Origin of the sequence: Photorhabdus luminescens subsp. luminescens, from assembly GCF_001083805.1 — a bacterium.
GTDB lineage: Bacteria > Pseudomonadota > Gammaproteobacteria > Enterobacterales > Enterobacteriaceae > Photorhabdus > Photorhabdus luminescens.
In genome coordinates, this window is sequence record NZ_JXSK01000011.1 from 173,015 (window position 1) to 220,732 (window position 47,718).

At 41.4% G+C, this 47,718-nt stretch carries 30 protein-coding genes, 1 tRNA gene, 7 pseudogenes and 1 CRISPR repeat array (1 of these 39 running past the window's edge); of the genes and pseudogenes, 21 read left to right on the top strand and 17 right to left on the bottom strand.

The features are described from left to right. The 3 genes and pseudogenes from ldtD to TI10_RS21295 all read left to right on the top strand — a co-directional run. Positions 1-983, top strand: partial view of a L,D-transpeptidase gene (ldtD, locus tag TI10_RS21285; protein WP_049585325.1) — the 3' portion only. 748 nt of this gene lie to the left of the window's left edge; 983 of the gene's 1,731 nt are visible here — the last part of the coding sequence; its start codon lies beyond the left edge, outside the window; it ends in the stop codon at positions 981-983. Between the two features lie 141 nt (positions 984-1,124). Next, complete coding sequence (locus tag TI10_RS21290; RefSeq protein WP_049585326.1) at positions 1,125-1,673, top strand: YcbK family protein; 549 nt, start codon at positions 1,125-1,127, stop codon at positions 1,671-1,673. Between the two features lie 45 nt (positions 1,674-1,718). Next, positions 1,719-2,365, top strand: a pseudogene (locus tag TI10_RS21295) (MBL fold metallo-hydrolase). 66 nt (positions 2,366-2,431) lie between these two features. Here the strand turns inward: TI10_RS21295 and TI10_RS21300 are convergent. From TI10_RS21300 to pncB, 6 genes are all read right to left on the bottom strand, one after another. Beyond that, complete coding sequence (locus tag TI10_RS21300; protein WP_049585327.1) at positions 2,432-2,812, bottom strand: VOC family protein; 381 nt, start codon at positions 2,810-2,812, stop codon at positions 2,432-2,434. 106 nt (positions 2,813-2,918) lie between these two features. After that, positions 2,919-4,109, bottom strand: a complete 1,191-nt coding sequence (locus TI10_RS21305; protein WP_049585328.1) for an amino acid aminotransferase — start codon at positions 4,107-4,109, stop codon at positions 2,919-2,921. Positions 4,110-4,341: 232 nt separating this feature from the next. Then, positions 4,342-5,514, bottom strand: coding sequence for a porin OmpC (gene ompC, locus TI10_RS21310; RefSeq protein WP_049585329.1), 1,173 nt, complete (start codon positions 5,512-5,514; stop codon positions 4,342-4,344). A 494-nt stretch (positions 5,515-6,008) separates the two neighbouring features. After that, positions 6,009-7,154, bottom strand: coding sequence for a porin (locus tag TI10_RS21315; protein WP_049585330.1), 1,146 nt, complete (start codon positions 7,152-7,154; stop codon positions 6,009-6,011). A gap of 337 nt (positions 7,155-7,491) precedes the next feature. Then, entirely contained in the window at positions 7,492-8,892 is a 1,401-nt protein-coding gene (gene asnS / locus TI10_RS21320) for an asparagine--tRNA ligase (RefSeq protein ID WP_049585331.1), read from the bottom strand. Between the two features lie 204 nt (positions 8,893-9,096). Continuing rightward, positions 9,097-10,311: a nicotinate phosphoribosyltransferase gene (gene pncB, locus TI10_RS21325; RefSeq protein WP_049585332.1), complete on the bottom strand. Its 1,215-nt coding sequence runs from the start codon at positions 10,309-10,311 to the stop codon at positions 9,097-9,099. Positions 10,312-10,657: 346 nt separating this feature from the next. On the opposite strand from pncB, the gene pepN reads away from it, so the two are divergent. The 4 genes from pepN (at position 10,658) to TI10_RS21345 (ending at position 15,796) form a co-directional block, all read left to right on the top strand. After that, a complete protein-coding gene (gene pepN, locus TI10_RS21330) occupies positions 10,658-13,270 on the top strand; it encodes an aminopeptidase N (protein ID WP_049585333.1) in 2,613 nt (870 codons plus the stop codon). 85 nt (positions 13,271-13,355) lie between these two features. Further along, positions 13,356-13,610, top strand: a complete 255-nt coding sequence (locus TI10_RS21335) for a CCDC90 family protein (protein ID WP_244161682.1) — start codon at positions 13,356-13,358, stop codon at positions 13,608-13,610. Between the two features lie 313 nt (positions 13,611-13,923). Then, positions 13,924-14,934 (top strand): quinone-dependent dihydroorotate dehydrogenase, encoded by a 1,011-nt coding sequence (gene pyrD / locus TI10_RS21340; protein ID WP_049585335.1) that lies wholly within the window; start codon positions 13,924-13,926, stop codon positions 14,932-14,934. A 316-nt stretch (positions 14,935-15,250) separates the two neighbouring features. Then, positions 15,251-15,796 carry a cell division protein ZapC gene (locus tag TI10_RS21345; protein WP_049585336.1) on the top strand — a complete coding sequence of 182 codons (546 nt, stop codon included), beginning with the start codon at positions 15,251-15,253 and terminating at the stop codon, positions 15,794-15,796. A 329-nt stretch (positions 15,797-16,125) separates the two neighbouring features. On the opposite strand, the gene TI10_RS21350 is transcribed toward TI10_RS21345, so the two are convergent. From TI10_RS21350 to TI10_RS21360, 3 genes and pseudogenes are all read right to left on the bottom strand, one after another. Then, positions 16,126-17,421 carry a glycosyltransferase gene (locus tag TI10_RS21350; RefSeq protein ID WP_080985115.1) on the bottom strand — a complete coding sequence of 432 codons (1,296 nt, stop codon included), beginning with the start codon at positions 17,419-17,421 and terminating at the stop codon, positions 16,126-16,128. 227 nt (positions 17,422-17,648) lie between these two features. Further along, positions 17,649-18,946, bottom strand: a pseudogene (locus TI10_RS21355) (glycosyltransferase). A 403-nt stretch (positions 18,947-19,349) separates the two neighbouring features. After that, positions 19,350-20,465: pseudogene (locus TI10_RS21360) on the bottom strand (YcbX family protein). 99 nt (positions 20,466-20,564) lie between these two features. Between TI10_RS21360 and rlmKL the strand changes: the two are divergent. The 6 genes from rlmKL (at position 20,565) to rmf (ending at position 28,579) form a co-directional block, all read left to right on the top strand. Further along, the gene (gene rlmKL / locus TI10_RS21365) at positions 20,565-22,682 is read left to right on the top strand and encodes a bifunctional 23S rRNA (guanine(2069)-N(7))-methyltransferase RlmK/23S rRNA (guanine(2445)-N(2))-methyltransferase RlmL (RefSeq protein ID WP_049585338.1); all 2,118 of its coding nucleotides are present in this window, start codon (positions 20,565-20,567) and stop codon (positions 22,680-22,682) included. Between the two features lie 5 nt (positions 22,683-22,687). Next, on the top strand, positions 22,688-24,601 hold the full coding sequence (locus TI10_RS21370; protein ID WP_049585339.1) for an ABC transporter ATP-binding protein: 1,914 nt from the start codon (positions 22,688-22,690) through the stop codon (positions 24,599-24,601). 85 nt (positions 24,602-24,686) lie between these two features. Next, positions 24,687-25,934 carry a membrane integrity-associated transporter subunit PqiA gene (pqiA, locus tag TI10_RS21375; RefSeq protein WP_049585340.1) on the top strand — a complete coding sequence of 416 codons (1,248 nt, stop codon included), beginning with the start codon at positions 24,687-24,689 and terminating at the stop codon, positions 25,932-25,934. A gap of 20 nt (positions 25,935-25,954) precedes the next feature. Next, entirely contained in the window at positions 25,955-27,604 is a 1,650-nt protein-coding gene (gene pqiB / locus TI10_RS21380; RefSeq protein WP_049585341.1) for an intermembrane transport protein PqiB, read from the top strand. Further along, the gene (pqiC, locus tag TI10_RS21385) at positions 27,601-28,164 is read left to right on the top strand and encodes a membrane integrity-associated transporter subunit PqiC (RefSeq protein ID WP_080985116.1); all 564 of its coding nucleotides are present in this window, start codon (positions 27,601-27,603) and stop codon (positions 28,162-28,164) included. Before pqiB ends, pqiC begins: the two co-directional genes overlap by 4 nt. A gap of 247 nt (positions 28,165-28,411) precedes the next feature. Continuing rightward, positions 28,412-28,579, top strand: a complete 168-nt coding sequence (gene rmf, locus TI10_RS24300; protein WP_074524881.1) for a ribosome modulation factor — start codon at positions 28,412-28,414, stop codon at positions 28,577-28,579. A gap of 1,087 nt (positions 28,580-29,666) precedes the next feature. Here rmf and fabA read toward each other — a convergent pair. Together fabA and TI10_RS21400 are read right to left on the bottom strand one after the other, a co-directional pair. Next, entirely contained in the window at positions 29,667-30,185 is a 519-nt protein-coding gene (gene fabA / locus TI10_RS21395) for a bifunctional 3-hydroxydecanoyl-ACP dehydratase/trans-2-decenoyl-ACP isomerase (protein ID WP_049585344.1), read from the bottom strand. A gap of 84 nt (positions 30,186-30,269) precedes the next feature. Beyond that, entirely contained in the window at positions 30,270-32,000 is a 1,731-nt protein-coding gene (locus TI10_RS21400) for an AAA family ATPase (RefSeq protein ID WP_049585364.1), read from the bottom strand. Between the two features lie 206 nt (positions 32,001-32,206). Between TI10_RS21400 and matP the strand changes: the two genes are divergently transcribed. Then, positions 32,207-32,662 (top strand): macrodomain Ter protein MatP, encoded by a 456-nt coding sequence (gene matP / locus TI10_RS21405; protein WP_049585345.1) that lies wholly within the window; start codon positions 32,207-32,209, stop codon positions 32,660-32,662. A gap of 137 nt (positions 32,663-32,799) precedes the next feature. Here the strand turns inward: matP and ompA are convergent, their stop codons facing one another. Together ompA and sulA are read right to left on the bottom strand one after the other, a co-directional pair. Then, a complete protein-coding gene (gene ompA, locus TI10_RS21410) occupies positions 32,800-33,900 on the bottom strand; it encodes a porin OmpA (protein ID WP_049585346.1) in 1,101 nt (366 codons plus the stop codon). A gap of 559 nt (positions 33,901-34,459) precedes the next feature. Next, positions 34,460-35,020: an SOS-induced cell division inhibitor SulA gene (gene sulA, locus TI10_RS21415; RefSeq protein WP_049585347.1), complete on the bottom strand. Its 561-nt coding sequence runs from the start codon at positions 35,018-35,020 to the stop codon at positions 34,460-34,462. Between the two features lie 247 nt (positions 35,021-35,267). Between sulA and TI10_RS21420 the strand changes: the two genes are divergently transcribed. Then, positions 35,268-35,870 (top strand): TfoX/Sxy family DNA transformation protein, encoded by a 603-nt coding sequence (locus TI10_RS21420; protein WP_049585348.1) that lies wholly within the window; start codon positions 35,268-35,270, stop codon positions 35,868-35,870. A gap of 59 nt (positions 35,871-35,929) precedes the next feature. On the opposite strand, the pseudogene yccS reads toward TI10_RS21420, so the two are convergent. Further along, positions 35,930-37,129, bottom strand: a pseudogene (yccS, locus tag TI10_RS21425) (YccS family putative transporter); the annotation flags it as partial. A 180-nt stretch (positions 37,130-37,309) separates the two neighbouring features. Between yccS and helD the strand changes: the two are divergent. Beyond that, positions 37,310-39,364: a DNA helicase IV gene (gene helD, locus TI10_RS21430; RefSeq protein WP_049585349.1), complete on the top strand. Its 2,055-nt coding sequence runs from the start codon at positions 37,310-37,312 to the stop codon at positions 39,362-39,364. 125 nt (positions 39,365-39,489) lie between these two features. Here helD and mgsA read toward each other — a convergent pair. Next, positions 39,490-39,947 (bottom strand): annotated as a pseudogene (gene mgsA / locus TI10_RS21435) (methylglyoxal synthase). Between the two features lie 123 nt (positions 39,948-40,070). Between mgsA and TI10_RS21440 the strand changes: the two are divergent. Beyond that, positions 40,071-40,484: a CoA-binding protein gene (locus TI10_RS21440; protein WP_049585350.1), complete on the top strand. Its 414-nt coding sequence runs from the start codon at positions 40,071-40,073 to the stop codon at positions 40,482-40,484. 376 nt (positions 40,485-40,860) lie between these two features. After that, positions 40,861-41,308: a CRISPR direct-repeat array (repeat unit 28 nt; unit sequence GTGCACTGCCGTACAGGCAGCTTAGAAA). 52 nt (positions 41,309-41,360) lie between these two features. On the opposite strand, the pseudogene hspQ reads toward TI10_RS21440, so the two are convergent. Continuing rightward, a pseudogene (gene hspQ / locus TI10_RS21445) lies at positions 41,361-41,677 on the bottom strand (heat shock protein HspQ). 223 nt (positions 41,678-41,900) lie between these two features. Here hspQ and yccX point away from each other — a divergent pair. Then, entirely contained in the window at positions 41,901-42,179 is a 279-nt protein-coding gene (gene yccX, locus TI10_RS21450) for an acylphosphatase (RefSeq protein WP_049585351.1), read from the top strand. 13 nt (positions 42,180-42,192) lie between these two features. Here the strand turns inward: yccX and tusE are convergent, their stop codons facing one another. Then, positions 42,193-42,522, bottom strand: a complete 330-nt coding sequence (tusE, locus tag TI10_RS21455; protein ID WP_049585365.1) for a sulfurtransferase TusE — start codon at positions 42,520-42,522, stop codon at positions 42,193-42,195. Positions 42,523-42,706: 184 nt separating this feature from the next. On the opposite strand from tusE, the gene TI10_RS21460 reads away from it, so the two are divergent. From TI10_RS21460 to cas3f, 3 genes and pseudogenes are all read left to right on the top strand, one after another. Further along, positions 42,707-42,794: transfer RNA gene (locus TI10_RS21460), tRNA-Ser, on the top strand. A 1,139-nt stretch (positions 42,795-43,933) separates the two neighbouring features. Beyond that, positions 43,934-44,365 carry a hypothetical protein gene (locus TI10_RS21465; protein ID WP_049585352.1) on the top strand — a complete coding sequence of 144 codons (432 nt, stop codon included), beginning with the start codon at positions 43,934-43,936 and terminating at the stop codon, positions 44,363-44,365. A gap of 952 nt (positions 44,366-45,317) precedes the next feature. Next, positions 45,318-47,718, top strand: a pseudogene (cas3f, locus tag TI10_RS21470) (type I-F CRISPR-associated helicase Cas3f); the annotation flags it as partial.

Here is a 47,718-nt window from a genome sequence, read left to right on the forward strand (position 1 = left end):
GCTCTGATGTTGCTGTGTTGAGAGAAATACTTATTCGTATTGGGATGTTGAGTGAACTGACAACCCAATCAGATTATGTCTACGATCCTGAATTGGTGACTGCGGTAAAAAATTTCCAGCATTGGCAAGGGTTGGCGCCGGATGGCGTAATTGGTAAACGCACAAGAGATTGGCTAAATACTTCACCTCAAACTAGAGCTGGCTTGATAGCGCTTAATATCCAGCGCTTGCGTATTACCCCAGGACATGCGTCTACAGGAATTATGGTCAATATTCCAGATTATTCATTGCATTATTATCTTAATGATCAGGAAGTGTTGAACTCGAAAGTGATTGTTGGTCGTCCAAGCCGTAAGACTCCCATTATGAGTAGCGTGCTGAATAATGTGGTGATTAACCCTCCCTGGAGTGTGCCAACTAGCCTGGCAAGAAAAGATATCGCACCACGGGGAGTTGATGATCCCGGATATTTTCAACGGGGAGGATACGTTATCTTTTCAAATTGGCGTGCTGATGCCAGTGTAATCGACCCTTATACTATTGATTGGAACGTGATTACGCCTGCTAACTTTCCTTATCGAATATGGCAAGCTCCGGGACCGACTAACTCATTGGGCCGTTATAAATTTAATATGCCAAATTCGGATGCTATCTATTTGCATGATACGCCGAACCATAGCCTGTTTAACAAAGATATCCGAGCGATCAGCTCTGGTTGTGTACGGATTAACAAGGCTTCAGAATTAGCGAATATGTTATTGGAAGATGTGGGTTGGACTCAAAACAAAGTGACTAATACAGTGAAACAGGGCAATACCGTTTATGTTAACATCCCACAGCGTATTCCTGTTTATTTGTATTATTTAACTGCCTGGGTAGATGAACAGGGGATTCCTCAGTACCGTACCGATATTTATGACTATGATAATAGTGTGAAACAAGGTTCCCAGTTTTTGTCAAAGTTGTTACCTTTACAAAACTAAATGCAACTAATTTTTGTTATTAGTTGTCATACTGACCAGTGACCAGTGACCAGTGACCAGTGACCAGTGACCAGTGACCAGTGACCAGTGACCAGTTGCCTGGTGATTTATTTTTTCCATAATCTGAGTAGACGTTTCTTCATGGATATAATTGATCATAATCGTCGTAAGTGGCTTTGTGTGGGGGCTGCTACTTTAGGCTTGAGTTTTTTGCCGGGGCATGCTTTTGCGACTCTAGCCACTCCACGCCCACGGATTTTACGTTTTGACAACTTACATACGGGTGAAACGATTAAAGCCGAATTTTTTGACGGCTATCGTTACAACAAAGAAGAGCTGGCCCGTCTGGATCATCTGTTTCGAGATTATCGTCAAAATAGAGTTAAGACTATCGATCCTAAATTATTTGATCAGATTTATTTGTTGCAGATGATGATGGGAATTAATAAGCCTGTACAACTCATTTCTGGTTACCGTTCACTGGTAACCAACAATCAGTTGCGCAAGCAAAGTAAAGGCGTGGCTAGACAGAGTTACCATACTCGCGGGCGGGCGATGGATTTTCATATTGAAGGTATTGAGCTTAGCCGTATCTGCAAGGCTGCTCTAAAAATGAAAGCGGGAGGGGTAGGATACTATCCACACAGTAATTTCGTTCATATTGATACAGGTCCCGTCAGGACGTGGTAATCTGGTAAGTAACTATTTTGTTTTGACTATGGAGTAAATGAAATAATGAAATACCAAATTATTCCTGTTACTGCTTTTATGCAGAATTGTACTCTTATTTGGAATGAAGAGAGTAAGGAAGCGGCAATTGTTGATCCGGGGGGGAAGCAGAGAAGCTGATCGCTGAGATAGAACGCCGTGGTCTGAAATTGACTCAGGTTTTATTGACTCATGGTCATTTTGACCATGTGGGTGCAACCGTGGAAGTCGCTAAACATTTTAGTGTGCCGATCTATGGACCACAACAGGAAGATGCTTTCTGGATTGAAGGTTTGCAAGCTCAAAGTCGAATGTTTGGCATTGAAGAATGCCCATCATTTGAACCTGATCGCTGGTTAAATGAAGGTGATGAGCTACGGGTAGGGGGCGTTGATTTATCTGTATTGCACTGTCCAGGGCATACGCCAGGGCATGTTGTGTTTGTAAATCATGAAGATAAGCTGATTTATATGGGAGATGTTCTGTTTAAAGGGGGAGTTGGGCGTAGTGACTTCCCACGCGGTAATCACCAGCAGTTAATTAACTCAATTAAAGATAAACTTCTGCCGCTTGGTGATGATTATGAATTTATTCCAGGGCACGGGCCAATGTCGACGCTAGGTTATGAACGGCAGACTAATCCATTTTTACAGGATGAAGTACCAGGTTGGTGATGTGGTGTAGCGTTTATATTCAATAAGTGTCAATTTGAGGGCTGGCTGATAGTTGTTTGATGGCAACTATAACTGATTGGAGACTTCGATCAGATTTTGATCCGGATCACGAAAATAAATGGACATAATGGCTCCGTTTGCTCCGGTACGTTTAACCGGCCCTTCGAGGATTCCAACTTCATGTTGCTGTAGATGTTGAATAATCTCATCCATAGGCAATAGGCTGATAAAACATAAATCAGCAGAACCGGGCAGTGGCGTTTGAGCTTTAGGTTCAAATTCCCGCCCATATTCATGTAGATTAATTTTTTGGTTACCAAATGACAGCGCGATACGGCCTTCACTGAAAGTCACAATCGACATACCAAGAACGCGTTGATAAAAATGGCTACTGGTTTCAAGGTCTTTAACTGTCAACACCAGATGATCAAGCCGTTCTATTTTCATTTTGATGCACTCAATAAGATTAATATCGCAATTGTGTCGGATGACGAATCTTCTGAATGATAAAAGCCGCTGAAATTCAGCGACTTTTTCATAAGGTAAATGTTAACTAGAGTACCGCAACAATGGCTTCACACAGTGGAGCCATGTTTTCCAATGTCAAGCCAGCGACGTTAATACGACCGGAACTGACAGCGTATATCCCAAATTCCTCACGCAGACGTTCTACTTGCTCTTTTGTCAGGCCACTGAATGAGAACATACCATTTTGACTACTAATAAAGTTGAAATCCTGTTTTGCCCCTTTTTCCTGCAAGGTATTGACAAACAGTTGACGCATACGCTGGATACGTTCGCGCATGGTGGTCAATTCCTGTTCCCAGGCTGCTTTCAGATCTTCATTTGACAAAATAGTGGTGACAACAGATGCGCCATGAGCGGGTGGGTTGGAGTAGTTCGCACGGATAATCGCTTTAGCCTGACTGAACGCTTTTTCTGCTGTATCACTGTCGCTAGCAACAATAGTGCAGGCGCCGACACGTTCATTGTACAGGCCAAAGTTTTTAGAGTAAGAGCTGGCAACAATCAGTTCATTATGATTTTTCGCAAAAATACGTAGACCTTCTGCATCTTCATTCAGGCCCTTGGCAAATCCTTGATAAGCGAAATCAAAAATAGGCAACCAGCCTTTCTCCGCGGACATTTCTGCCAGCTTAGCCCATTGCGCCGGGGTTGGATCGATGCCTGTCGGATTATGGCAGCAGCCGTGGAACAGAACAACATCTCCTGCCTGAGCGTCAGACAGGCTTGCTAGCATGCCTTCGAAATTCAGCGCGTGTTTTTCAGCGTCATAGTATTGATATTCGCAGACTTCCAGTCCTGCGGCGGAAAAAACGTTCTTATGGTTTGGCCAGGTTGGATTGCTAATCCAAACGCGTTTAGCATTAGTCTGTTTGGCAATGAAATCCGCAGCAATACGTAAAGCGCCTGTACCGCCTGGACTTTGTGCTGTACGGGCGCGTTTATCTGTGACGACTGGGTTATCTTTGCCAAACAGTAATTCTTGAGTTACGCGGCCAAATTCGGCTAAACCGCTAATCGGTAAATAATTCTTTGTTGTTTCGTTTTCCAGTAAATATTGTTCAGCTTTTTTAACACTGGTCAGAACAGGGGTTTTTCCTGTTTCATCTTTATAGACACCGATACCAAGGTTGATTTTATTTGTACGAGGATCAGAACGGAAACTATCGGCTAAGCCAAGAATAGGGTCGGCAGGCGCTGCTGTGATTTTCTCAAACATGTTTGTAATTCCAAAGCTCAGGTTAAGCCCAAAAGGGTAGTCAGGTTAACGTTGCTAAAACAGTTTGCCAACTATTTGTCGTAAAAAGAAGATAATCTTGTGAGGCAGTTTGCGGAGTGAGAAAAAGTTGGAATAGTAGAGAGAAAGCATAAGACTAAAAAAGCAGCACATAAGCGCTGCTTTCTCTTAATGGTGTTTAACTTGTTCAGCTAAATCTATTTACCAACGGTAATTAGAATTGGTAAATCATACCTACGCCAACAACGTTGTCAGTGCTGATACCTGTTTCTTTGGTGAATTCATTCTTATCCAGCAGGTTGATTTTGTAATCAACATAGGTAGTCAAGTTTTTGTTGAAGTAGTAGTAACTACCAACAGAGACATATTTTACCAGATCGCGACTGTCGGATTCTTTTCCATCATGATCAATGTCGCCGAACAGATTTTTACCTTTGGACTGAACGTATGCCAGAGATGGGCGTAAGCCGAAGTCGAACTGATATTGGGCGGTTAATTCGATGTTCTGGGTTTTGTTAGCAATGCTTTCCCAGTTTACACCATCAACTTTTCCACCAAAACGAGTCATGTTACGGGTTTCACCGTACATGGCAGCCAAGTAGATGTTGTTAGCATCGTATTTAACACCAATGTTCCATGCTTCAGCGCGATCACCTAAGGCAGTAGAGCCCGTAGGTCTGTCTTTTTTGCCTTTTTCTTCAATAACGTTAAAAGTAGTCTTTTGCGCAGAAGTACGGGCAGAGTTAGAGTATGCGCCACCGACGCTGATACCGTAACCTACGTCATAGGTTGCAGCGAAACCGTAGCCATCACCGTTGTCTTTACGGACTTCACGGTTGTTAGCTGTGTTGTTGCTGTTCTCACCCTGATATTGCAGAGCAAAATTCAGGCCATCGACTAGACCGAAGAAATCGGTATTACGGTAAGTTAACAGACCAGTAGAACGAGCAGTCATGAAGTTATCAGTCTGCGCCATTGAGTCACCACCGAATACTGGCAACACGTCGGTCCAAGCGTTGACTTCATAAACTGCGCCGTAGTTACGGCCATAGTTCAGAGAACCGTAGTCGGAAAGCTTCAGGCCAGCGAAAGCCAGACGAGTCTTAGTTTCGTCATCACCTTCTGCACGGTTACCTTTGATATTGTATTCCCAACGGCCAAAACCGGTCAGTTGGTCATTAACTTGAGTTTCGCCTTTGATACCCAGACGGGCGAAGGAGTTATCGCCATCTTCGCCGCTTTTGTTGTTAGCGAATTTGTGCTGGACTTCAACTTTACCGTACAGATCCAGTTTGTTGCCGTCTTTGTTATAAATTTCAGCTGCATTTGCTGCGCCAGCAGCTAACAGAGCTGGGATTACTACTGCAAGAACATTGCGTTTCGTCATTATTATTACCCTCATTGGTGTTATTCGGACACCTGCCACTGCCAAAAATAATTCTTTAAAAATCTACGGAACTATTTGTGAGAGTTTAGTGTCGTCTGTTTCTCTGTCAAGTGTTTCATTGGTTGTTATTTTTATCCACTCACAAAATGCTATAAAAAAGAAAATTTAGTAAAAATGTGAAACAAAGTGTTTCAAAATGTAAATGTGAGATTATTTTTTAATCTCTGGTTGGTCCAGTTGATCAAAAAAGTGAAAAATGAGCGGCAGTCAGTGACGGAAGAAAATTATCTGTTGATCTTAATAAAAAGAGTAAAATATGGTGTTTATTTCATCAATTATATTTCTTATATGTAACTTACTGATATGCTTGTCGATGTGTTATATACCATTTTTTAACAGATACCTAATAATGATTATTCTTGAAAAAAAATAGTGCTCACTTTAAGTGAGCACCATACATGTTAATCGGAGCTCCTACTTAACCTACTTGATTGTTAGAATTGATATACCAAACCTACACCCACCGCGTTATTCGTGTTGACATCCAAGTGTTTGGTGTAGAAGTTGTCATGGACTAAGTTGATTTTATAATCAACATAGGTGGATAAATTTTTGTTAAAGTTATAATAAGAACCAATAGAGATATATTTTACCCAGTCCTGATGAGTGAAAAAAGTTGTTCCTCTGGATTGAACATATGCCAGAGATGGACGCAGGCCAGAGTCAAACTGATATTGGGCAGTTAATTCGATATTACGGGTTTTTGCGGAGACGAAATCTTGATAGCCGAAAGAGGTCATATTGTGAGTTTCGCCATACATGGCAGCCAGATATAGGTTGTTTGCATCATATTTGGCGCCAATGTTCCATGCCTCAGCTCTTTCACCGCGAGCGACGGATGTAACGAGCCTTTCATGTGTAATAGGACGGTCGGCATTGGAATAGGCTCCCCCTACGCTGATACCATTGCCGATATCGTAAGTAACAGAGAGACCGAAGCCGTCACCATTACTACCACCATTGGGCTTAATGAGATCACCGCGTTTACGAATTGAATTGCGGCCGTTTTTGCTGTCTTCGTCGTTCTTACCTTGGTATTGCAGGGCGAAGTTCAGGCCATCAACCAGGCCGAAGAAACCCGTATTGCGATAAGTCAAGACACCGGTAGCACGGTTAGTCATGTAGGTATCAGCTTGCGACATGGAGTCAGCACCGAATACTGGCAATACGTCGGTCCAGGCATTGACGTCATAAAGAACACCGTAATTACGACCGTAATCCAGAGAACCATATTTAGTCCATTTTAGACCAGCGAAGCCCAGACGGGTTTGATTGCCTGCGGAATCGTTTGCCTCAGCTTTGTTAGCCTGAATATTGTATTCCCAACGACCATAACCCGTTAATTGGTCATTGACTTGGGTTTCACCTCTGAAACCCAAACGAATGTAGCTTGCATCGCCATCTTCACTATAGATAGGGGATTTATCTGAGCTTTGGATAATTTTAGAGAATTGATGACGCGCATCAACTTTGCCATAGAGATCCAGTTTATTACCGTTTTTGTTATAAATTTCAGTGGCATTTGCTACACCAGCAGTCAACAGCGCTGGGATGACCACGAAAAGGATACTACCCTTCATTATTGTTACCTTCATTTAATTAAAATCGTTAATTACCATCATTGGCGTTATTCGGACATTTGTTACTGACAGAAATAATTCCTCTAAGAAACTCGTTGAAATTATTTATGAAAATATCGTTCCGTCCGAGTCGGGGCACAGTTTTTCACTAGTCGTGGATTTTATCCATCATTAAATTGATACAAAGTGAAGGTTTTTGTAATAAAGTGAAAATAATATATTGCAAAATGTAAATGAAATAGAATTTTTGATCGTGTGTTGAATTGAAAGAATAAAAAAAGCCAGCTTTTGCTGGCCTTATACATAATAATTTTTTAATGTTTGTTTTACGCAATCATTAGAAGTTTGCGCTTCTTGGTGTGCGAGGGAATGGGATGACATCACGTACATTTGGCACACCAGTCACGTAAGCAACCAGGCGTTCAAAGCCCAGCCCGAACCCAGAGTGAGGTACGGTGCCATAACGACGCAGATCACGGTACCACCAGTAATCTTCTTTATTAAGTCCCATTTCTTCCATACGTTTATCCAGCATATCCAGACGCTCTTCACGCTGTGAGCCGCCGATAATTTCGCCAATGCCCGGCGCGAGTACATCCATTGCCGCGACAGTCTTACCATCGTCGTTCATTCGCATATAGAAGGCTTTAATATCTTTTGGATAGTTTTTCACGACAACCGGAGCTTGGAAATGTTTCTCTGCTAGATAACGTTCATGTTCCGAGGAAAGGTCAACTCCCCAGAAGACGGGGTTTTCAAATTTTTGGCCGCAATTTTGCAGAATTTCAACAGCATCGGTGTAATCAATCTGAGCAAAGTCAGAATTGATAAATTTTTCCAGGCGGGTGATAACATCTTTATCTACGCGTTCAGCGAAGAATTGCAGGTCATCAGCGCGTTCTGCCAATGCGGCTTTGAAAACATATTTCAGCATATTTTCAGCCAGTGAAGCGGCATCGTTGAGGTCGGCAAAGGCAATCTCTGGTTCAAGCATCCAGAATTCTGCCAGATGGCGGCTAGTATTAGAGTTTTCAGCACGGAAAGTCGGACCGAATGTGTAAACTTTGCTTAATGCACAAGCGTATGCTTCACCGTTCAACTGGCCGGATACGGTCAGAAAAGCTTCTCGACCAAAAAAATCTTGGTTGAAATCCACTTCACCTTTGTCAGTTAACGGCAGATTTTGCAGATCCAGCGTAGAGACGCGGAACATTTCGCCAGCACCTTCTGTATCAGCCGCCGTGATCAACGGGGTGGAAACCCAGAAGTACCCATTTTCATGGAAGAAACGGTGTAGTGCTTGAGCAAGGGTATGGCGCATACGAGCAACAGCGCCAATCAGGTTGGTACGTGGGCGCAGGTGGGCTACTTCACGCAGGTATTCAATGCTGTGGCGTTTAGCGGCCATTGGATAGGTGTCAGGATCTTCGACCATGCCGATCACCACGACTTGAGTCGCTTGTAGTTCAAAACTCTGCCCTTGACCTAGGGAAGCAACGACTGTCCCTGTCACTTCGACAGAACAACCGGTAGTTAAATGTAGAATTTCATCCTGATAATTAGGCAAATTATTATTAACGACGGCCTGTAATGGATTAAAGCAGGAACCGTCATAGACGGCGAGGAAGGAGATGCCAGCTTTAGAATCTCTCCTTGTACGTATCCAGCCGCGAACGGTGACTTCGCTATCAACCGCAACCCGGCCTTGCAGTACGTCGACTACAGGCGCTACGCTCATAGATTTCTCTCTTCTTTATCAGTTCAAGTTTATGAAAATGAATATCCCCACAAGGGGAAACTTATTCTATGTTACTTGCCTTGTTTTAAGAAACAAGGGGAAATCATCAATTTAAATGGTGAGATAGTAGGGAAATAGCGCTTTTTAGATGTGCTGCTGTCTTATCTGCCAGCAGCACAATGGTATTTTTTAATGAAATTTGAGTTAACAAGCTTGTTTAGCTTGGGGGATATCAAAAGCGGCGCGTAGCCTGTTAACAAACTCGTTATCTTCACAAATGGTTTTGCCGGGGCTGTCTGAAAGCTTTGCGACGGGTTTGCCATTACACTCAACAAGTTTGATGACGATATTCAGTGGATTAACCCCTGGAATATTACAGGTGAGCTGTGTACCGATACCGAAAATCAGGTTTATTCTGTTGTGGAAATGACGATAGAGCGTTAGCGCTTTTTGGAAATCCAAGCTGTCAGAGAACACCAGCGTTTTCGTCATTGGGTCGATACCCAGTTTTTGATAGTGGGCGATCGCTTTCTCGCCCCATTGAACGGGATCGCCTGAATCATGGCGTAAGCCTTGATAACTTTTGGCAAACTGAGCATCAAAGTCCCGCAGGAAAGCGTCCATTGTAATGCAGTCAGTCAAGGCAATACCTAGCTGGTTAGGATATTCTTTCAGCCAACTTTGTAATGCTTCTCGTTGACTGCTAGCCAGATCTGGGCTGATTTGCTGATGAGCTTGAAACCACTCATGCGCCTGCGTACCAACCGGAGGGAGCCCAAGTTGTTGTGCAAGTTGATAATTGCTAGTGCCAATCAGATAAGGGAAATGCTGTTGCAGTTCACTGACGATAGCGTGTTGCACACAGTGTGAGAAACGCCGACGTGTACCGAAATCCATTAGTTTGAAACTGGAGAGATCGATTCCTTCACTTTCAGCCTTTTGATAAAACAGTTTGATCAACTTGCGTAGCTGATTAACTGCATTTTCCACTGCATTATCTGGTGAGCGATAGCGATGAACTAATTCGCTAATTAGCGCCAATAATGGAACTTCCCACATAATGACTTCATGCCATAATCCTGAAATACGGATAGCTAATTGGCCGCCATCTGTAACAGAAATATTGACTTGCTGTGGGTTAAAACGAAAAGTTTTTAACCAATCCAGATAATCAGCCTTAAAAAAAGGCAGGCTGGAAAGGTAATTAAATTCAGCATCGGTTAATGCCAGATTAGCCATCATATTAACTTGATAACGTAATTCTGCGGCATATTCGCCTAGCAATTCATCGCCGCGGCAGCGAAACTCTGCAACAACAGGCATGTGGCTGTAGCGGTGATACACTGCTTGTTGCATATGAAGCTTATAAGCGTCAGTATCAAGCAGTGATTTTATAATTGGGGTAGCGTCTAGTGTCATAGCGCGTTATGCATCCTCACGGAGCGTATTCGTATTAGCTAAATCGATAAAGTTGGAAGAGTATACCGGGATTATTTTGTTATTGAAGTCACATAACATCATATAGTTCACCAAAATATCGAAGCTAAATAGGGCCTTTGGTCAAATGTTATCATGTTATTTGATTATTAAGTGATGACAAGCACCAAAGAATAAACATATTCCTTACACAACATCATACTCGTTCTTAATGAATGTTTAACGTCAGAAGGTGCGTTATTCACTCTTGAAATTCAACCTCTTTCTATGGCAGCGTAAGGCCTGGTATTGGATTAATTCCATCAGGCATGAAACAAAAAGGTTTCTTATGACACAACAGCGACAAGCTAAGTACCGCCGGGATTATCGCGCTCCCGACTATACGATTTCTGATATTGAACTCGATTTTAATCTTGATGCCGATAACACGGAAATCACCGCAATCAGCCAGATAAAACGTCTGAGTCACGAAATAACGCCATTAGTGTTGGATGGTGAAGACTTGACACTGAAAAGTCTTCATGTAAACGGTCAACCGTGGGCGCATTACCGTGAACAGGAGGGAACGCTGGTCATTGAGCAGTTGCCGGCTCAGTTCACTTTGAAGATTGTTAATGAGATCCATCCATCGAAAAATACGGCGCTGGAAGGTTTGTATGTTTCTGGTGATGCGCTTTGTACCCAGTGTGAATCAGCAGGGTTCCGCCACATTACTTACTATCTCGATCGCCCTGATGTATTGGCTCGTTTTACAACGCGTATCACAGCCGATAAAGCCAGGTATCCGTATTTGCTTTCAAACGGTAACCGGGTTGAGCAGGGAGAAACTGATGATGGGCGTCATTGGGTGAAATGGCAAGATCCATTCCCAAAACCCTGTTATCTGTTTGCTCTGGTGGCGGGTGATTTTGATGTGTTGCGCGACACATTTACCACGCGCAGTGGCCGTGAAGTCGCATTGGAACTGTTTGTTGATCGTGGCAATCTTGATCGGGCTGATTGGGCAATGACTTCCCTGAAAAATTCTATGAAGTGGGATGAAACCCGTTTCGGCCTTGAATATGACCTCGATATTTATATGATTGTCGCGGTAGATTTCTTTAATATGGGCGCTATGGAGAATAAAGGGCTGAATGTCTTTAACTCCAAATATGTGTTGGCAAAATCTGAAACGGCGACTGATAAAGATTACCTTGGCATAGAAGCTGTGATCGGTCACGAATATTTCCATAACTGGACCGGGAATCGCATTACTTGTCGCGATTGGTTTCAACTAAGCTTAAAAGAGGGATTGACGGTATTCCGTGATCAGGAATTTAGCTCCGATCTTGGTTCTCGTTCTGTTAATCGCATTAATAATGTGCGTGTTATGCGTTCGGCACAGTTTGCGGAAGATGCCAGCCCAATGGCTCATCCAATTCGCCCGGATAAAGTGATTGAGATGAATAATTTCTATACCTTGACTGTGTATGAGAAAGGCTCGGAAGTTATTCGTATGATTCATACCTTGCTAGGTGAAGAGCAATTCCAGGCAGGGATGCAGCTTTATATTCATCGCCATGATGGTAGCGCTGCAACATGTGATGATTTTGTTCAGGCAATGGAAGATGCGTCAAATGTGGATTTGTCACTTTTCCGTCGTTGGTATAGCCAGTCTGGTACACCGGTACTGACAGTTCGTGACGAATATGATGCAGAAAAGCAGCAATATAAGTTGCATGTCAGCCAGATGACGCCGCCTACTGCTGATCAAAAAGAGAAACAGCCTCTGCATATTCCTCTGGATATTGAGCTCTATGACAGTAAAGGTCATGTGATTCCGCTACGTTATGATGGTCAACCGGTTCATCATGTACTGAATGTGACCAATGCAGAGCAGACATTTGTATTTGATGATGTGCCATCACTGCCGATTCCCTCTTTATTACGGGAATTCTCAGCACCCGTGAAATTGGATTACAAATTCAGTGATCAGCAATTGGCATTCCTGATGAAACACGCCCGCAATGCGTTTTCACGTTGGGATGCGGCTCAGTCGCTGATGGCAAACTATATCAAACTGAATGTTATCCGTTATCAGCAGAAGCAACCGATAGAATTGCCAATGCATGTCGTGGATGCTTTCCGCGCGGTGCTATTGGATAAAGATATTGATCCGGCTTTGGCTGCTCACATTCTGACTTTACCATCAGAAAGTGAGATGGCGGAGCTGTTTGCGATTATCGATCCTAAAGCGATTCATGAAGTTCTGGATGCCATCACCCGTATTTTGGCCCAAGAAATGGCTGATGAGTTTGCGGTGGTTTATAACGCTATTGATATCGGTGCATACCGTGTCGCTCATCAGGATATTGCTAAGCGTTCTCTGCGTAATATCTGCCTCTATTATCTGGCTTTTGGTCATCAAGAGCAGGCTGATAAAGTGGTATCAAATCAATATCATCAAGCTGACAATATGACCGATGCACTGGCGGCATTATCTGGCGCAGTGCTGGCGGGGTTGCCTTGCTGTGATCAACTCATGATGGAATTTGATGATCGATGGCATCAGGATGGTCTGGTGATGGATAAATGGTTTAGCTTACAAGCAAGTAGTCCGGCGGCAGATGTTCTGGCTAATGTGCGTAATCTTCTGAATCATCGTTCATTCAGTATCAGTAACCCAAACCGGGTGCGTGCTCTGATTGGAACATTTGTTAATAATCCAGTTGCATTCCACGCTGGAGATGGCAGCGGTTATCAATTTCTGGTAGAAATTTTGACTGATCTTAATAGCCGTAACCCACAGGTTGCTTCCCGTTTGATTGAGCCGCTGATTCGCCTGAAACGTTACGATGAAAAACGTCAAAACATGATGTGTAGTGCGTTGGAACAGTTGAAAGAATTGGAAAATCTGTCTGGTGATCTGTTTGAAAAAATTACCAAGGCATTAGAAAGCTGATAACTATTTATTTATCGGGCTAATGGTTATTGGCCCGATATTTTTTCTGACTTATTTTTCCGGATAATAAATTTCTTCACTTATTATGGATACACATACAGCAGTTAAGGCACTCAAAGCGTCTGGTTTTAATGATGAGCAGTCTGAAAAAATCGTTGAAGTTATTACAGAATTGCAAAATATAAGCATTGTTACCAAAGCAGATCTGGCAGTTGCTACTGAGAGCATTAAAACCGATATTGGTACTATAAAAACAAATTTAGGTTGGATTAAGAAATTGGCATTAGCTGTTGGTATTGCTGTTGTTATTGCGGCATTGAAATACATTTTTACTGGTTGATGCTTGATACTCGATTGATATGCTCCTCTTTGAATTGTTCCGAGAGAAGAAGAGTATTTTGGTCTAGAAGCGCCGACGATTGTATTTACCAGCGTATTCTATCGACTTTTACTCGCAACATATGGCAGAGATTTGTTCCTAATTAGCATATTTCTGTAGATTCAGCCCATGTTATTCGGTTACCCTACTTGCCGAAATATTTTGGAGATTAAAAGTGCGCGTTTTTTAGCTCAAAAACCTCCAAGTGGTACATGAATGTGTATAGAAACGTGTGTAGTTTAATGTTTATAAATTAATTAATGGGTTTAGAATTATGTACTACCCACTAGTCAGGAAAGCGTTGTTCCAGCTTGATCCGGAACGGGCGCACGAATTAACCTTCCGCCAGCTTAAACGTATTATCGGTAGTCCTTTCGAGTTTCTGATCCACCAGTCAGTTGCGACAAAACCTGTTACTTGTATGGGCCTGTCATTTAAAAATCCCCTCGGTTTGGCTGCCGGCCTTGATAAAGATGGCGATTGCATTGATGCATTTGGCGCAATGGGATTTGGTTTTATTGAAATTGGCACTGTAACCCCACGTGCTCAGGCAGGAAATGATAAACCGAGATTATTCCGTATCGTTGAAGCAGAAGGGTTAATTAACCGTATGGGCTTCAATAATCTTGGTGTTGATAACCTGGTAGAGAATGTCAAAAAGGCAAAATATGGCGGAATTATTGGGATCAATATTGGCAAGAATAAAGATACACCAGTAGAGCATGGAAAAGATGATTATTTAATCTGCATGGATAAAATCTATCCTCACGCGGGTTATATCACGATTAATATCTCTTCACCTAACACGCCTGGCTTAAGAACACTGCAATACGGCGAAGCGTTGGATGATCTATTATCTGCGATTAAAAATAAACAGAGTGAACTTCAGCAAAAATACCAAAAATATGTTCCTGTTGCGGTAAAGATTGCACCGGATCTTTCTGAGGAAGAGTTGATTCAAATTGCAGATAGTTTAATTCGTCATAATATCGATGGTGCTATTGCTACTAATACAACGTTAGACAAGAGATTAGTTGAAGGACTTAACTATTGCCAACAAGCTGGTGGGTTAAGTGGTCGACCGGTTCAATTACGTAGTACAGAAATTATTCGTCAGCTCTCTCAAGAATTAAGCGGTAAAATTCCTATTATCGGTGTTGGTGGAATAGATTCACTTGTCTCCGCCAGAGAAAAAATAGCGGCAGGGGCTTCTTTAATACAGATTTTCTCTGGATTTATCTATCATGGTCCAAAATTAATCAAAGATATCGTCAATCACATCTAAATCTTGCTGTTAATTTATCATTGGGGGTTTATTTTTGCCCCCAACTCGTCTATATTCGCTCTGATCATCTAAATTTTATCTGTATTTTCGTATGTCTTTTAATTATGGCAGGGCTTATTTCACTGAATAGCGGACAAGTTATTTACAATCTGTTTGGCGATGTAAGTTTTTCTGGCGTATACCCTATGGATTTCAAGATGCATCGCGACGGCAAGGGAACGAATCCCCAGGAGCATAGATAACTATGTGACTGGGGTGAGTGAGTGCAGCCAACAAAGAGGCAACTTGAAAGATGACGGGTATAAAAGGATAACTCATGAACATTAAACCCGATGACCAATGGCACTGGTATTTTGATACTGACCATGACCGTGTGATGCTTGATCTGTCTAATGGTATGGTTTTTCGTTCCTGTTTTCCTGCGAAGATGCTGATACCCTATGCAATGGGGGAAACTTCGTTTTCTGTAGAAGATGCGACGCTTTATTATTGTTTTGAAGAACAGACACGCCGAATTAATATTTCAGATGAATCCAGGGCTGAATTAATTCTTAATGCGTTAGTCGCTTTTCGTTTTATTAAGCCACAGATGCCAAGAAGCTGGTATTTTTCCCGTTTTGCTATGATAGAAAAACCAGTACAAGGAGAGCTGATTCAGGTACGGCTCCAGGATTGCGGGACAGATGCTGTATTCTTGGTAGTAGAGGCAGGGGATAGTGCAAGCCTTTGTCTGCTGGCTCAACCGCAATTAACGTTATCCGATCGGGTAATGAATTTTTGCGATCCAATTAAGATTATGAATGATCGATTGATGCCATTTGTGGAACCAGTTTGTATGCCAATTTATGGCGCTGCGGTTTAATTTGAGTCTAAGATACCCTTGTTCCGTGATTTTCAAGAGTTAAGTTACTTTTTGAAAATAGAACGACAAGTCAGAAGATAATCACTGTTTTTAATTGAGAAAATTGTTCTTTATCATCTGAGGAAATTTTATCATATTTACATCTTCCCATCTGATTATGAGTAAGTCGCTCTTTTCCTGTTGGCTATTATCACCGAAACTTACCTATTATAGTAATAGCTATAGCTTACTCATTTGAAGTTGGTGTGAAAAATATATGAGAAGTATTTTAATCATTCCCTCCCCCTCTGGTAGCATTAGCCTCAAGATGGGGAGGAGAGATAATGAAGTTAATTAGCACGATTTTCGAGAATTAATTGTTCTGCGTGATGGGATATTGCTGCCAATGCGTCGTGACTGGCGTAATCATCTTGGACGATTTGCGCCCGTTGTTTAAATAAATTTGTACGCAGCATATTTTCCACGGTTTGCTTAAGCTGAGATTCTGTCGGTTGTGCTGTATCCAGATTAATACCACATCCAGCCCATACGACACGAAACGCTGTTTCCTGTTTACCTTCTCCTGTATCGGCAATGAGCACTGGTGTTCCGTGGTTGAGGGCATAATTAATGGTCCCGTAGCCCCCGTTGGATATTAGCAATGAAGCTTTTGGCAGCCAGTGCTCAAATGAGATAAATTCTTCGATACATGCGTTGTCAGGTATGTTCTCTGGTTGTATTTCTACTGAACTACCACCGGTGGTTGCTAATACACGCACAGGTAATGCAGCCAGTGCGCGCAATGTGGGGAGAATTAACTGGTTTAGATCAGTATTAGACATGGTGCCTTGAGTGACGATAACCAATGGGCGTGGATCATTTTCTTCCCATAATTGAGGTGATTCTGTTATCGGAGCGGGGTTGGGGAGGGGGCCAATAAAATGGACTGTATCAGGCAATTCTTCTCGTGGGTACTCAAATGCCAAGGTTGAAAGTTGCAAAAAGCGATCAGAACCCAAAATGACTTCATCATTGAAAAATCTAGTTAACGTAGCGCATCCTGACTGAGCTAATGCGTCATTGAAGCTGTCCTGAACTTCGGTTATTAATTGTCGTGTTTCCTCATCTACGAGTTGTTCATGTGTCAACTCTGATGGTAGTAATGCGGGGGGAATACGTGGCCCCCAGAAAATTGAATCTTTCGAAGAGTAAGCCAGAGGCGTTATACCAATGATGATCACTGGAAGACGATGAGCTTTTTCTTTTTGCAGCAGTGGCAATATGCCATAGAAACAGTTCTCGGCTATAAGTAGTTCTGTTTGCTGTTCATGGATGATTTGTTGTAGTTGGCGATCGAGGAAGGGGATTGGGGTACAGAAGAAATCTTTAAACGCTAGCGCCATTTGCAGATTTCCCGGAGGAAGATGCGCTCGGTCAGGAAAATGCTGTTTTAAGTGGCGGTAATCAAAGTCTATCTGCTCATCAAAAGGGATAAATTGTGCATTTAAAGCCTCTACTTGTTGGCGAAACAACGCGCCAGTGAAGACAGTTACCTGATGTCCTTGTGCTATCAGTGATTGAGTTACCTTTAACATCGGATAGACATGCCCGGGGGTTGCAACTGCGGCAATGACAATTCGTGCCATAACTTGCTCCTTTATACTGTTTTGATTTAATTACGCTAACTAGCTCCTAATTCAGAGTGTGATCATTTCATGACTACTGTTACAAATTCATTGTAGTAATAATAATTTGTTATGACAATAATCACGGTGGTTTATTTTTTTGTAAAGTGATGAAATATGCCGATTTCCTCTCCCTTTTAGTCTGTGTTAGCGCTAAAGCGGAGAGGAAAAACGAAGGTATTTAGAGCTTAGTTATTGCGGCTTTGTGCAAGAATTAATTGTTCTACGTGATGGGATATTGCGGCTAATGCATCATGTCTTGCGTAATCTTTTTGGACAATTTGCGCACGTTGTTTAAACAAATCGGTACTCAGCATATTTTCCACGGTTTGCTTAAGTTGAGATTCAGTAGGATGTGCTGTATCCAGATTAGTGCCGCATCCAGCCCATACAACACGAAAAGCTGCTTCCTGCTTGCCTTCACCTGCATCTGCAATGAGTAACGGTGTCCCGTGACTGAGAGCATAATTGATGGTTCCATAACCCCCGTTGGATATTAGCAATGAAGCTTTTGGTAGCCAGTGCTCAAATGAAATAAATTCTTCAATGCGCACGTTTTCGGGTAGATCTTTACTCAGTATTTCTACCGCTCTGCCACCGGTGGTTGCCAATATACGTATTGGTAATGTCGCCAGTGCACGCAATGTGGGGAGAATCAACTGATTTAAATCGGTATTTGAGATAGTACCTTGAGTAACTATAACCAATGGACGTGGATCGTCTTCTTCCCATAACTGAGGTGATTCTGTTGTCGGTGCAGGGTTGGGGAGGGGTCCAATAAAATGGACTGTATCAGGCAATCCTTCTCGTGGGTATTCAAATGCCAGAGTTGAGAGTTGCAAAAAGCGATCAGGGCTGAGAATCACTTCATCGTTGAAAGGTCTGGTTAACGCAGAGCTTCCTGACTGAATTAATGCGTCATTGAAGCTATCCTGAACTTCGGCTATGAGTTGCTGGTTGGTTTCATCTACGAGTTGTTCATGTGTCAATTCTGGTGGTAATACCGCAGGTGGGATACGTGGTCCCCAGAAAATTGAATCTTTTGAAGAATAAGCCAGAGGTGTTATGCCAATAACTATTATTGGAAGGCGATGGGTTTTTTCTTCTTGTAGCAGAGGTAATATGCCGTAAAAACAGTTTTCGGCTATCAGTAATTCCGCTTGTTGTTCACGAATGATTTGTCGCAGTTGATGGTCGAGCAATGGGATTGGGGCGGAGAAGAAGTTCTTGAATGCCAGTGCCATTTGTACATTCCCCGGAGGAAGTTGAGCGCGGTCGGGGAAATGCTGTTCTAAATGGCGGTAGTCAAAGTCTACCTGTTCATCAAAAGAGACAAATTGCGCGTTTAGAGCCTCTACCTGTTGGCGAAATAACGCACCTGTGAATACGGTTACTTGGTGTCCCTGTGCTATCAGTGATTGAGCAACCTTCAACATCGGATAGACATGTCCGGGGTTGCGACTGCTGCAATGACAATACGTGCCATGACTTACTCCTTTTGTATTTTGGTTGAGCTGCTTTAGCTCCTGATGATTAGAGTGTAATCATTTTATGACAGTAGTCGTAAATTCATTATGGTAATAATTAATTCATTATTGAAATAATCAATACAATTGATTTTTTGATGAAATTATGAAACATGGTTAATTGATTTCCTCTCTTCCTTCTCCTGAATCTGCGATGAGTCCGTGGTTCAGGGCATAATTAACTGCTCCGTAGCCGTCATTGGTTATTAATAATAAAGATCCCGGCAACCGGTGTTCGAATGAGATAAATTCTTCAATGCAGTCATATCTTTAACGTAGGATTACTAAGAGTTACAGCAGAATTGATGCGATTCCCGAGAAACTACCGTGCCAATTTATGGCACGGTAGTTTGATTTAAAGATCTATTCTTCGCTATTCTTATTAAGAATAAGATTACTTTTTGGAATACAACAGCAAGCTAGAATATGGCCATCGTTTTTAATCGCTGTGGCTTTTAAAGGAGAAACCTCTCCTTTAATTAAAGAAATTTTACAGCATCCACATATTCCTGCCCGACATGAATAAGGTACTTTAATTCCTTGTTGTTCCAATTGTTCTAAAATGATTTGTTGATTATTACCTGTAAAGGTTTTCCCGTTATATTCAATAGTGACAGATTGCTCATTTATTTCTGGTAAATCAATATCTTCAGATTTTTCGCCACTGCCATATTTACGTGGATCTTTTTTAGCTAATATAGTGACATTATCTCCGATTCTAATAATACCACTTGAGCGGGCAATGAGATTCTGACCAAAATCGACATCGCCATTTTCTGCTGTACGGAATGATTGCAATGTCGCTAATGGTTCTCCGTTGGGATTTTTAATGCCTTTATCAATGCTGACGGTGGTTAGAATACAACGGCTACAGGGTTTGGGTAAATCAAAAACAACATCCCCAATTTGAATTGATTGCCAACTGTCTTCTGCAAATGCTTCCGCACCGGTAATAACAATATTTGGACGAAATTGCTCTAACTTAATACTGGCCGGGCAACGTTGTTGTAATAAATGAAATGAGGCTTCATTAATGAGTAGAAATGGATAACCATCAGCAAATGATAATGGAATTTCAGGGTGTTTTTTTACCCTGCGGCTTAATTCATGGCTTAACCAGCGTAATTGCACTGGAATATCAAAGAAATTGCTTAGCCATTGATTAATTATTTCTGGTGCAATTAGGGCCGTAAAATGGTTGCCCCATACTTCCGTGGGCTGCTGTTCAGGTAGGAAATCGCTGTAAAGTACCGTGGCATTTTCTCCGTTGGGCGCACGTAGATAAATACCGTTATTTAACATAGCCGGAGTAAATAACAACATCTGAGGATATTTACGGGCGGTAATAAAAGTCCCGTCTGTCGTTGTGACCATAAAATTGCGATCAAATAAGGCCGTTTTCACTAACTAATGCATGGGAAAGTTGCAAACCACGCATAGACTTTACCGGGTGATATACAGGCGAGACAGAGTGATCATCCGTTAATCTCCATGAAACATTTTTACATGCGCAACTTTATGACATGTCACCTAGATTAGCTATAATGCGTGACAATTTTCTTTTTGGTGATATGTAACATGAACTCTCTGTTTGCCAGCACGGCGCGTGGATTAGAAGAACTATTGAAGAACGAACTGGAAACGCTGGGGGCGCAATCATGTAAAATTGTGCAAGGCGGAGTTCATTTTCAAGGTGATGGCAGAGTGATGTATAAAAGTCTGATGTGGAGCAGGCTGGCATCACGTATTTTGCTACCGCTAAACGAATTTAATGTTTATAGCGATTTAGATCTCTATCTTGGGGTTCAATCTATTGATTGGAGCCAGATTTTCTCTATAGACAGTACTTTCTCTGTGCATTTCAGCGGCACAAATGAAGAGATACGAAATACTCAATATGGTGCGCTCAAGGTTAAAGACGCCATTGTCGATAGCTTTATTCGTAAGTTGGATCAGCGTCCCAATGTGGCAAAGCAACAACCGGATATACGCATTAATGTTTTTTTGAATAAAGAGAAAGCCAGTGTCGCATTGGATTTGAGTGGTGATGGTTTGCATATTCGAGGTTATCGCGATCTTGCTGGTCAGGCTCCGCTGAAAGAAAATCTGGCTGCTGCGATTATTCTACGTTCAGGCTGGCAGATTGGCGCTCCGATGGTCGATCCTATGTGTGGTTCCGGCACATTATTGATTGAAGCCGCCATGATGGCGGCTGATCGTGCACCAGGTTTACATCGTAATCACTGGGGCTTTATTGCCTGGTTGCAACATGATGAAGAGATTTGGCGTGAGGTGACCACAGAAGCGCAGATCCGCTTTCGCAAAGGTCTTCAGGAGACAGCTTCCCGTTTTGTTGGTTCTGATATTGATCGCAGAGTGCTGGATATGGCTCGGTCAAATGCTCGTAGAGCAGAGGTTGCACAGTTGATAACTTTCCAGCAAGGTGATGCTAGTCGTTTGGAAAATCCATTACCGGAAGGCCCTACCGGAACAGTATTAAGTAATCCACCTTATGGTGAGCGCTTGGAAAGTGAACCCGCACTGGTTGCATTGCACAGTTTGTTTGGGCGGATAATGAAAAGTCGTTTCCCAGGTTGGCGTCTGTCTCTATTCAGTGCGTCGCCTGAATTGCTGAGCTGCTTGCAATTACGGGCTGAACGTGAGTTTAAAGCTAAAAATGGTCCGCTGGATTGCGTACAGAAAAATTATCAGTTGTCAGATAAACCGCTCTTATCAGGGGGGAGTGTGGCGGAGGATTATGCCAACCGTCTGCGCAAAAATGAAAAGAAATTAACCAACTGGGCGAAACAGCAAGGGATTAATTGTTATCGTCTGTATGATGCTGATTTGCCAGAATACAATGTGGCTGTTGACCGTTATGCAGATAAAGTGGTGATTCAGGAATATGCTCCGCCGAAAAGTGTTGATGCTAATAAAGCGCGTCAGCGTTTATTCGATGTTATTAGCGCGACGATGCAAGTTCTTGGGCTTTCATCAAATCAATTAATACTTAAAACTCGTCAGCGTCAGAAAGGTAAAAGCCAGTATGAAAGAATGGCGGAAAAACGGGAATTCTTTCTGGTAAATGAGTATGACGCCAAATTTTGGGTTAATTTAACAGACTATTTGGACACAGGCTTGTTTCTTGATCATCGTATTGCCCGGAAAATGCTAGGTGAAATGAGTGAAGGAAAAGATTTTTTGAACCTGTTTGCTTATACCGGATCAGCGACAGTGCATGCTGGATTAGGAGGCGCGCGTTCAACAACGACGGTTGATATGTCTCGTACTTATCTTGAATGGGCTGAGCGGAACTTACAGGCTAATGGATTAACAGGGCGTCAGCATCGGTTGATTCAGGCAGATTGCCTCGCTTGGTTGGCTCGGGCCAGTGAACAGTTTGATTTGATTTTTATTGATCCGCCGACTTTCTCCAATTCTAAACGAATGGAAGATGCATTTGATGTACAACGCGACCATATCATATTGATGAAACAGCTTAAGCGCTTGTTGCGTCGCGGGGGAACGCTGATGTTCTCCAATAATAAACGAGGTTTTAAAATGGATTTTGCTGAGCTGGAAAAAGTTGGCTTGGTGGCGGAAGAGATCACCAGTAAAACCCAGTCGCAGGATTTTGCCCGTAACCGTCAGATTCACAACTGCTGGCTATTACGCCATGCTGGTGAGGAAAAATAATTACTATGTCGTTGATCAATTTATCTGGTGCGTGGTTGTCGTTCAGTGATGCGCCATTACTTGATAATGCAGAATTGCATATAGAAGAAAATGAAAGAGTTTGTCTGGTTGGTCGTAACGGTGCTGGAAAGTCAACTTTGTTGCGGGTATTAGCGAAAGAGCAGCCGTTGGATGATGGTCAGGTTATTTACGAACAGGATCTGGTTGTTTCCCGTTTACAACAAGATCCTCCCCGTGATGTGGAAGGGACGGTTTTTGATTTTGTTGCCGAAGGTGTTCAGGAGCAGGCCGAATATATTAAATCTTTTCATCAGGTCTCTCGCTTGGTGGAACAAGAACCGAATGAGAAGAACCTCAACCGCTTGGCAGAATTGCAGGAGGTGCTGGATATCCGCGGACTGTGGTCGCTGGACAGCCGGATTAATGACGTATTGAAACAGCTCTCTTTACCTGCGGAAGCGAAGCTCTCTTCTCTTTCTGGCGGTTGGTTGCGTAAGGCGGCATTGGGAAGGGCGTTGGTCAGTTCACCAAAAATTTTGCTTCTTGATGAACCAACTAACCACTTGGATATCGATACGATTGAATGGCTAGAAAATTTCCTGAAAGATTTTCAGGGTAGTCTTATTTTTATTTCCCATGACCGTTCATTTATTCGCAATATGGCAACCCGTATTGTCGATTTGGATCGCGGTAAATTAGTGTCGTGGCCAGGTAATTACGATAAGTTTCTTGAAGACAAAGAAGAAGCATTGCGTGTGGAAGAGATGCAAAATGCTGAATTTGATCGTAAGTTGGCTCAAGAAGAAGTGTGGATTCGTCAGGGGATTAAAGCGCGTCGTACTCGTAATGAAGGGCGCGTCAGAGCATTGAAAGCATTACGCATTGAGCGTTCACAACGCCGTGAAGTAATGGGAACGGCTAAAATACAGATGGAAGAAGCGAGTCGTTCCGGCAAAATTATCTTTGAGCTGGAAAATGTTAACTATCAAATTGGCGAAAGGAAACTGGTCAATAATTTCAGTGCGCAGATTCAGCGTGGGGATAAAATTGCACTGGTGGGACCAAATGGTTGTGGTAAAACAACTTTACTGAAACTGATGTTAGGTGAGCTGCAATCTGATAGTGGCCGTGTTCATTGTGGTACTAAACTAGAAATTGCTTATTTTGATCAGCATCGGATAGCGCTTGATCCGGAAAGAACTGTAATGGATAACCTGGCTGAAGGTAAACAGGAAGTGATGGTGAATGGTCGCCCTCGTCATGTTCTGGGTTATTTACAGGATTTTCTGTTTCATCCTAAACGGGCAATGACACCGGTTAAAGCGCTTTCTGGTGGTGAAAGGAACCGGTTGTTATTGGCGCGTCTGTTCCTGAAACCCAGTAATCTATTGGTACTTGATGAGCCAACCAACGATCTGGATGTGGAAACATTAGAGTTGCTGGAGGAGCTGGTAGACAATTATACCGGTACTGTATTGTTGGTCAGTCATGATCGTCAATTTGTTGATAATTCTGTGACCGAATGTTGGATTTTTGAAGGTAATGGTGCGATCAATAATTATGTTGGTGGTTATTACGATGCTCAACAACAGCGCGAACAGACCATATCGTTGCGCCAGCAAAATGGGAAAAAACTTCAAACGGAAGTTAAAGTAGAGAAGATTAAAGAGCCGCCAAAAAACTCTCGTAATAAAATGAGTTACCATTTATTACGAGAATTAGAGCGATTACCGTCATTGCTGGAGAAACTAGAAGAAGAGCTTGAGCGGCTACAATCTCAAGTGAGTGATCCTGAATTTTTTAATCAACCTCATGTAATAACCCAAAAAACATTGACTGAACTGTCTGAAAAAGAGCAAGCATTAGAAGCTGCTTTTGATCGCTGGCAGGAATTGGAAACATTGAAAAACAGCCAATAGTTAACATAATGAGCAGAATCATATGGCGAAATTCTTCTGAGTATGATTCTGTCAATATTGCCAATTTCCTTACAGGAGAAAAATCTTGTGTTCCAGTAACCATCATCATGAAATGGTATTGTGTCCTCAATGTGATTTGCTGGTGACATTGCCAGAATGGGTTCAGGGAACGAAGGCAGTTTGTCCTCGTTGTAAGACGACATTAGTCACATGGTGGAAAGAACCTAAACATCAGCCAACAGGTTATGCAGTCAGTGCATTATTTATGCTGTTAATGGCTTGCCTGTTTCCATTTGTCAGCATGAGCGTAGCGGGAATTGGCAGTGAAATTACCTTATCTCAAATCCCTCAGGTGATGTTTAATGAAAATTACGTCAGTGTGGGAACATTTTTTTTGCTCTGTGTTCAACTGGCGCCTGCGTTTTGTATGGTAGCGATTATTCTCTTGTGCCAGGGTGTTGTTATTTCTCAGAAGGTAAGAGCTTGGTTAGCCAGGGTTTTATTTCAGATGAAAAGCTGGTGTATGGTTGAAATCTTTCTGGCAGGGGTATTAGTCAGCTTTGTTAAGTTAATGGCTTATGGTGATATTGGGTTAGGTCTAAGTTTTTTGCCATATTGTCTGTTCTGCCTTCTCCAGGTGAGAGCATTTCAATGTTTGGATCGCCATTGGTTATGGAACCAGATAGCGCTTGCGCCTAAGGTGAATATACCGTTACAGGCAGGGATATCGGGGTTAGTGCAGGGGGTTCGATCATGCCAGTGTTGTACAGCTATCTTACCGGTAGACCAGTTAGTCTGTTCACGTTGTCATACGCGTGGACATGCCCGCCGCCGTAATAGTCTGCAATGGACAATGGCGCTGATAGTGACGGCCTTAATGCTTTATATTCCTGCTAATATCATGCCAATGATGGTGACGGAATCGTTAGGTAATCAGAGTGATTCCACTATTATGGCTGGAGTGATACTACTATGGAGTGTAGGTTCATATCCGGTAGCTTTAGTCATTTTTATTGCCAGTATTATGGTGCCATCATTGAAAATGCTGGCGATTGGTTGGTTATGTTGGGATGCCAAAGGTCACGGTAAACGGGATTCCGCCCGCATGCATTTTATTTATGAAATTGTTGAATTTGTTGGCCGTTGGTCAATGATTGATGTATTTGTTATCGCAATATTGTCATCACTGGTACGTATGGGGAAATTGATGAGTGTCTACCCTGCAATGGGGGCGGTTATTTTTGCTTTAGTTGTGATCCTAACCATGTTTGCGGCAATGACATTTGATCCGCGTTTGATTTGGGATAGAACCAACGTTAAACATTCGTTATAAGGCAATGAAGGAGTGTCAAGGTGACGGATAAAGTTGAAGACCAGAGTCAGGCTAAAATCGATAAAATTAAAAGTTGGTCGCCAGTCTGGATTGTACCGATTGTTACCGTGCTTATTGGTGCCTGGATATTGTTTTACCATTTCAACCACCAAGGGCCGGAAGTAACATTGATTACCTCCAACGCAGAGGGTATTGAAGCCGGAAAAACTAAAATTAAAAGCCGTAGTGTGGATGTCGGCGTGGTTGAGAGGGTCATGCTGAGTGATAATCTTAGCCAAGTTATTATCAAGGCCCGGCTAAATGATGGCATGGAGAATCTATTACGTAGTGATAGCGCTTTTTGGGTCGTGAAACCGCAGATTGGCCGTGATGGAATATCTGGCCTTGGTACTCTTTTGTCCGGGGCTTTTATTGAACTTCAACCGGGAACGAATGGTGATGAAGAAGATAAATTTAATTTGTTGGACTCACCACCATTGGCCTCGCCTGATGCAAAAGGTATCCGTGTCATCCTAATCAGTGATAAAGCAGGTCAGCTCAATCCGGGCGATCCAGTGTTGTTTCGTGGTTATCGGGTTGGTTCTGTTGAAACCAGCGAGTTTGAACCGAAATCGCATTTGATGAAATATCAGTTATTTATTAATGCGCCTTATGATGGTTTGTTGACAACCAATGTCCGCTTTTGGAAAGAGAGTGGTATTACCCTTGATATGTCTTCTCAAGGGGTACGTGTTGAAATGGCTTCGTTGTCAACGCTGTTTGGCGGTGGCGTCAGCTTTGATGTACCTAAGGGATGGGAATTGGGTGAGCCGATTAAAGAAAAAGCCACTTACAAACTTTTTGATAACCAAAGAAGCATTCAAGATTCTTTATATACCAGACATAAAGATTATTTGTTGCTGTTTACTGATTCCGTTCGAGGATTACAACCGGGTGCGCCGGTAGAGTTCCGTGGTATCCGTATGGGAACTGTGGCGAAAGTACCGTTCTATTCTGAGGGAATGAGACAGCGGCTGGATAACGATTTTCGTATTCCAGTACTTATCTCCATTGAGCCGGAGCGCTTTGAGAAGGAGTTAGGGGAAGGGTTTGATGTTGAGAAAGAGCTGAATAGCATAACTAAACGTGGTCTGCGGGCGTCTCTCAAGTCAGGTAACTTGTTGACGGGGGCACTGTTTATTGATTTGGATTTTTATCCGAATGAAAAAGGGTGGGCTGGCCCGTATGAAATTGCAGGTTATCCGCTATTGCCAACAATCAGTGGCGGCCTTGCTCAAATTCAACATAAGGTTATTGCAGCGTTAGATAAAATTAATAATATGCCGGTTGAGCCAATGTTTAATCAGGCTATTCGCACTTTGGAAGAGAGTCAGAAAGCGATCAGAAAAGCACAACGGACCCTCGATGAATTGAATAAGGTGCTAGCAAATCCTGAAACCAAAGATCTGCCAAAAGATATACAGAAAACATTGCAGGAATTTAACCGCAGTATGCAAGGTTTCCAGCCTGGTTCACCGGCTTATAACAAGATGTTGGATAATATGCAGCGATTAGATCAAGTGTTGAGTGAACTGCGACCTGTTCTGAGAACGCTGAATAATAAGAGCAATGCATTAGTTTTTGAAGCTAAGCCAATTGAAGATCCAGAACCGAAAAAGGCTAAAAAATGATGAGAAGACTGGCGTTAATTTTAGTGATTTTTATTTCTGCTTGTAGCAGTCAACCAGAAAAAACTTATTATCAATTGCCGGTAGTCACAATAGCGTCACAAAAGAGTGCTACTGTGCAGCATGATCGCCAATTATGGGTGCAACGGGTTATGTTGTCCGATTATCTGTCATCCTCCGGTGTGGTATATCAAAGTAGTGATGTTAGTTATGTCAGTGCGGCGAATCACTTGTGGGCAAGTCCACTTGAACAGCAGTTACAGCAAGTGTTGGTGGCGGAATTAACCATAGCGTTGCCGCAGCGTTTAGTGTCTGCCCAACCATTGATTAATAAACCAGATACTTTGGATGTAACAGTAACCAGCTTTCATGGTCGTTATGATGGTAAAGTGGTTTTGCAAGGTTACTGGACATTAACTTGTGAGGGGAGTGTCGTTAAACAGCCCTTTGATATAGAACTAAAGCAGGAAGAAGATGGCTATGATGATTTAGTGCGCACATTGGCAACAGGATGGAGTCAGTTGTCGCAAACTATTGCCAGTCAATTAATTTCCCAATCGTAACCTCTCTGCCATTCTCCGAGTGTAAAACCTTTACATTCGGAGAAAATTGGTATTATCAGTAGGATAAAAATTTCCCTTTATTATTAATGCCTTATTGATTTTTTTGTATTGATATAACAAATATTACATTAATATGAATTTCTTGACTTGATTTTCAAAATTTATAGGGGTATTTCTAAATTGTGGTTGGATAAATGATGACCACTGTTTTCTTTCTACTGATCTAGCTTATGAGGTAAATAAGAGCATGAAGAGACAGAAACGAGATCGTTTAGCACGAGCATTATCGAGAGGGTACCATGCAGGTATTTTGGGGCGCCCAAGGGAGCATTGTCCCTATTATTCATTAGATGCCCGTTCTCATTGGTTAGGAGGGTGGCGTCAGGCTATGGAAGACAGGGCAACGATGGCTTAGTCTGCCAAACTGATGTATCGGTTAGGTGAGAAAAAAACTCCATTTCTCAATCAACGTTTATATATCCCAAATTTAATCTGACAGTGACTGATTGTTTATACAGATATCTGTCAGATTGAATCCTGCTGGTGGATTTGTAATAGGGTACGTATAGCAATTAATGTGAATAATGTGCTGGTTTCCTATTTCTTTGTATTGTTCTTTTTGGGATTCCGTTTGCGAAATTTGATGAGATAGAATTCATGGCCGCCAGCTCATACATCCTATTTAACCTCCAATATGGCTGAATGGCTGATATTGCGGCCATCAAGTAATTTATCTACTAATGCGAAGGATAATGGCAGTAAGCAGGGTTTGATAAACATTTGTGACGTAATTGAACCTTATAGAGAGGGCTATATTCCGCATCCCCCTGGACTGCTATGGCTACATTTTCATGACTTGAATAGGCGGTTTGAAGCATTGATAAAAGTATCGACCCGGCACTATAAGTACATACCCACCGAAATCCTTGGGCGCGAGTAGGAGTGACTATTTTTCCAAGGCAATCGCCATTAGTGTTAGATGCTTGTAGCATCTCAATGGTACCTTCAATCTTATTTAGCGCTATGGCAGTTGGTGTAACAGTTAATGCTACGATTATGAGCAGTATTTTTCTGATGTTCATATAAATTACCCTTGGTTGTGTTTATCAATAATAATCAAAAATATTAAGCTTTATTAATGTTAAACCTGATATCAGTATGCTTTTATGAGCTTATTTGATATGTCAGGTTAATTTGAGCATAGCACAATTTGTCAATTGCATGCTAATTAGCCAGCAATAAACTAAATGCTTATATTGCAAGCCATTCAGATGTGGTTTTATGTTATTATTGGTCGAGGTAGGTTAGAGTTTGATTTTGAATCTCATATTCTAAGATATAACCGAAATTGTCTTTGAAGGACAAAAACAATATCAAGTATTTTTTCAAGCAAATATTTTTTTCAAATAGTATGCTGTTTGCTTGGTGGTGTGCTTTTAGAGGAAAAAGGTGAAAAGCAATTAGCCAGTCACCTTCCTTTTCGATATGTTACTGATTATTGATTAGAAAGAGCTGGTATCTTTAAACAAGCCCACTTTCAAATCCGTTGCCGTATAGATGATTTTACCATCTACTAACACTTCACCGTCAGCCAGCCCCATAATCAATTTACGGTTAATAACGCGTTTAAAGTTGATACGATAAGTAACTTTTTTCGCTGTTGGTAATACTTGGCCGGTGAACTTAACTTCGCCAACGCCAAGGGCACGGCCTTTGCCTTCACCGCCTAACCAGCCAAGGAAGAACCCAACTAATTGCCACATGGCATCAAGGCCAAGGCAGCCGGGCATTACTGGGTCGCCAATAAAATGGCAGTCGAAAAACCATAAGTCAGGGGTAATATCCAGCTCAGCTTCTACATAGCCTTTATCGTAGGCACCGCCGTTTTCTGTCATTTCGATGATGCGATCCATCATTAGCATATTACCAGATGGTAATGGTGGCCCATTTTCTCCGAACAGCTCACTATGTCCAGATGCGATAAGATCTTCTTTTGTGTAGGATTTACGTTTATCAACCATAATTATCAGATAGCCTTATATTTAATGTAGGGTAAATAATAGAGTACACTTGTACGCTGAACAACTCCGATCAGACATTCTGAATTAACCCAACCAGCGAAGAAACCACGGAAATTTAGGCCGTTCCTGATTATTCGCCTGTGTTATACGTTCTTGTATCATAGCTAACAAGTGTGTTTCTTGTTGATCATAATAAGGGATACCTGTTAATAAAGGCAGTGCTTCAGAAACATGTTTTACTGACCATAAATGGAATTTTTGCGCTTTTACCGCATCTATAACGGCTTGATTAAGACATAAATGACGGACGTTCGCCGCTGGTAGGATGATCCCCTGTTGACCAGTGAGTCCTCTGCGATAGCATACTTCAAAGAAACCTTCGATTTTTTCGTTAATACCACCGATTGGTTGAACGTAACCAAATTGATCTACTGCACCTGTGACGGCTAGTTGTTGATCAATGGGTTGCAAGGAAAGGGCGCTGATCAGTGCGCACAATTCAGCAAGAGACGCGCTGTCGCCGTCAACTTCACTATAAGACTGTTCAAATACAATAGATGTAGAGAAAGGCTGTGGTTGATCCAACTTTAGTTCGGAAATCAAAAACGCCTGCATAATCATCATGCCTTTCGCATGGATATTGCCACCTAACTCGACTTTGCGTTCAACATCAATAAATTCTCCATCTCCCATATGAGCTACGCAAGTGATACGGGATGGTTCTCCTATTGGATCAGGATGGCCGGGGTACTCTAACACAGATAATCCATTAATTTGGCCAATGACCATGCCTTGGGTACGGATAAGAATCTGACCTTGATGAATTTCTTCTAAGTCACGTTCTGGCAGATAGTTGTGACGCCAGCGGCGATTTTCCTCTGCTTGTTTAATTGATTGGGCTGTAATCTGATTTTCTTGCTGATAGAGTGCAGCGGTAGTTAGTTGCCGTTGTAACCAAAGAATATCCAAAGGCAGGCGATATTGATCTTCTGCATGGCGAGTTGCTTGTTGGACAAGCTCAGGCCAGGCATTATGATTCAATGGAGGCAATTGCCATTGTTGAATAAGTCCATTGATATAATTGCACCACAGGTTTAAATCCTGTTCATTATGAAATGGCATATCCAGATCAAATTCACCATACAGAGCGCTTTTTGCTAATTCAGGTTCTGTAGCCTGAAACTCTTCAAGGCTTAGACGATCTCCAACCAGGATCAGGCGCAGCTTTAATGGCATAGAGGGGATAGGTAATGGTAGCGGTTTGTTGCCATCCGGAGATAACCACTCAAAGCGTTGCTGAATAATCATCTGTTTCAGGCGAACCCACATTAATGGCTGAGAAAGCAGGGTACGTAATGGCAGAATAAGTACACCGCCATTCACCTGATGAATCAGACCAGGTTGTAGGTGAATTTCTCCGTTGTGAGAATGGAAGCAGCCAAATAATTGCTCCATTTCTATCCATTCACGATAGGCGACGCGTAACTCTGGTGTGAAATGGCCTTCGGTTGATGGTTGCCAGCTAATTTTCTGTTGCTGGATGTGATAATTACCACCAACGTGGGGAAGTTCTTTCGTGAGTAATGGATGGATAGATTCAGCTAACGCTGACAAATAAGTATCACATTCTTCAGCTTTCAGTAGCATAAAAGGCTGGCGGGAATCCATTCGGCAAAAAAGCTGCAAACCACTATGTAGCCGTGATTGAACGGCTTCCATACTGGCAGGAGCCTGTTGGGAAGCAGAATGAAAAAGCGCATCATAAGGAGCGCAATTCGGCAGTAATGCCTGCCAGTCTAGTTTGTTAGTGGTCAAAATGATCGCTATATATTGTAAAGTAGGAAAGTGTCGATTATACAAGATTAAGATATAAACCAACATGCTTGAATGTTTGCTATTGTAGACACTTTATGTAAAACATAATTTGATCAAAAAACAGATATTAATCCGTTTGGCTATAAGCAATTTACTAAAATAGTTGTTATGCTTATTTTTAGTTACGCTGTCACTGAGAAAGTAAGATGAAATATCAACAACTGGAAAATTTGGAATGTGGCTGGAAGTGGGCTTATCTGATGAAAAAACATCAAGAAGGCGAGCCAATTACTAAATATATTGAAAACAGTGCGGCTTATGCAGCAGTTGATAAACTCATTGAACTTGAGAGTGAACCGGTCAAGGTACTGAAATGGATTGAGCAGCATATGAATCCTGATTTATCCAACCGGATGAAACAAACTATCCGCGCTCGGCGTAAACGGCATTTTAATGCGGAACATCAGCATACTCGTAAGAAATCTATCGATTTAGATTTTCCTGTGTGGCACCGCTTATCTGCACTTTCTCAACGACGGGGTAATACGCTGTCCGAAACTATCATCCAGTTAATTGAAGATGCTGAACGGAAAGAAAAATATGCTAATCAAATGTCCAGCTTGAAACATGACTTGGAAGCTATTCTGGGTAAGAAAGAGTAATTTCAGTTGTTATCGGTTGGTATCGCAATAAGCACCTTAATCAGTTTGATATAAAATTTCACTATCGTTAAAAGAAAACCCCATCTAATAATGGGGCTTTCTGAGCTTTCGATGATTAATTATAACCAAGAAGGCTATTATTGAGCAGATTGTGCTTGAGTAACAACTTCTTTAATGCCCTGAATTTCGATCTCTACACGACGATCTGGCGCCAGACAGTTGATTAGGTTAGGTTTGCGAATCTTATCGCAGGTAGAACCAGTGACTGGATTTGCTTTACCGTGGCCTTCTGCGCTGATGCTGCCGGCAGGAATACCTTTAGATACCAGATAGTCAACTACGCTTTGCGCACGTTTTTGAGACAGTTTCTGATTGTAAGCGTCTTTACCGATACGGTCAGTGTAGCCTAAAACCAGTACCTTGCCCTGATTTGGGTCGATATTTGCTAACTCAGTATAGAGTTGATCCAAAGTATGTTTACCTTCGGTTTTCAGCTCAGAACTTGCAAATTCGAACAGCACGTCAGAACGCAGGGTAAAACGTTTATTTTCAACAACGGGTGCTGGCGCTGGTGTTGGAGCAACAACCGGAGCTGGAGCGACAACAGGCGCTGCTGCTTCATCTTGGCCGAAACGGTAAGAAACACCTACGCTTAACAGGCCGTTATCAGGACGTGCGCCTACTGAACTTGCATCACCGACATTGTTAACCCACTGGTAATCCAGACGAGTCGCCCAGTCTTTAGTTATCGCATACTCAACACCGATGGCTGCCAGTGGAGAAACACCGGTGTCATGATTTTTCAGATGAGTATTGGTTGCGCCGTAATTTGCTTTGGAGTCTGCCCGCCAAACCATACCGCCTAGGCGAGTATAGATATCCAAGTCATCCATAATTGGATAGCTCAGTTTGGTTGCCAATTGGAAACCGTGAGCTTTGAAGGCACCATTATTGACGCTGCCTTTGTAAGACATGCGACCTAACCAGTCATAACCTATTTCAAAACCCAGGTACGGATTGGCTTGATAACCTAAGAAAGCACCCGCACCCAATTGGTTTTTGTGAGTAGGGCCATTACCGATTGCACTGGTATAACCGTTGCCGTAGAAGTTTACGTCATGGTATTGGGACCAACCCAACTTACCACCGGTATACCAAGTGTTGTCTTTTGGAGCTGCTTGCGTTGCAGTTGTGAAAGCGGCCACTGCCACTGCTATCGCGATAGCTGTCTTTTTCATTTTAACGCCTCGTTATTATCATCACCCAATAGGCAATTGGCTTTGGGAGCCTTTTTACTGACTGCCTATCCCATTAGGCTTTCATTTGCCATTCTTTGTAATAAAAGCGAGCACTGAAATTGTGCTCAAATTCTCCGGTACCATTATTGTGTGTACGCTTTGAATTTTGCGCGTTTCCGTGTTCACTATTCATCCATAAGAATGACCTGCACTAATTTAGCATCTTTTAATATCTACTAAGATAGGCTGTTGAGCCATATTGATTAAAAACTCAGTTAGGAATACTGCACTTTCATAAAACCGATGGACCAAACAATACAAGGGTGCATAAGCGCAGTAACCTTTAATGGTGTAAAGTCTACAACGAAGTTAAAAAGTTACAAGTGCCCCTTGATTAATAGAGTAAAAAATTTAAAAGATAATGTATGGTTTTTTAAAAAAATTTACTATTCTTTACAACTAATCTTACCTTAATTAATTGATTTTAATTGTGATTAGTGACTTTCGGTCTGAATTGTTTATTTTGTGTTATAAATATTGCGATAATTTCTAGTTTTAGTCAATGATAGTAAATGGAATGGATTTTTAGTAAATCTGTTCGCGATTCAGCACAGTTGGTTTCTTTATTTGCATCTTGTGGGCGCATAATAAAGCCCAGTGCATGACCTTTTTGTGCCGCAGCCCGTAATTTTACGGTATCTCTTTCTGATAACTTTGGTAACCAGCCAAGTACCACGCTGTAATTACCACTCGCCAATGCTCTTGCCATTGCTTCTACCGTTGTGATGGAGCTGATGCGATTTAATTGGACAATCTTACCTAAAGGTAATCCGGAGTTAATTAACCATTGGCGGCTCAGTTTCTTATGTGGACTAACCCATAACAGCCAGCGGGCTTCATTTCCTGATTGGCGTAACAAAGGTAGCAATATACGATTAATGACAGCTTGGTTATCGCTATAAATCAATTCACTCACTATACCTTCCGCTATGCCTTCTTTACCCTCTTTCACTACCCCCTCTCTTCTGGCTGAATTATTTTGTGTAGGTGAAGAGAGTGATAACTGCTTTTTGGTTGACTGATGTTTAGAAGGGTAAACCCAGGATGATTGAATGCCCATAATGAACCTCGCTACAATTAACTGTATTAATATACAGTATCTTCATATCAGGCTAAGATCAAGTCTATTTTTTCAAAGAGCTTCGCAAATATTGACTGTAAATGGCTGTAAACTCATTTAATCATTGGCAGAGAAAACTGGATTGCGTATGTTTTTAATTGCTTGTTCCTGTTATTTATTTTGCTAATAATTGGGGCAAATCTATGGATAAGAGATTTATTTGCACAAAACTCATGGAGTGATCTGTATGTTTTTGTCTGAGGTACGTTTTACTCAACTCAAAAATGGTTTTTCTTCGTTTGGAACCTTGACAAGGAAGCCGCAGTTTGGCGGTTACAGCCTGTTATCTGATGGGATTATGTTCGCTATTATTGCTGATGGAGAATTATATTTACGCGGAAATGGCCATGCTGAAGTATTATTTAAAGCCAGAGGAATGAAAAACTATATTTATTCGAAAAAGGGAGTGCCTGTAACTTTGCGTTATTACCAAGTCGTTGAATCACTTTGGCAAGATCAAGAGTTGTTATCTCAATATGCGCATTTGGCTTATCACTACTCATTTATTGAAATGGCGGGTAAAAAGAAGATGCCAGAGCGTTTGAAGGATTTACCTAATCTTGGAATGTCTTTGGAGCGTCAGTTATGGAAAGTTGGAATATGTAAAGTTGAAGATTTGCGGCTGTTAGGTGCGAAAGCCAGTTATTTAAAACTGCATCAATATAAAAGAAAATTTAATGTTAGTTTATTACTTGCTTTAGCTGGTGCAATTGAAGGATGTCATTCAGCCGTTTTACCGGTACAGATCCGTAATGATTTATTACGCTGGCACAAGGAGCTGGCTTGTTAGATCTTTATCGTGAATAGCTAATAAAAGGGGCAGTCAACTGCCCCAGTATATCAACTTGGTTATAATTGATTAATTTGTTTAATGGTATTGACGATTTCAGGTAGCAATTCTATTAATAAACGGGTTTGTTGCAATACCTGTTGCTCTTTACTATTTTTTTCTACCGGAGCTTGCTCGATTCTTTTCGCTATGTTGACGGGTGTTTGCTTAATTTTATCATCATCTATTAATGCCGGTTTCAATGCTGTATCGACATAACAAACAACATCATTAAGAATGTCTAGGATAACTTCATTGTCCAATTTATCTCAATGTGCTCCTAGCGCAGAGATGTAACTTAGCATGGTGTGATTTAGGCACAATAGCCGGAATGCTTTTTCTTGAGAAGTCTGGTCACTTTTCGGCTCGGCAGACATGTTTGAAATAACGGATACCAGTTCTGCGTCACTATTATGGGCATCGCGGCGGGCAATTCGATAGTTCAACCCATTATCTTTTCCCTGATAATATTGAACTAAAATGGCATCAAGGTAGCGACAATTGGTGTTCATCGTCCGGCTTATCACTTGTGATAATTGGCGGAATTTCCAGTCTGGCCAGATGAAATTTACGGCTAACCAGGCGCTGCCACAGCCAATTAATGTATCAATAATTCTTGGTAATGCGACTTCAAAGCCTTCACCTAGCAAATTGAAGCATAATAGTACCAGTAATGTGATAAACAGGGTTGCATGTGCATATTGAGTATTGCGGAAGGCGAAGAACGATACGCCAGAAATAACAATTAGCACCAGTTGTCCCTCAATAGATGGCACAAAGTAAAGGATTGGCAAACCGATCAATACGCCGGCAACGGTTCCTATTATTCTTAGTGTTAAACGGCGGCGGGTAGCGCTGTAGTTGGGTTGGCAAACAAACAGACTGGTTAGTAAAATCCAATACCCATGTTGTAAGTCCAACAACTGGATCATGGTGTAGCCGCTACATAGCAGAGCAGACATCCGGATTGCATGGCGGAACAGGGCTGATTGTGGGGTTAGGTGACGGTTGAGCCTTAAACAGATGTCACGCCAGCCAGTCAACGTTTCGTCAGATAGTTGAATTTCATCTTTTTTGTCTTTAGAAAGATTGTCTCGTCCAGAATTCATGCTTGTTAATTGCGCATCAATTGCACGCAGGTTTTTCAGCAAATTATATAAGGCGATAATCTTGAGGTTATGTTTCTGTTGCTTATTGAGTTGTTGTAGGGAACTTTCCAAATCTGCGTTCGTTCACCCCGGTCACATAGTTCTCTATGCTCCCGGGGATTCGCTCCCTTGCCGTCGCGATGCATCTTGAAATCCATAGGGTATAAATAACTATTATGATAAAAGGTTTATTAGTGATAAAAAACTCTTATAAGACATAATTCAACTATTTTTTAGGTATGGCGCTCGATAATGGAACTTAAAGCAACACAAATTGGTCAACGTCTTGCTCAGCATCCTTATAATCGGGTGCGTTTGCTGAATGCGGGTATTGAAGTCAGTGGTGAGAAGCATCAATACCTGATCCCATTTAACCAGTTAATTAATATTCAGTGTAAACGAGGTATTGTCTGGGGTGAGTTAGAGTTTGAACTGCCCGATAGACAAGCGGTTCGCCTTCATGGCACTGAATGGCGGCAAACTCAGCGTTTTTACCATTATCTGCTTGGTGAATGGCAGAAATGGAGCCAGGAAATGAGTGATATTAGTGCTGATGTACTGGCAACTCAGGTTAGTGAAATCAACAGAATTGACCAACAGAATCGTTGGTTTAAAAAAACGGATTTGTTCCAGTTACAACAGCGGATTCAGGCGGCGTTTCAGGCTTTACCATTGCCGTTACCGCGTCTGGAACAATTTGATCATTGCCGGGATGGCTATCAAACGTGTTTGCGATGGCTTGAGAATGGCGAAAAGCTTGTTGAAAAGATGAATCTGCAATGGACAGAACGCATGTTGGAGCAACATCGTGATTTCTTTCAGCGGGTAGAAACATCTCCGTTAAATCTTTCTCAGAGTTTGGCTGTTGTTAACGATGAAAATTCAGTTCTGGTTCTTGCTGGCGCGGGGAGTGGAAAAACATCTGTGTTAGTTGCGAGAGCGGGTTGGTTATTACTTCGCCAACAGGTGATTCCCGAACAGATATTGCTATTGGTGTTTGATAATCAGGCGGTAAATGAGATGAATGAACGGATTCATATTCGTCTTGGTGTGAATGATATTAAAGTAAAAACGTTTCATGCTCTGGCGTTGCATATCATTCAGCAAGGAAGTAATAAAGTACCAAAAATCAGTGAACTGGAAACTGATGAGCAAAAAAGAAGAGATTTTTTGATTAAACACTGGCAGCAACAATGCAGTGAGAAGAAAGCACAGGCCAAAGGTTGGCGGGAATGTCTGACGGAAGAGCTGAAATGGGAAGTGCCGGAAGGTGAATTTTGGCACGATGAACAGCTTGCTAACCGTTTGTCAGACCGGCTTGAACGTTGGCTGGGTTTGATGCGTATACATGGTGGTAGTCAGAAGGCAATGATAGAGCAAACTCAGGAAGAGTATTTGGATCGGTTTCAAAAATGTATTCGCCTGATGGGACCTTTATTAAGGGCGTGGAAATCTGCATTAAAAACAGAAGGTGCTGTTGATTACTCAGGGTTAGTCCGTCAGGCCGTGAATATTCTGGATAAAGGGCGGTTTATCAGCCCGTGGAAGCATATTCTGGTTGATGAGTTTCAGGATATTTCACCATTAGGGGCCAAATTGCTCACTGCATTGCGAGCGCAAAATAGCCAAGGTTGCCTGTTTGCCGTAGGGGATGACTGGCAAGCAATATATCGTTTCAATGGTGCGGAACCGATGTTGACTACTGCATTTGCTGATTATTTTGGTAAAGATGCTGAATGTGTATTGGATATCTCCTATCGGTTTAATGATAGGATTGGTGAGATTGCTAACGCGTTTGTGCAACAAAATCCAAATCAATTAAGGAAGCCACTGAATAGTTTGATTAAGGGTAATAAAAAATCAATTGTTATCCTGCCAGAAGATCAGCTTGAATCTTTATTGAATAAAATGAGTGGCTATGTCACTGAGCAGGAAACGATTTTATTACTAGCACGTTATCACTATTTGAAACCTGAATTACTGAAAAAAGCAGCAACTCGCTGGCCTAAACTGAAAATAGAGTTTATGACTGTTCATGCTTCCAAAGGACGACAAGCGGATTATGTGATTATTCTTGGTTTACATCAGGGGCAAGATGGTCTTCCTGCACCAGCAAGGGAGTCTGTGATAGAGCGGGTTTTATTGCCGCCGCTGGAGGATTTTCCGGATGCGGAGGAGCGTCGCCTTTTATATGTTGCATTAACACGGGCGAAGAAGCAGGTGTGGTTGATGCAGGATAAGAAGAATCCATCGGTGTTTGTGCGTCAATTAGAGCGGCTAAATGTGCCTGTTCAACGTAAACCTTGAGGTTTTTCTTTAGCTGAAAGATTCAGGGCTATCATGGGATATCTTTGCTGGAAATCCCACTTTTGTTTTTTCCTAAGTATCTGGCTTGGAGCAAGCGTGTAGTTGTAGGTATATGTTGTAAAGACTTATTTCAAACGTTCATTCAAATAATTTTGATAATCAGGCACTTGAATATTTACTGATTCAGAAAACAGAGGGGAACTAACAATAAAATCTGCAGATGCCAGATTGGTTGCAACAGGGATATTCCATACTGTAGCAAGGCGAAGCAGTGCTTTTACGTCGGGATCATGAGGCACGGCATTAAGTGGGTCCCAGAAAAATATCAATACATCAATTTTCCCTTCTGAGATTAAAGAACCAATTTGTTGATCTCCACCCATTGGGCCACTAAGCATATTGGTAATGGGCAATCCGGTTTCGTTCTGAATCAGATTACCGGTTGTGCCGGTGGCGTATAAATGATGTTTTTTGAGTAAATTTTTATGTTTTTGGACCAGGTTAGTAGCGAAATTTTACAATGGTCATGTGCAATAAGCGCTATATTTTTAGAAGCTGCCATTGTGCGGGTTGTTAATTCCATAAGGATACCTTTGATAATCGTTGTTGTGTTTTCGAGCGTAGTGAGTTCAATTGATAACAATGTTTATCATATACATTGATATAAATAAGCAAAGTAAAAATATCGGATTTTAAGGAGTAATAAATGAGTGACCAGAAAATTGCAGACATACTAAAACGAGTAAAAACTATCGCTTTGGTAGGCGCAAGTGAAAAAACGACTCGTCCAAGTTATAAAGTTATGGCTTATTTACTGGAACAAGGCTATCAGGTGATTCCTGTCAGCCCGAAGCTTGCCGGACAAACACTGCTTGGGCAACGAGTGTATGCACAACTGGCAGATATTCCGCAACCTGTTGATATGGTTGATGTGTTCCGTAATGCTGAAGCTGCATATGACATTGCGCAAGAAGCTATAGATATCAAAGCAAATGTTCTTTGGTTGCAACTTGGTGTTATTAATGAGCAGGCAAAAGCGTTGGCAGAGGAAGCTGGTCTGGATGTTGTTATGGATCGCTGCCCAAAAATTGAAATTCCAAGATTGGGACTCGAAAAATAATATTTTTCAGCTTGTGATTATTTGGTTTCTAATCAATGGATGAGAGGCGGTGTCCGGGTTCCAAGTGTTCAAATAATGTTTAAGTTGGATATTGAGTTTGTTTCTTTAGACATCTTATGAAATCTACTTTTACAGTTATTACAATATTTTAAGGCAATTTTAGTTGTTCTTATGGCTGCTGAATTTTGCCAGAATCTACACTTTCGTTGCTATAAGATATGGTGCTTTTGCTGCCCCCCTGTTTTGACCCTTTTTTATCATCAAAAAATAACCTATTGATTTAAAAGAAAAATAAAATATCTCCTAAAAAAAGGGTTTTTTCATTTTTTATCACTATATTCTTTAACAGTCAGCAACTTAAGGTTAATATGTAACAGTGCACTGCCGTACAGGCAGCTTAGAAAAACAATGTTCCTTGATGAGCCTCAACTGTTAAGTGCACTGCCGTACAGGCAGCTTAGAAATTGCCAGTCGAGCGGGTACATAACGCCCAATTGTGCACTGCCGTACAGGCAGCTTAGAAATGTATCGGGCATGGGGCTTCACCCCTGTCCGGGTGCACTGCCGTACAGGCAGCTTAGAAATTTACTACGCCCAGTGAGTTGTTAGCTTGGTAGTGCACTGCCGTACAGGCAGCTTAGAAAGGTTGATGAAACTGATGTTCTTGCAAATCTGAGTGCACTGCCGTACAGGCAGCTTAGAAAACGTTAATATTAATTTCTGCCACATGACCAGCGTGCACTGCCGTACAGGCAGCTTAGAAAGCTTTAGCGGCTGTACTTATCACGAGGAAGGAGTGCACTGCCGTACAGGCAGCTTAGGCAGCTTAAAAATACGATAACTGCCTTAGATTGCTTAAGGGGTATAAGGGGAGTATTAATTGCGTAGTCTTGGGGCTAATAGCTGATTGCGGATGGACTCTGCTAGCTCATCTAGAGAAGGTTGCTCTGGATGTTCATCAGATGTTTCATAGGCTAATTGTGCTTCTGCTAAATAAGTATGTACAGGTTGACCGTTGTCATCTTCCATCACAACGTGATACCAAGGAGCGGAACGCAAAGTAGCATTGGATGCAATGTCATCCTCTTGGGTTGGTCCAGAGAGTATTCCACATCAATATCCACGATGACTCCTAAATAACCAAGAAGCTTGTGACGTACTTGTTGGCCGATACCGAATTTGCTGGCGATAATCATAGTCACCTCCAAAGAAGATCTTGCATTGACATTGATATAAGGGCAGTAAGGTGAATTACAAGAGCATACCCGGTGGTTGAAGTCTTTTTTGCTTTAATTGCGAGCGAGACTTCATCTGTTTCAGGTTAGCTGTAGTAAATATAAAACACAACTAACAGTCGTGTGCTTAACTATATATGTGAGCGATACCGCAAGGTGATTGGGTTGATACGGGGTAATTATGATTAAATATGGGATAACAATTTATGTTTATGGCCGGGTTCAGGGAGTTGGATTTCGCTATCAAACTTTTCGTTGGGCGAAATTTAATAATCTTACAGGTTATGTCTGTAATTTGCATGACGGTAGTGTCAAAATCGTAGCTTATGGTGACAGTGAACAACTAAATAAATTAACTCATTGGCTGGAGCAGGGTGGTCCGCCGGGATCACGAATAGATAATTTTTCATCTCAAGCCTGCGCAGTGGAGGATGTTGTAGATTTTAGTGTCCGCCACTGAACTGGATTATTGATTAGATACATTTTACTGGTTTCGGCAGCCCGGCAATTTTAGTTGCCTGCTTTGCCGGCCCTTTGGGAAACAGACGGTAAAGATAGCGACTGTTGCCTTTTTCTTCGCCATATTTTTGTGCGATTGCTTTTACTAACATACGGATAGCCGGGGATGTATTAAACTCCTGATAAAACTCTCGGATAAAACGAATGACTTCCCAATGCTGTTCAGTCAAAGTGATTTCTTCTTGTTCGGCGAGGAGTAAAGCTATTGCTTCCTGCCAGTCACTACTATTTTTCAGATAACCTTGCGCATCGGTTTCGATTTCTTGACCTTCGAATACCAACATAATCATTAATAACCATCAAAGAAAAGTAGCTGTAATTTAGCAAAAATCACTTCTGTACCCAAGGATGGTATGCACATATGCGGATAAAATAAGCCAACGACCGTGAAAAAGGGTAAATTTACGGCAATCGAACAGGAGGAGACTTTACATCTGTCTCGGTGCTGTTTATAGTGCACCCCATTGCGGAGGGGTGGCCGAGCGGCTTAAGGCAGCGGTCTTGAAAACCGCCGATGGGAAACCATCCGAGAGTTCGAATCTCTCCTCCTCCGCCACTTCTACTAACATCCCTTAAAGTCTACTTTTTCCAATAAAATCAATAAGAATAGTGAAATATGGTCATGCTACCGTATGATGGTTGCAAGCTGGTAGAAAAACATTACAAAAATGGCTGCGTATGTCACCTAACTTATGAAGCTTCATGATTCCTGTATATGCTGGTGCATCACTACTGAAATTGGTGACAAAAATTTTATAGTAAATAAAAAAATTATCTGATCTTGAGATTTTTTAATTTCGCTAGACTGGATATTTATCGGATTATATAGATTGTAATCTCTGAATGGGTTTGTCTAATAATGTTCACTCAAATTGTCGTTAGTCCATTTTGTTTTTATAATTATATTAGAGTGCAATGACAAGGTAGGGATGTCAAACTCACTATCATTATAAATTTCAATGGATTAACCAGAGTTTATATAATCTTCATTCTATTATTTTCTTATCATTGCAGTTATTTGATAGAATATATTATAAGCGGTTTTATCTGTAAGGTTAATTTTGATTTTTAGTGGTTAATTAAACTTATTATTGATGTAAAAGTAGATTGGTAAATATAATTGTATGTGAATATATTCAGGAACTCGATAATATAATATTTGATGGCTTAATTGATTGGGATTTAATTGACTAATTTAATGGTAGAATATGTACTTTGTATCCAAAATTATTGATTTTCCTCATAATGAATAATAATTACAAATTGATGAATTACAACCGTTTATTCTGTTTTGCCTTATGTGTGATAAATATCAAATAATATTTTTATAATTAATTTTTAATTGGAGTGTATGTAATTTTTTAGAATTAAAAATAAGGTTTTATAGGTTTTTGTTTTTTAATGTAAAGAATTAATTTGATTTTTAAATGAAAAATTAATGTATTTAAATGATTTTAACTTGCAATAATATAGATAATTTAAGATTATCTTTTTAAAATATCAGGATATAATAAAGTTTTTGGCCGATGGATAAATTTATTTATAAGAGGATTGAATAATTTACCATAAAAACATGGAATGGAAAAAATCTAATGAATTATTTATTCATAGAGCAATAATATTGCGGTTGTTAATTAAGTCCGTAGTAGTTGAATTCTATTTTCATACAGTAACTATACAAAAGAGGATTGAAACATGATGTATGCAATTAAAGGTGTTCAATATCAAACGTTGGTAAATATCCCTAAAAATATTGGATTAGGATATTCAAGATGGAGTGACGGTAAAGTTCACCTTGTTGATGGTGACTTCTTATTTTATGGTTCTATTGATATTAAAGGTGAGAATGGACCTATCAATAAAGAAGCCGAGATTGATGCTAATTGGACGGTAAAATTTAATGAAATGCCTTGTGATGGTCAGGGTAATATTTTGATCAAGTCTTACTGGCTTAGTCCGGCGAGCAATGGTAGCTGGCTTATAAAAGATAAAATGCGACTTATGATTCTTTGTTCAAAAGAACCAACTCATCGATTGATTCTTGAGACCGGTGAAATTATTGATAATAAAGTTGACAACGATTATCTTCGTAACATGATATTCTCTTACACCATACTACGGCGTTAATAGCGAACAATGGGTTTAACTTAAAAAATGCTCTGATATTTTCAGGGCATTTCCTTGATTATAGAGATAATCCACTATTGTTCAGATGGAGTGGAATATGAGATACATGAGAAAATAACCTAATATTTTTATTTAATGATGGGAATGGCTACTGAAATGGTTTATATAAGTGATTGGTGTAATGGTTATATTATGGATGTGAGTCATTATAACCTTATTAGTTAATAAGATAAATGAATGGAAATAAAATAACTCATGAGTAGAGGAATTTGATTGAAATGGTGGCGGTAAATAATCATTTTTTACCTGTAGTGTTTATATTCTATCTCGTAATAACAGTGATCTAGATTATATCTTTAATTAAGCTAATTATGTTGCTGAAAATATGAATTGGAGACTTGGTAAATTGGGTAACACTGAACTTTTCAATATTTAAGCGCCTGGTGGAATTAGAGCAATTGTAGGTGTGTTGAATGATGCCAACTTTGAAAAAGGTTGCGAGATTAAGAGGTACTGATTTTTGCTGATGACTGAGTTCAGTGGGGTGGTTTCATTATCATTGAACATTTTACAGGCAATAATTCTTACTTACTGCATAGGTCTTAGGACAGACGACTTAAGTATGTGATGGTGTTTTTACTGCTACCTTAATTTTTACCCTTTTTTTGAAGTGAGTTGTAATTAATTGATCTTATGGATAAATTAATTGTCTTTTATAAAAAGGGTTTTTTACTTCTTAATAGCTATGCTATTTAAAAATCAGAAGGTTAAAGTTAATATGTAACGGTGCACTGCCGTACAGGCAGCTTAGTAAACGACGGGTTTTACCATGCAATACCGCCAGACGTGTACTGCCGTACAGGCAGCTTAGAAAACAAGCATTTATTGCGGCAATGGCTGGAGAAATTGATGCCTTGCAAACAACTGCTCAACAACTGAGTCAGGTGGCACGATGAATATTCTTTTAGTCTCTCAATGCAACAAACGTGCGCTAACAGAAACCCGCCGAATTTTGGATCAATTTGCTGAACGTAAAGGTGATAGAACTTGGCAAACGGCTATGACACCAGAAGGTTTAAACACCTTACGTAAATTGTTGTGTAAAACAGTGCTCTGTAATACGGCGGTTGCTTGCCATTGGATAAAAAGTGGTGGTTAAACTGAGTTGTTATGGATTGTCGGGAATTTGCGGCGCTTTAACCCGCGGGGAGTTGTACCTATGAATACGAAGCGTGATGTACTAAAAATCCAGGATGAGAATCATTGGCACAGTGTTGAATCTATCAGCTTATTGGCAGCAATTGCCGGGCTATTTCATGATTTTGGTAAAGCTAATGCGTTGTTCCAGCAAGGCTTACGAGGAGATGGGCGGTTCCAACCGTACCGACATGAATGGGTATCTTTGCGGCTGTTTCGGGCATTTGTTGATGAGCAGAATGATAAGGAATGGCTGACTTCGTTGAGTCAAATTGAGCCTGGTGATGAAGATAAAGTACTTTCCCGCTTGGTTAAAGATGGTATTAATCCCTATGTAAAGCCTTTTGCTAACTTACCTCCATTGGCAACAACTGTCGCTTGGCTAATCCTCTCTCATCATCGTCTTCCTGTTTATCCTTCTTATGACAGTAATTATCCAAACGAACCGCAATTGGAATACATTGATAATTGGTTGACTAACCACTTAGAACCATCGTGGAACTCAACCAACATGGATAAGGAGGGCTGGAGTGATCAGGATAAGCGTGATATTTGGACATTCCCAAATGGTACCCCTATCCGCAGTCAGATTTGGCGTCAGAAAGCGCAAAAATTTGCGCGAAGAGCACTGCAATCAACGTCATTATTGCAATATGGCAATCTGAATCAGCGTTTCACCAGCCATATGTCTCGATTGGTTTTAATGCTGGCCGATCATCATTATTCATCATTGCCTGCAACCTTGGGTTGGCAGGATGTCAACTATGATGTATTTGCTAATACTGATAGAACCACTGGCAAGTGCAAGCAGCGGTTAGATGAACACAATATTGGTGTTGGGCAGAATGCTTTATTACTAGGGAGAAGCTTGCCACATATTCGTAAAACGCTACCTGCGATTACCCGGCATAAAGGATTTAAACAACGTAGCAAAGACGAAAAATATCGCTGGCAAGATCAGGCATTTGATGCGGCGTGTGCTTTGCGTGAGCGTTCAGTAGAACAAGGCTTTTTTGGCATTAACATGGCTTCTACTGGTTGTGGTAAAACTTTTGCTAATGCACGCATCATGTATGGATTAGCTGATGAAAAACAAAGATGCCGTTTTTCTATCGCTTTGGGGCTAAGGACGTTAACGTTACAAACCGGTGATGCATTACGTAAAAGACTGCATTTAGAAGAAGATGATTTAGCGGTACTAATTGGCTCGCAAGCAGTGAAAGAGTTACATCAATTTCATCAAAAGGAACTTGAGCCTGATGTAGGTAGCATATCCGCGGAAGAGTTATTTGCAGAGCATCAATATGTTAGATATGACGGCAGCTTAGATGATGGGCGTCTGAGTCACTGGCTACGTAAAGACAAAGATAAAAATAAAGGCAAAGATAATAAACTTAATAAGCTGCTTAGCGCACCTGTGCTAGTAGCGACCATCGACCATTTAATTCCCGCCACTGAGGGTATTCGTGGTGGAAAGCAAATTGCACCCATGTTGAGATTGCTCACTTCTGATTTGGTGTTAGATGAACCCGATGATTTTGATATTAACGATTTGTCGGCTTTATGTAGGCTAGTGAACTGGGCAGGGTTATTAGGTTCGCGGGTATTGCTTTCATCTGCCACGTTACCCCCTGCGCAGATTCAAACATTGTTCAATGCTTATCGGGCTGGACGTCAAGATTACCAGTTGGCATGTGGTCAACCAGGTGCTCCGGTGAATATCTGTTGCGCTTGGTTTGATGAATATAATGTGGCACAACGGGATGTTACTAACGCACAGCAATTCCGGGATCAGCATATAGCTTTTGTTGATAAGCGCTTTGTCCGGCTAGAGAATATGGTCCCCTTACGTAAAGCAGAGTTGGTATCGGTTGAGCTCAAAAGCCATCAAATTGAATATGTGATTACGGCTTTGGCAGAAACTATGCATAAATCCATGCAGAAACTGCATGAGAACCATCACCAAATTCATTCATCGGGTAAGACTGTTTCTATTGGTTTAATCCGTATGGCAAACATCAATCCACTAGTTGCCGTCGCACAGCGGTTATTGCAGATACCATCTCCTGAAAATGTGCACGTCCATTATTGTGTTTATCACAGTCAGCATCCTATGGCGATACGTTCTCATATTGAACATCGACTAGATTCAACGT

Excerpts from the sequence above, each read along its gene's own strand:
- TI10_RS21290 (WP_049585326.1), top strand. The coding sequence starts at position 1,125 with ATGGATATAATTGATCATAATCGTCGTAAGTGGCTTTGTGTGGGGGCT.
- TI10_RS21300 (WP_049585327.1), bottom strand. The coding sequence starts at position 2,812 with ATGAAAATAGAACGGCTTGATCATCTGGTGTTGACAGTTAAAGACCTT.
- TI10_RS21305 (WP_049585328.1), bottom strand. The coding sequence starts at position 4,109 with ATGTTTGAGAAAATCACAGCAGCGCCTGCCGACCCTATTCTTGGCTTA.
- ompC (WP_049585329.1), bottom strand. The coding sequence starts at position 5,514 with ATGACGAAACGCAATGTTCTTGCAGTAGTAATCCCAGCTCTGTTAGCT.
- TI10_RS21315 (WP_049585330.1), bottom strand. The coding sequence starts at position 7,154 with ATGAAGGGTAGTATCCTTTTCGTGGTCATCCCAGCGCTGTTGACTGCT.
- asnS (WP_049585331.1), bottom strand. The coding sequence starts at position 8,892 with ATGAGCGTAGCGCCTGTAGTCGACGTACTGCAAGGCCGGGTTGCGGTT.
- pncB (WP_049585332.1), bottom strand. The coding sequence starts at position 10,311 with ATGACACTAGACGCTACCCCAATTATAAAATCACTGCTTGATACTGAC.
- pepN (WP_049585333.1), top strand. The coding sequence starts at position 10,658 with ATGACACAACAGCGACAAGCTAAGTACCGCCGGGATTATCGCGCTCCC.
- TI10_RS21335 (WP_244161682.1), top strand. The coding sequence starts at position 13,356 with ATGGATACACATACAGCAGTTAAGGCACTCAAAGCGTCTGGTTTTAAT.
- pyrD (WP_049585335.1), top strand. The coding sequence starts at position 13,924 with ATGTACTACCCACTAGTCAGGAAAGCGTTGTTCCAGCTTGATCCGGAA.
- TI10_RS21345 (WP_049585336.1), top strand. The coding sequence starts at position 15,251 with ATGAACATTAAACCCGATGACCAATGGCACTGGTATTTTGATACTGAC.
- TI10_RS21350 (WP_080985115.1), bottom strand. The coding sequence starts at position 17,421 with ATGGCACGAATTGTCATTGCCGCAGTTGCAACCCCCGGGCATGTCTAT.
- rlmKL (WP_049585338.1), top strand. The coding sequence starts at position 20,565 with ATGAACTCTCTGTTTGCCAGCACGGCGCGTGGATTAGAAGAACTATTG.
- TI10_RS21370 (WP_049585339.1), top strand. The coding sequence starts at position 22,688 with ATGTCGTTGATCAATTTATCTGGTGCGTGGTTGTCGTTCAGTGATGCG.
- pqiC (WP_080985116.1), top strand. The coding sequence starts at position 27,601 with ATGATGAGAAGACTGGCGTTAATTTTAGTGATTTTTATTTCTGCTTGT.
- rmf (WP_074524881.1), top strand. The coding sequence starts at position 28,412 with ATGAAGAGACAGAAACGAGATCGTTTAGCACGAGCATTATCGAGAGGG.
- fabA (WP_049585344.1), bottom strand. The coding sequence starts at position 30,185 with ATGGTTGATAAACGTAAATCCTACACAAAAGAAGATCTTATCGCATCT.
- matP (WP_049585345.1), top strand. The coding sequence starts at position 32,207 with ATGAAATATCAACAACTGGAAAATTTGGAATGTGGCTGGAAGTGGGCT.
- ompA (WP_049585346.1), bottom strand. The coding sequence starts at position 33,900 with ATGAAAAAGACAGCTATCGCGATAGCAGTGGCAGTGGCCGCTTTCACA.
- sulA (WP_049585347.1), bottom strand. The coding sequence starts at position 35,020 with ATGGGCATTCAATCATCCTGGGTTTACCCTTCTAAACATCAGTCAACC.
- TI10_RS21420 (WP_049585348.1), top strand. The coding sequence starts at position 35,268 with ATGTTTTTGTCTGAGGTACGTTTTACTCAACTCAAAAATGGTTTTTCT.
- helD (WP_049585349.1), top strand. The coding sequence starts at position 37,310 with ATGGAACTTAAAGCAACACAAATTGGTCAACGTCTTGCTCAGCATCCT.
- TI10_RS21440 (WP_049585350.1), top strand. The coding sequence starts at position 40,071 with ATGAGTGACCAGAAAATTGCAGACATACTAAAACGAGTAAAAACTATC.
- yccX (WP_049585351.1), top strand. The coding sequence starts at position 41,901 with ATGATTAAATATGGGATAACAATTTATGTTTATGGCCGGGTTCAGGGA.
- tusE (WP_049585365.1), bottom strand. The coding sequence starts at position 42,522 with ATGTTGGTATTCGAAGGTCAAGAAATCGAAACCGATGCGCAAGGTTAT.
- TI10_RS21465 (WP_049585352.1), top strand. The coding sequence starts at position 43,934 with ATGATGTATGCAATTAAAGGTGTTCAATATCAAACGTTGGTAAATATC.